Here is a 57,671-nt window from a genome sequence, read left to right as displayed (position 1 = left end):
CTGGAGGAGTACCAGCTCCTCGCCCGTGAACAGCTCATCTGCGGCACCCAGGTGCACGTGGAACTGGCCGACCGTGATCTCGCCGTAAGGGTCGCGCACCGGATCGCACCGTGGACGCCCGTCCTGCTAGCGCTGTCGGCGTCGTCGCCCTTCTGGCTCGGCGAGGACACCGGTTACGCCAGCGCCCGGACCCTCCTGTGGTCGCGCTGGCCGACGGCCGGGCCCGCCCCCCGCGTGGAGAGCGCCGCCGAATACGACGCGCTCATAGCCGACCTCATCCGCACGGGCGTCATCACCGATCCCGGGATGATCTACTACGACGTCCGCCCTTCGTCCCACCTGCCGACGCTTGAGCTGCGCGTCCCGGACGCCTGCCCTCGCATCCAGGACGTCACGCTGCTCGCCGGGCTGTTCCGCGGCCTCGTCGTCGCCGAGCTCGCGGCGATCGAGGCCGGGACGCCCCCGCTCACGGCCCGCTCGGAACTCGTCCGCGCCCAGACGTGGCGGGCCGCCCGTGAGGGCCTGGAGGGCGAGCTGGTCGATCCGGTGAGCGGACGGCCCTTCGCCGCCGCGCGGGTCGTGCACGGGCTCCTGGAGCGGCTCAGGCCCGTCCTGGAGGAGAACGGCGACTGGGACCTCCTGTCCGTCCTCGCCGAGACGACGCTGGAGCGCGGCAGCTCGGCGGCCGGGCAGCGCGCGGCGTTCGCGGTGGGCGGCCTGGAGGAGGTGGTGGACCTCCTCGTCGCCGAGACCAGGATGCACACCGAGTGGGAGCCGCACGCGCGCAGGACCGAGGTGATGGCCATGCTGCGCGGCTACGACAGCTCCGCTGACGAGGCCATCGTGTTCGACAAGACGGCACGCCGCCCCTACGGCATGGTCCTGACGGCGTTCGACCGGCTCGGCCCCGACGGCATAGCCGAGCGGGAGGTACGACGTGACAGGGTTCAGCGCAGCCTAGGCATGTACTTCCGCACCGGCGACGAGGAAGAGCGGCTCTTCCCCTTCGACCTGTTCCCGCGCATCGTGGCGGGCCAGGACTGGCGGGCCGTCACCACCGGGCTCGCGCAACGGGCCAAGGCACTTGAGGCGTTCCTGAACGACGCCTACGGCGAACGCGAGATCGTCAGGGACGGCGTCGTCCCCGGCGCGCTGATCGAGTCGTCTCCCGGGCTCCAGCCGGAGGGGGCGCTGGTCCGCCCCGGGACGGTCCGGTGCGCCGTCACCGGTACCGACCTCGTCCGTACCAGCGCGGGCCGCTGGTACGTCCTGGAGGACAACCTGAGGGTGCCGTCGGGCATCGGCTACGCGATGGCCAACCGGTGGCTCGCCGCGCGGGTGCTGCCCGAGCTCGTCAGGGCGGCCCCGACGTCGTCGCCGCGCCGCGCCGTCGCCCTCCTGCGCGACGCCCTGACGCACCAGTCCGGCGCGCTCGCCCTCGTCACCGAGGGGCCCACCGACGCGGCGCATTACGAGCACCAGCTACTGGCCTCGGAGATGGGCGTGCCTCTCGTGCGGCCGCGTGACCTTCGGGTGGACGAGCACCTCCGGGTCTTCGCGGGTGAGATCCCTGTGGAGGTGCTCTACCGACGGATCGAGGAACGCGACCTGTTCGCCGCCGTTCCCGCCCTGCGTGACGCCCTGGCGGCGGGCACCCTGACCCTCGCGAACGCGCCCGGCAACGGCCTCGGAGACGACAAGGCCCTCTACGCGCACGTCCCTGACTTCATCACCTACTACCTGAACGAGACGCCGATCCTCGACAACGTGACGACCTACCTGTGCCGGGATCCCGCGCAGCTCGCCGAGGTCCTGGACCGGCTCGCCGAGCTCGTCGCCAAGCCCGTGGACGGGTACGGCGGCCAGGGTGTGGTGATCGGCCCCGACGCGTCGCCTGAGGAGCTGGAGGAGGTCCGTGCGCTCATCGTCGCCGAGCCGTCGCGCTGGATCGCCCAGGAGACGGTCGAGCTGTCCACCCATCCGACCTTCGCCGCCGGGAGGCTCGAACCCCGTGCCGTCGATCTGCGCGCCTTCGTCTGCACGGGCGCCGAGACCGAGGTGGTGCCGCTCGCCCTGACGCGCGTCGCGCCTGCCGGGAGCAGGATCGTCAACTCCTCGCGGGGCGGCGGCTCCAAGGACACATGGCTTCTCGCCTGAGAGGAAGAAAAGACGTATGTGCGGCTTCTGCGGTGAACTCCGGTTCGACGGCCACCCCGCCGACGTGGACGGGGTGGCGCGCATGAACGCGTCGATGGTGTCCCGTGGCCCGGACGGCTCCGGCGTGTGGGCGTCGGGCCCGCTCGCGTTCGGGCACCGGCGGCTCCGGATCATCGACCTGTCCGACCGGGCCGCCCAGCCGATGATCGACAGCGAGCTCGGCCTGGCGGGCGTCTTCAACGGCTGCGTCTACAACTACCGTGAGCTGCGCGCGGAGCTTCAGGCGGACGGCTACCGCTTCTTCTCCACCTCGGACACCGAGGTCCTCCTCAAGGGCTACCACCGGTGGGGGCGCGATTTTGTCACCCGGCTCAAGGGCATGTTCGCCTTCGCCCTGTGGGAGCGCGACACGGGCCTTCTCCTGCTCGGCCGTGACCGGCTCGGGATCAAGCCCCTCTACGTGACGCGTGACGCGCGTCGCCTACGGTTCGCCTCAACACTGCCCGCGCTGCTGGAGGGCGGCGGCGTGGACACGTCGCTGGATCTCGTCGCCCTGCACCACTACATGACGTTCCACTCCGTCGTCCCCGCCCCCCGGACGATCCTGAGCGGCGTGCAGAAGTTGCCCGCGGCGACGGTGAGGACGATCCATCCGGACGGCTCCCAGGACGATCACGTGTACTGGCGACCGTCGTTCACCCGAGAGGTGGTCCTCCCGGACGAGGAGTGGCCGGACGCCGTCCTTGCGTCGCTCCGGACGGCGGTGAACCGACGGATGGTGGCGGACGTGCCCGTCGGGGTGCTCCTGTCCGGCGGCATCGACTCCAGCCTGATCGTCGCCCTCCTGGCCGAGGCCGGACAGCGTGATCTCGCCACCTTCAGCATCGGCTTCCAGGCCGCCGGGGGAGAGGAAGGCGACGAGTTCGCCTACTCCGACCTGGTAGCCCGCGAGTTCGGTACCGAACACCACAGGATCCGCATCGGAGACGACCGCCTCCTGGGCGCCCTCCACGGGGCCGTAGGCGCGATGAGTGAGCCGATGGTCAGCCATGACTGCGTCGCCTTCTACCTGCTGTCGCAGGAGGTGTCGAAGCACGTCAAGGTCGTCCAGTCAGGGCAGGGCGCCGATGAGATCTTCGCCGGATACGACTGGTACCCGCCGCTCGCCCACACCCCACGGGAGCGGGCCGCCGAGGACTACGCCAAGGTCTTCTTCGACCGGCCGCACGCCGACCTCGCGGGCCAGCTCAGCCCGGCCTACCTGGGCGAGGACCACAGCTCGGCCTTCGTCCACGATCACTTCGCCACGCCCGGCGCGGAGGAGGCCGTAGACGCGGCACTCCGCCTGGACAGCACCGTGATGCTCGTGGACGACCCCGTGAAGCGCGTCGACAACATGACCATGGCCTTCGGGCTCGAAGCCAGGACCCCGTTCCTCGATCACGAGGTCGTCGAGCTGGCGGCGTCCTGCCCGCCGTCCCTCAAACTGGCGCACGGCGGCAAGGGCGTGGTGAAGCGGGCGTCCCGCGGCGTCGTCCCGGACGCGGTGATCGACAGGACGAAGGGATCCTTCCCGGTGCCCGCGATCCGGCACCTTTCGGGGCCCTACCTGGATCTTGTCCGGACGGCCCTCACCGACCCGGCCGCCAAGGCGCGCGGCCTCTTCCGGGAGGACTACGTGAACCGTCTCCTGGCCGCCCCGACCACCCATAGGACGACGCTCGGAGCGAGTGCCCTGTGGCAACTCGCACTCCTGGAACTCTGGCTGCAACACCATGGCGTCTAGCTGTTTATGCTGCGTGTCTAAGGATGTCGTCGAAGACCTGGGAGGTGGGCCCATGTGCCGTCATTTCGCCTGGCTGGGACAAGATCGCACGGTGGAGGAGCTGGTTCTGCGGCCCACCTATGGGCTGCCGCGCCAGGCCGCCAGGCCGCGCTGGCAGCACATCGACCTCATCAACCGCGACGGCTTCGGCATCGGCTGGTTCGGCGCCGACGGCCACGCCCTCAGCTACCGGCGTACCGGGCCGATCGAGGATGACCCGGACTTCCCGGCCCTCGCGGAGCAGGTCCATGGCACGTGCGTCGTGGGCGCCGTCCGGGGGGCGAGCCCCGGCATGCCCATCGAGGAGGCGGCGACGGCCCCCTTCACCCACGGGACGGCGCTGCTGTCCCTGAACGGGCACCTCAACGTGCGGCTCACCACACCGCTGCACGACCCGGAATACGTGCCGGAGTCCACCTGCGACGCCGCGTTCCTGGCCCAGCTGCTCTGGCAGCGGCTCGACCAGGGCCGTCCGCTGGCTTCCGCGGTGCCCGAGCTGGTCCAGGACGTCCTCGTCCTCGACCCGCACGCCTGCCTGAACCTCCTGGCCACCGACGGCGAGACGGTCGTCGCGACGACCTGGGGCGAGACCCTGTGCTACCGGAGCGGCCCTGAGGGCACCCTGGTGGCCAGCGAGCCGAACGACGACGCCGAGGACTGGATCACCGTCCCCGACCGTCACCTGGTCGTCGTGGACGCGCTGGGGGTCACCCTGCGGACGCTCGACGCCTTCGACCCGGCGCAGCTGGCCGACCCCGTGTGATCCCCTCGGGTCGGTCCCCTGTCAGCTGACCGGCGGTTAGGACGGGCGAAAACGGCGGAGAGTCTCATTGCGGACTCACGCATCGCCATGATGCGGTCACGGAGCACGTTGACGCGTCACGTCCGCCTGTGCCTCACTGGGCCTCGGTCGACAGTCGACAGGGGACCGACCCGAGAGGACACGATGACCACTCCATTCATCGAGCGGCTTCCGCGTTTCCATCACACACGACTGATCGTCAAGGCGCTGCTCCCCAGGCTGAAGGAGGAGGAGCCGCTCACCGAGGACACGCTGCGCGAGCTGGCGTGGGTCGCCAGGAGCGTCCACGAGCAGGTCCTGGACATGCTCAAGCTGCCGCCCACGCCGGAGGGCATCGACGCGCGCGGGGCATGGCTCGACCTCGTCGACTCGATGCTCGACGCCTTCCACCCGCGCAAGAGCAACCCCAAGGTCGAGGAGATCCTCGACAAGCACGTGTACGGCGCGTCGGAGGCGATCCGCGCGGCCGTCCAGAAGGTCGGCGACAAGTTCGCGACACCCGAGGTGTACCGCTACGACCCGGCCGGGGACGACCTGGAGATCGTCATCGCCCAGGCCGACTACATGAGCGGCGACACCTTCGGCGTGCACGCCGCCCTCACCCTGCACCACGGGGCCGGGCTCGCCTTCTTCTACGAGTCCGCCTCCGCGGACCACAGGAAGCGCGCCGACGTCCTCCTGCGCTTCTACAACAGCTGCCCGCTGGCGGGCGGGCGCCGGATCGCGCTGATCCCGGTGCACAACGCCAGGCTCGCCTACCGCTACAGCCTTGAGGGGTACTTCCCGCCTTCGGTCTTCCCGAAGGGCGCGCCGAAGATCGTCTCCGGCACCGGGACGTGCGTGGCGATCGGGAACGCGACACGGATCGTCGCCGAAGCGTTCGGGACGTCCGCCAAGAACTCCCAGGCGGCGCTCCAGGCCGCCTGGCTGCCCAAGGGCTGGGAGACGGGTGCCGTGTCGCTCGTGCCGGGCGGCAAGACCATCGCCGCGTGGGTCGCCGAACGCTTCACCAAGCAGAACGCCTACGCCTTCCTGTGGTTCCGCCGCAGCGGCGCGGCCGGCGGCGCCCACCCCGAACTGGACACCAGCGTCAAGGCGACGACCGACCTGATCGCGACGATCAGGGAGAAAGGTCTCATCGAGAACGCCAAGATCGTCATCGTGGGCGACGGCGGGCACAAGCTCGAAAAGGTCGTCGACGTCGATCTCACCGAATTCTGGAACGACAAGGAGAGTCCGTTCATCACCGGCGACAGGCGGATGCAGCTCGCGCTCTTCGCCTACCTGGTCAAAGCGGGCTACAACTTCATGAACATCGGGATGCGCAGCGGCGCGCTCGAAGGCCCCGCGCTGCTCGGCGCCCGCACCGTCTACCTGGAGGAGATCTACAACCTCCAGGAGGGCCGCATGGAGCAGTGGCAGGGGCCCGTCCCCGGATACCACCGGGTCGAGCTGGGCCACGTGCCGTCGGCGTCCGGAAAGCAGGCGCTCGCCGCGACGCTCGACCGCAGCGTCCTGGACAACCAGAAGGAACTGGCCGACGCCGCCCTCGCCGTGGCCGGAATCCTCGGGTTCGGCGCGCCGCCGACGCGCGGGGCCATCTTCCAGGCCGCGAACAGCGAGCCCGCGGACGGCACCAAGGTCTTCAAGCCGCGCCCGGTGGCGGAGGCGTTCACGCTGCTGTGCGGGAAGTGGCAGCAGGAGCTGGGCGTCAAGAGCATCAAGGCGGCCTTGGGCGACTCCTGGGCCGAGTTCGCGTGGCAGACGAAGGTCGCGATCCGGGCCGCGCAGGCGCTGCACAAGGCCCGGGTCAAGCAGCGGATCTGCGCCGCCTACACCGGGCCGGACGAGGGCCTGAGCGACGCGGACAAGAGCACCCTCTGGCAGGCCGTCGGCGGCACCATCGACAAGTGGGAGGTCGTCGGAAAGCGGGGCGGCCACAAGCACTGAGTGGACGGGCGCGCGCGGGTCGGGGAATAGGCGGGGCCCGATCATGAGTTGATCTTCGGTATGACCGCCTTCGATCCGCGCACCCTGCTCGCCGAAAGCCGCCTGGGAGTCCTGGCGACGATCAAAGCCAACGGCCTGCCTCAACTCTCGCCGGTCCTCCCGTTCTACGACCGCCCGAACGAACTCCTCTACGTCTCGATGACCGAGGGCCGCGCCAAGACCGTCAACCTCCGCCGAGACCCGAGAGCCGCCCTGGAGGTCACCTCCCCAGACGGCCGCTCCTGGGCCACCGCCGAAGGCCCCGTCACCCTCACCGGCCCCGGCACCGACCCCCACGGCCCCGAGGTAGAAGCCCTGGTCGACTACTACCGCCTGGCCGCCGGCGACCATCCCGACTGGCCCGAATACCGCTCCGTCATGGTCACCGACCGCCGAGTCCTCATGACCATGACCGTCACCCGCATCTACGGCACCTCCCTCTCCTGACCCCAAGGCGAGACCGTCAGGACCGGGTGCTCCTTCCGCCGGGGCGGGCTGGCTTGATTGAGTAGGGCCTACTCAAGCGATTGTCTGGCCGACCGCGCACACTCCTGAAGCAGTCCATCTTCTGGAGGTTCGTGATGACGACAGCGGAGACGGTGCACGGGCGGCGGACGACGGGACGGACGGCAGCGGGTGCGCTCGCCGTCCTCGGACCGCTCTCGGTGGCCGTGGGTGCCCTGTTCCTGCCCTACCCGGGGATGTCGGAGACGTCGGAGATGGTGGCGGATTCCGTCGCCGCGTCGGGGAAGTTGAGCGTCTACGTCCTGTTCAACCTGCTTTACGGGATTCTGTATGTGCCCGCCGTCCTGCTGATCGGGCTTGTCGCGCTGGCGGGGGCCAGGCGCACGGCGGGGGCCGGGCTCGTGCTGTTCGCGGTCGGCTCCGCGGCGCAGCTGACGCTGCTGATGTCGCAGGACTTCCTGCTGCTCGCGGCAGCCGAGGCGGGGGTGGACCAGGCGGTGACGGTCAGGATCCTCGACGACGGGGTCGCGGCGTCACCGGTGCTGACCTGGCCCTCGCTGCTGGCGATCGCCGGGATGCTGCTGGGTCCGGTCCTCATCGGGGTCGCGCTCGCCAGGTCGGGCCGGGTCGCGGCGTGGGTGGGGTGGGTGTTCGTCGCGTCGGTGCCGGTGCTGCTGGTAGGGCAGGCGACGGGGGTACTCGTCCTGCTCGCGCTCGCGGCGGTGCTCCAGGCCGTCACGGGGGCGTGGGTGGCTCAGCGGATCGTGCGTGACGGCACGGGCTGGACACGCGCATGACGGGGGCCTGAGCCGGGGGCCGGGCGGATGGCCGGGTGAGGCGGCTTGTGCCGCCTGACACGGATCTGGGGGCGCCCGGCCCCTATGCTGCCGGCGTGCGAGGGCATTGGCCGTTCGCCGGGCGGGCGGCGCTGCTCGGCGAGATCGGCGAACGGGTGCGCGCGCCCGGCGGGGCGGTGCTGACGGGGGACGCGGGGGTCGGCAAGAGCAGGCTCGCGGCGGAGGCCGTCGAACTCCTGCCGCCGGGCGGTCCGCGGGTGCTGCGGGTGGCCGCGACGCGGGCGGCGGCGCGGCTGCCGTTCGGCGTGTTCGGGCATCTGCTGCCCGTCCCCGACGTGCGGACGATGTCGAATCCGCTGCGGTGGGCGGAGGAGGCGATCACGGGCGGGGCCGGTGCGCTGCTCCTCGTCGTGGACGACGCCCACCTCCTCGATCCGGCCTCGGCCGCGCTGGTCAAGCACCTTGTCGTGCACCGGGGGCACCGGGTGCTCGCGACGGTGCGGGAGGGCGAGCCCGTCCCTGACGCGGTGCGCTCGCTGTGGAAGGAGGGTCCCTGCTCGCTCCTCCCGGTGGCCCCGCTGACGCTGGCGGAGTCGGCGGCGATCCTGCGCGGCGCGCTCGGCGGCCCCGTGCTGCACTACACGGCGGCGCGGCTGTGGCGGACGGCGGGCGGCAACGCGCTGTTCCTGCGCGAGCTGGTCGAGGCGGGGACGGCGGGCGGACACCTGGCCGAGCACACCGGGATCTGGCGCTGGGACGGCGACCTGCCGATGACGCCGAGGCTCCAGGACCTCATCCGGCACCGGGCGGGCGAGGTGCCCGCCGCCGAACGCGAGGTGCTGCGCCTCGTCGCGCTGGGCGAGCCGCTGGCCGCCGAGCCGCTCGCGCGGCTCACCTCCGACGCCGCGGTGGAGGGGGCAGTGGCGCGCGGCCTGATCCGGTTGACGTCCGACGGCCGCCGTATCGACGCCTGCCTTGGTCACCCCCTGTACGGCGAGTTGGCGCGCGGCGAGGCGAGTCCGCTGCTGATCCGGCGGACCCTGGCGGCCCTCGCCGCGGCCGTCGAGGCGACCGGCATGCGCCGGGCTGCCGATCGGTTCCAGGTGGCGGTGTGGCGGCTGGAGAGCGGCGCGCCGCAGGACCCGGAAGGCGCGGTGGACGGGTGCCTGCGCGCCACGGCCGCCTACGATCTCGGGCTCGCCGAGCGGCTCGCCCGCGCCGCGCTCGCGGCGGGCGGCGGCCACGGCGCGGCGGTCGCTCTCGCCCGTGTCCTGTACCTGACGGGACGCGGCGCGGAGGCCGACGTTCTGCTCGCCGGACGTGAGGGCCGTGACGACGCGGAGATCGTCGAACTCGCGGCGATGCGTGCCTTCGGTATTGGTCTGACCGGTTTCTCCGTGGCGGATCCGCTGACGGTACTGGACGAGGCGGCGGGGGCCGTCGCGGGGGAATCGCCGGAGATCACTGGAATGCGCGCCTGGATCAGCGCGCAGCGCGGTGACTTCGCGCGGGCGCGCCACGCGCTCACAGGCCCCGCGCTGACAGGCCGGGCGGGCGCCTACGCGGCGGTGGGTCGCACGATCCTCGCCGCCTACACCGAGGACGCGGCGACGACAGAGACCAGCGCGGAAGCGGCGTTCTCGGCTTACGACGGCTGGGACGCGATCGCCGACGCGGAGACGAGCGTGCAGTGCGCGCGGCTCGTCGGACGGGTGTCCACCGGCGACGTCACGGGCGCGTTGGCCGTCGCCGACGAGATGACCCGGCGGTTCGAGGCGCGGTTCGCGGGCTGGAACCTCGGGGTCGCCGGGTTCCTCGGACACCGCGCGCAGATTCTGCGCCTGCTCGGGCGGACCAGGGAGGCGCTGGAGACGGCGCGCGAGGGCGCGGCACGGCTCACCGACGGCACGGCGGGTTTCTCCGGCCTCTGCCTCGGTGAACTCGCCCACGCGGCGGCGCTCCTGGGGCTCAGAGCGGAGGCCGAGCCCACGTTGGCGGCGGCGGTCGCGCGGGGCGCGCCCGGCTTCGAGCTGATCGACTTCCCGGCCCGGCTCGCCGCGACCTGGGTCGCCGCCCTCGACGGCGACGGCTCGGGCGCCGTCGAGGCAGCCCTGGCCTGCGCCGCCGAGGCGGAACGACGGGGGCTCGGCGGCTATCTGGTGTTCGCCCTGCACGACGTCGTCCGGCTCGGCCGCGCCGCGCTCGTCGCCGACCGGCTCGCCGCGCTCGCCGGACGGATGGGCGGCGCGCTCGCGGAGCTGTGCGCCGGGCACGCCGCGGGCGCGGCGGCCGGTGACGCCATCGCGCTGGAGCGGACGGCGCGCGGCTTCCAGAACGCGGGCCTCGTGCTCTACGCGGCCGAGGCCGAGGCGCACGCGGCGGCGGCGTACGAGCGGGCGGGGTCGGCGCGGGCGGCCCGCGCGGCGCGGGCGCGCGGCTGGCGGCTCGCGGCCCGCTGCCAGGGCGCGCGCACGCCCGCGCTGGTGGGGCTCGCGTTCCCGGAGCTGACGGCGCGACAGCGGGAGGTCGCGGGACTCGCCGCGTCCGGCCTGAGCAACCGGGAGATAGCGACCCTTCTGCACACCTCTGTCCGTACGGTGTCGAACCATCTCGTCGCTGTCTACGCCCGCCTCGGCGTCAACGACAGGGCCGACCTGGCCGACATGCTCACCCCCTGAACCGCCGGGAAGGGCCGTGACCGACGGCAGGGGTGTCCTGACGGTGAGTATCGCGTTTCCGCCGGCGGGACGGAGATTGTTGTGGGGGGAGGGGGTAGGGGTGGGTGTGAGGTTGGGCGGTTGGGTGGTGTGCCCGGGGCTGGAGTGCGGAGAATGAGCTACATGATCGTGAGGGATGGGGCCGCGGGGCGGCTGGCGTGGTCCGGGGGCCGCCGATGAAGACGCGGTCGGAGACCAGGGCGCGGGAAGGCGCCCTGTTGGCGCAGTTGTCGGGGCCCGTCAGGCGGTTCATGGCGACGGAGGCCGGGAGCGCCGGGCTGCTGTTGGGCGCGACGCTGTTGGCGCTGGTGTGGGCGAATTCGCCGTGGTCGCACATGTATGAGGCGTTGTGGCACACGGACGCGTCGATCTCGATCGGCGACGGCTCACTGTCGATGAACCTTGAGCACTGGGTCAACGACGGTCTGATGGCGTTGTTCTTCTTTGTCGTCGGGCTTGAGGTGCGGCACGAGTTCTCCGTCGGGGAGCTGACGGATCCGCGTCGGGCGGCGGTGCCCGTCATGGCGGCGCTCGGCGGCATCGTCGTGCCCGCGCTGATCTTCCTGGCGATCAACTCCTCGGGGGAGGCGTCGCGCGGCTGGGGCGTCGTGATCGGCACCGACACCGCGTTCATGCTGGGCGCGCTCGCCCTGATCGGGCCGCGGTTCTCCACCCAGCTGCGCATCTTCCTGCTGATCTTCACGGTGATCGACGACATCGTCGCGGTGAGCGTCATCGGCCTCGTCTACTCCGACCACCTGAACGTGCCGCCTCTCATCGCGATGGCCGTCCTGTGCGGGGCGCTCGCGCTGATGTCGCGGCTGGGCGTGTGGCGCACCTCGCCGTACGTGATCGTCGCGGTGGCGCTGTGGCTGGCGACGTACGAGGCGGGCCTGCATGGGTCCATCGCGGGCATGCTCGGCGGCCTCCTCATCGCCGCGCACGAACCGGCCAGGGAGGCGGTGAAGGAGGCCGCCCAACGGTTCCGTGCCTTCCGTCAGTCGCCTCGGGTCGAGGTGGGCAGGTCGGCCCGCCTCGGGCTGCAACGGGCGGTGTCGGTCAACGAACGGTTGCAGCTCCAGTTGCATCCGTGGGCCAGTTACGTCGTCGTGCCTCTGTTCGCGCTGGCCAACGCCGGAGTCGACCTACGCGACGGCGTCCTGTTCCAAGCCCTGAAGTCGCCGCTTACCTGGGGCGTCGTGTGCGCGCTGGTGGTGGGCAAGATCGTCGGCGTAGGCGGGACGGCGCTGCTCGCGACCCGGCTCGGCATGGGCGAACTCCCGCAGGGCGTCGGCCGAGGCAACCTCCTGGGCGGGGCGGCGCTGTCGGGCATCGGGTTCACCGTCTCGCTGCTCATCGCGGGCCTCGCGTTCGACGACCCGATCCTGCGCGACGAGGCGACGGTCGGTGTCCTGCTCGCGGCGGTGCTCGCGACGCTCGTCGGCTGGGTGATCTTCCGGATCGCCGCCGTCTTCCTCGGCGAGGGCGACGCCGACCTCCCCCGCTTCCTCGACCGGCCCGTCGACCCGGACGTCGACCACATCAGGGGCCCCGTCGACGCCCCGCTCACCCTCGTCGAGTACGGCGACTTCCAGTGCCCCTTCTGCGCGAGGGCCACCGGCGCGGCCCGCGAGATGCGCCAGCGGTTCGGCGACGAACTGCGCTACGTCTTCCGGCACCTGCCCCTCAGCGACGTGCACCCGCAGGCCGAACTCGCCGCGCGGGCCGCGATCGCGGCGGGGGACCAGGGCAGGTTCTGGGAGATGCACGACACGCTCTTCGCACACCAGGACGAACTCGAATTCGAGGACATCGCGGGATACGCCGGAGAACTCGGCCTCGACGTCGAACAGTTCCTGCGCGACCTGGAGTCGGAGGCGACGGCCGCCCGCGTCCGCGCCGACCTGGCCAGCGCCGAGGCCAGCGGCGCCCGCGGCACGCCCACCTTCTTTGTCGGCGACCGTAGGCACATCGGCCCCTTCGACGCCCAGACGCTGGCCCGCGAACTCGAGGCGTCCCGGACAAGCCCCGCGGAGCAGCGCTGAGCACGCAGAATAGGGACATGTCCCGAAAACCGGCCGCTGACTACGCGCGGGAGCAGGTGGGTCGGGTTCGTGACGACCCCGAAGGGCGGCTCGCGCTCATGCGGCGGCTGTACGGCGGGCCGGGCGGCCGCGCCCGACGGCACCTGCCCTACCGGCGGGCGGCGAGCGCGTTCATGGGGTGGCAGCTACGCCGCGGCCTCCTGTGCCCCGCCGACTGCGCGACGCCCGGGAGCCCCTGGTGGCGGGCGGTCAACGAACGGCTGCTGCGCGACGGCTGGGAGGCGTGGGGCATCGTCGACGGCCGCGCCGGACCGCCGACGGCGCCGAGCGTCGCCGCCGCCGTCGACTTCATCCGCGCGCCGAGCACCCGGACCTGGTACCGCGCGCACAACCTGAGCGTCGTCTCGGCCTATCTCGATCACCACGACCTCGCCGTGGCCGAGAGCCGGACGGAGCGGTTCTTCATGAACCTTGTCCTGATGCGGGTGCTTTATGCCCACGCCTTGGTGACGGCGCCGCGCCTCGCGCTGGGCTGGCTGGCGCCCGTCGCCCCGTTCCTCGGCGACCCCCGGCTCGGCATGACCGGCATCTTCCTGTCGCTGTCCCGGGTCCTGCCCGACCGCTATCCCCTGGCCGACGACGTCGAGACGTACGTGAAGGACGAACACGGCCTCGGCCGCCTCCTCGACGTCGGCGTCATCTCCCCCCGCCTCCCGCACCTCTACCGCTGGTCCGCCACCACCCTGGACGAACCCCGTCTCCTTACCCTCCTCACCACCAACACCCCCTCCTACGCCTGGCCCCCCACCGACACCACCCCCTGGCACCCCACCCCCACCCTCCTCACCCGAACCGCCCTGAAAACCCTCCCCCCACCCCCTCCCTAACCCTTCCCCCGCCGACGTCACCCGGGACCCGTCCAAGCAACGCCCACGCCAGCCCGCCTTCCCCCACTCGGCCGCACTTCTCCTTCGACCAGGCCAACCGGCAGCCCGCCCCCGCCCCACCCGTGACGCCACCCCGCCCCGGCACTCCATCCCAACCAGCACCCTCCTGCCGCCCACCCTCCCTCAGCTCCCCAGCCCGCCCAACGCCCCTTACCGCCCGGCTCCGCCACCGCCCACGTGGCCGAACGGTGCCCGCAACACTCCCGTCCCCCTTGGCGCCCGCCGACTTCCGGTGACGGTGCATGGCTCCGCCGCTTACTTCGCTGAGTTGCGGCCCGCTTGCCGCCCGGCCGACTTCCGGTGACGTCGCCTCCGTCCGACCGGCCATCCCCGCCAGCCACGCGGACTCTGCTTCGCGCGCTCGCTAGGCCGAGCAGCAGCCGCCTCCCGCTCACCCGCCGCGGCGCTACGGCCCAACCAGATGCCGCTGCCCTCGGATTGAGCGGCAGGCTGGTGTGGCTGGCTGCCTCCCTTCGACCTGCGGTCTGGGAGTTGGCTCCGGTCGATCGGGCGGCGTGAGCGCTGGCGCGCGAGGGTTGTGCTCGCCTGTTGTGGGGTGGGCGTGGGGGTTAGGGGTGGGTCGCGGTTTTGATGAGGGTTTCTAGTTGGGGGGTTATGGCGTCCAGGGGGGCGATGTCCTGTTTGGTGCGGCAGAGGGCTATGGCGCCTTCGACGGCGGCGACGATGAGCGTGGCGAGTTGGGCGGCGGCTTCCTCGGTCGCGCCGTGGTCGCGGAGGGACGTCGCCAGGCGGTCTTCCCAGGCGGTGAAGACCTCGGCGGCGGCGCGCACGGCCTCGGGCTCGCCGTCTGCGGGGGGCTCTTCGACGGCGACGGCGAGCACGGGGCAGCCAGCGGTGAAGTCGCTGTCGAGGACGATGCGCTTCCACAGGGCGAGGAAGGCGCGCAGCCCGGCGGCCGGACCGGCCTGGAGTTCGCGTTCCAGCGTCCGCAGGACGAAGCCCCCAGAGAAGCGGACCGCCTCGGCGGCGAGTTGCTGCTTGCCCCGGGGGAAGTAATGGTACGTCGACCCCAGCGGCGCCCCTGAGTGCGCGGCAAGGTCGCGCACCGTGCTTCCGGCGAGGCCGCGCCGCCGGATGAGATCGGCGGCGCCGACGATGATCCGCTCCCGGGATCCGGCGTCGCGTGGCGGCATGGGTTACTCCTCTTGCTTATGACGTTCGTTATAGCCTATCCTCGAATCATGTTCTAGAACGCTCGTTATAGAACATGCCAGCTCCGCGACTCGCGAAAGGCGACGCCATGCCGATGATCAAGCTCACCGTCCCCGCCGGTTCCCTGACCGAGAAGGGCCGGGACGGGGTGCAGCGCGACCTCGCCGCGGCCCTGCTGCGCTGGGAGGGCGCCCCGGACACGGAGTTCTTCCGTTCCGTCGCCTGGAGCTACCTGATCGAACTGCCTCCCGGCGCGCAGACGACCGCCGAGGACGAGGCGCCCCGGTTCCTCGTAGAGGTCACCGTCCCTGAAGGCGCACTCTCCGAGCGCCGCAAGGCCGGCCTCGTAGAGGAGGCGACACAGATCGTCCTCGCCGCCGCCGACCTGACCTCAGCCGACGCCCTCCGAGTCTGGGTCCTCATCCAGGAGCAGCCCGACGGCACCTGGGGCGCCGGCGGCTCCATCATCCGCCTCGCCGACCTCAAAGCCCTGGCCCAGGCCCCCACCCCCTGACCCCGGCACCGGTTGCCGAGATCACCCGCCCGCCGTCCCAGCGGCCAAGCCGTCGGGACCGGGATGTGAGGCGGGTCGCCGACGCGACGAGACGGCGCTGACGTGACCCGCTCCCACCGCGCTCCGCGCGGCGGCGTCGATGTACACCCACGCCTTGGCGCCTGACGCCAGGTCGGCCATGACGCGCACGTAGTCGTCCACCTCGTAGCCGTCGGCTGTCTTGGCCCTGCCGGGGTTAGAGCAGGAGGAGGGGGACGGGGTGGGTGGTAGGGGGGTCGGGTGGGACGGCGGCCAGGGCGTGGGCCTGGGAGGCGGCGTGGAGAGAGGCGGGGCGGTCGCCGGGGAGGGGGAGGACGGCGGAGCCCGCCCAGACGACGGGGACGATGCGGGTGCGGCCGGGGGTCGTGAGGACGGGTGCGGCCAGCGGCGCGTGAGGCAGGTCGGGGAGGGGTCTCGCGGTAAGGCCACAGAGGAGGGGCCCGAGCAGAGTATGGGCCGCCACCAGGGCCGCGAAGGGGTTGCCGGGAAGGCCGACGACGTAAGGGGCGTCGTGCGGGCGGGCCAGGAGCTGGGGGTGTCCGGGGCGGCAGGCCACGCCGTCGACGATCCAGCGGGCGTCGGCGAGGAGGCGGCGCAGGCCGTCGGTGACGCCCACGGAGGTGGAGCCGGTGACCACGATGACGTCCGAGGTGGACGCCGCCGCCACCGCGTCACGCAAGGCCGTCTCGGGGTGGTCGGGTACAGGGATGACGTCGGTGAGGTCGCCGCCCAAGGACGCGACTAGGGACGGCAGCATCGGGCCCAGGGCGTCCCTGATCCTGCCGGGCCCCGGACGCCCGTGCCGCACGAGCTCGTCGCCGGTGACGAGCGCGGCGACCTTGGGCGTCCGCCGGACGAGCAGGTCGTCGTGGCCGCAGGACGCCGCGAGGCCGACGAGCGCGGGACCGACCCGGGTGCCCGCGGGGACGAGGCACGTGCCTGCCGCGGCGTCCTCCCCGGCGCGTCGGATGTGCTTGCCGTCGGGCGTGAGCGGGCCCGTGAGGGCGTCGCCCGTCCGTCCCGCGTGTTCCACCGGGAGGACGGCCCGCGCGCCCGGAGGGACGACGGAACCCGTCGAGATCCCGATCGCGCACCCGTCCGGCAGCGTCCCGGACGCCCAGGGACGGCCGGGACGGGCATCGCCGACGATCCGCCACGGACCTGGACCGGCTATGGCGAACCCGTCCATCGCCGCGGTGTCGAAGGCGGGTAGCGGGGTCGCGGTGACGACGTCCTCCGCCAGCACCGCCCCCGCCGCTCCGCCCAGCCCGACCCGGACCGGCGGTAGGGGAGCCGCCGCACCGTGCGCGCGCAGCCGCGCCTCAGCCCACGCGACGTCACGGCACGTCTCTCGCTCCAGCGTCATGGCCATGCCCCACGGTCCCATCCGTGGATTTCGCCGTGGGGTCGTGCGCCGCACAGCCGCCTTCCCCGCGCGGTGAGGCACGGCCTCAGCCTTCACCCGTCCACACCAGCACGACGAAGGGCCGGGTGCTCGACGGGTGCCACACCCGCTCCCGCGTGATCAGATATCGGGCGCTGCCCCCGCCGCCTGCCGGATCCGCGACGTCGACGGCCCCGACCTCCTGCTCGACCCGGACGAGCGCGCCATGGAACGGCCCGCCCCGGCACACCGCGTTGACCGCGCTCACGACCGGCGCCCGCGCCCTCGCTCCCGACCCCCATCCACAACCCCACCCTAATGGACCCACAAATGCCAGCTTAAGGCGGGCTTTGACATCGCATTTGCGAGTCATCTATGCAGGAACACATTGCATTTGCGATGTCTCCCTGTGATGGCCGTCTCAGCCCGCCAGATGCCAGATGCCGCATGGTCAGGCCACCCCGGGCCATCGGCTACCCGGTGGCCGCGGTCGGCCGCGCCGCTCGCGCGGCTGGTGCGGTGACCGTGGTGCGGGCCTGGTCGATCGCGCGCCCGCTGTACGCGACACCCGCGTTTCGGCCACGTCGGGCCATCGGGTGCCCGGCAGTCGCCGTCGGTGGTGGGGGCGGTGGGGTTAGGGGGTTGTGGCGATTGGGTGAGGGGACGGGGCGGGTACGTGGCGTTCAGCGGGGCCGGTGTAGGCGCTGAGGGGGCGGATGAGGGAGTTCGCGGTGAGTTGTTCGGTGATGTGGGCGGTCCAGCCGGTGATGCGGGACATGACGAAGACGGGGGTGAAGGTGGGGATGTCAAAACCCATGAGGTGGTAGGCGGGGCCGGTCGGGTAGTCGAGGTTCGGGTGGATGCCCTTGGCTTCGACCATGGCGCCGCGGAGCGCGTCGTAGAGGGCCATCAGCCGGTCGGCGCCCCTGGCGGCGGCGAGCTCGCGCAGCGCGGCCTCCATGGTCGGGACGCGGGAGTCGCCCCTCTTGTAGACGCGGTGGCCGAAGCCCATGATCTTCCGCTTCTCGGCGAACGCGGCGGCGAGCCAGTCGCGCGCGCGGGCCGGGTCGTCGATCTCGGCGAACATGTGCATGACCGCCTCGTTGGCGCCGCCGTGCAGCGGGCCCTTCAACGCGCCGATCGCGGCGGTGACGGCGCTGTAGAGGTCCGAGAGCGTTGAGGTGACGACGCGGGCGGTGAACGTCGAGGCGTTGAAGCTGTGCTCGGCGTACAGCACGAGGGAGATCTCGAACGCCCGGACGACCTCCGGCCCCGGCACGGAGCCGAACGCCATGTGGAAGAAGTTCTCGGCGTACGACAGCGACGGGTCGGGCGCGATGGGCGGCAGCCCGCGGCGGCGCCGCTGGTCGAGCGCGACGACGGTCGGCAGCTTCGCCAGCAGGTCGAGCGAGGCGGCGGCGTTGCCTTCGGCGTCGTCCTCGGCCGGGTTCTCCGAGCCCAGGTGGCTGGCGGCGGTGCGTAGGACGTCCATCGGGTGGCAGCTCTCGGGGATCCGCCCCAGGACGTCGAGCGTGCTGCGGCTCAGCGGGCGCAGTGCCCGTTCGGCGGCCTGGAACGCGCCGAGCTGCGCCGCGTCGGGCAGCTCGCCGTTCCACAGCAGGTAGGCGACCTCCTCGAACGAGCAGGAGGCGGCGAGGTCCTGCACGGGGTAGCCGCGGTAGGTGAGCGAGTTGGTCTCGGGGTTGACCATGGAGACCGCCGTGGTGTCCGCGACGACTCCGGCCAGGCCCTTGCTGACGGTCGTGGTCATGGTTCCTCCCGGTACTTGTGGCTGAAGACCGTGGTGTCGAACTTGGCGTAGTCGGCGTAGCCGAGCAGGTCGTAGAGCTCGCCGCGGGTCTGCATCCGCGCTACCAGCGCGGCCTGCGTGCCCTCGGCGGCGATCGTGGCGAGCGCGTCCGTCACCGTGCCCATCGCCAGGCGCAGCAGCGTGACGGGGTAGATGACGACGTTCACGCCGAGGTCGCGCAGGGTGTCGGCGGTGAGCAGCGTCGACTTCCCGAACTCGGTCATGTTCGCCAGGATCGGGATGTCCACGGCCTCGCGCACCGCCTCGAACTCGGCGGTGTTGGCGAGCGCCTCGGGGAAGAGCAGGTCGGCGCCCGCGTCGGCCAGGGCCTTCGCGCGGTCGATCACCGCGCCGAGCCCTTCGCTCGCGCGCACGTCGGTGCGGGCGCAGATGACGAAGTCGGGGTCGCGCCTGGCGTCGGCGGCGGCCCGGATCCGGCGCAGCGCCTCGGCCAGCCCGACGACGCTCTTCCCGTCGAGATGCCCGCACCGCTTCGGATTGACCTGGTCCTCGATATGGCATCCCGCGACGCCGGAGTCCTCCAGGATCTGCACGGTGCGTGCGGCGTTGAGCGGTTCGCCGAACCCGGTGTCGGCGTCCACCAGCGCGGGCAGGTCGGTGACCCTGGCGATCTGCCCGGCCCGTCCGGCGACCTCGGTGAGCGTCGTCAGCCCGATGTCCGGCAGGCCCAGATCGGCCGACAGGACGGCGCCGGACACGTACACGCCCTCGAACCCGGCACGCTCGATCGCGAGCGCGGTGAGCGGGCTGAACGCGCCAGGCAGCCGCAGCAGCTCCCCGGACGCGAGCCCCTCCCGGAACGCCCGCCGCTTCGCCGCCGCGGTGATCTTCGAATGCAGCATCAGAACCCCTCCCCGCTCACAGCGGACTCCTGGTGGCCGGGCATCAGAAGATCCCCCCTGTGGCGGGCGCCTCCGACAGGCCCGCGTCGACATTGAGGGCGGCCACCTCAGACGTCTTGAGCTCGGGCAGCCGAGAGGCAAGGTCAAGGAAGCGCGCGCGCTCTTCCGCCGGGACGGCCTCGCTGGCGAGCGTCTCGAACTTGCGGACGTACTGCGCGCGCGCGAACGGACGGGCACCGGCGGGGTGCGCGTCGGCGACCCCGCGCGCGCCTTCGATCACCGTGCCGTCGGACAACTCCACGACGACCCGTCCGCCGAACCGTCGCTCGGCCGGATCGGCCGCATGGTAGGCGGCCGTCCACTCCGGGTCCTCGACCGTCACGATCTTCCGCCACAGTTCGACGGTGTCCGGGCGCGAGGCCCGCTCCGGCGCGTAGGAGTCGACGTGGTGCCACAGCCCGTCCTGGAGCGCGACGGCGAACATGTAGGGGATCGAGTGGTCCAGCGTCTCCCGGCTGGCGGCCGGATCGTACTTCTGCGGGTCGTTGGCGCCCGAGCCGATCACGTGGTGCGTGTGGTGGCTCGTGTGAATCGTGATCTTCGAGACCTTCGCCGTCTCCGGGACGCGGGCCCGCAGGTCACGGGCCAGGTCGATGAGCGCCTGCGCCTGGTACTCGGCCGAGTGCTCCTTCGTGTACGTGCGCAGGATGCCCTGCAAGTCTTCGCCCGGCTCCGGAAGCGGCACCCTGTACTCGGCGTCCGGGCCAGACAGAAGCCAGGCGATGAAGCCGTCCTCACCCTCGTAGATCGGAGAAGGCGCACCTTGGCCGCGCATCGCCCTATCGACGGCTTCGATGGCCGCCTTACCGGCGAACGCGGGCGCGTACGCCTTCCACGAGGAGATCTCCCCCTTGCGCGACTGCCGCGTGGCCGTCGTCGTATGCAGCGCCTGCCCGATCGCCTGATAGACCGTCTCGGTAGGCAGCCGCAGCAGGGCCCCGATCCCGGCCGCCGCCGAGACGCCCAGATGGGCGATGTGGTCGATCTTGTGCTCGTGCAGGCAGATCCCGGTGACGAGCGCGACCTGCACCTCGTAGGCGACCGCTATCGCCCGCGTCAGCGCCGCCCCGTTCTTGCCCAGGTGCTGGGCGACCGCCAGGATCGGCGGGATGTTGTCGCCCGGATGCGAGTAGTCGGCGGCCAGGTACGTGTCGTGGTAGTCCAGCTCGCGGACCGCCACCCCGTTCGCCCAGGCCGCCCACTCCGGCAGCACCGACGCGCCCACGCCGAACACGGCCGCGCCGCGCTCCCCGGCGGGCCGGCGCAGCGCCTGGTCCCGCGCGGCAACGACGGGCGCGCGGCGCAGCGAGGCCGTCGCCACCGCGGCGTTGTCTATCACCCGGTTCGCCACCATCGCGCTGACGTCCGGCGTGGGCGGCGGCGCGTGTACGGCGAGTTCGGCGAGCTTCCAGGCGAGCTGGTCGGCTCGGGGGAGCCGGGCCGCGCTCGGACTGGTCCGCACCGTGTGTTCGATCATGAAGGTCCTCCGCCTCTGCTAGCGACGCCTCCGAGCATCGTCCGCTGACGGCCGCCGGGACCAGCCACGCAATCAGCCAAGTTCCGCCAACTTTCGCCCCCGTTTTGCGAATCTTGCGAAAGGGCAGTTCGCAGCGGTCGGCTACCGTGATGACGTGGGAAAAGTCTTTGTGGGGCCACGGCTGCGCGCGCTGCGAACCGACCGGCGGATGAGCCAGGTCGAACTCGCCGCGCTGCTGGAGATCTCGCCGAGCTACCTCAACCAGATCGAGCACAACCAGCGGCCGCTGACCGTCCCGGTGCTGCTGCGGCTCACCGAGGCGTTCGGCGTCGACCCCGAGTTCTTCGCCCCCGAGGACGACACCCGGCTCGTCGCCGACCTGCGCGAGGCGCTCGCCGACACGGGCGTCTCACCGACGGCGCTCGCGGACCTGGTCTCCGGAGGCCCTGAGATCGCCCGTGCGGTCGTCGCGCTGCACCGGCGGTACCAGGCGGCCACCGAGCACGCCGCGGTCCTCGCGGGGGCACAGCAGAGCGCGCCGGCGCCGTACGAGCAGGTCCGCGACTTCTTCTACGACCGCAACAACCACATCGACCCGCTCGACCGGGCCGCCGAGGCACTCGCCGACGGCGCCGACCCGGCAGCCCTCGTGGAACGCCGCCTCGCCGCGCACGGCGTCCGGATCACCGCGTCGCCGACCGCACGCCGCCACTACGACCCGGAGACGCGCGTCCTGGCGATCTCGCCAAGGCTGAGCCGCGCCCAGCGCGCCTTCCAGCTCGCGACGCAGCTTGCGTTCCTCGAACACGACGGGCTGCTCACCGAGCTCGTCGCCACGGCCGACCTGGATCCGCAGGCCCGCGCGTTGACGCGGATCGGGCTCGCCAACTACTTCGCCGGGGCGTTCATCCTTCCGTACGGAGCCTTCCGCGCCGCCGCCGAGGACTACAGGTACGACATCGACAGGCTCGCGGACCGCTTCGGCGTGGGCTTCGAGACCGTCTGCCACCGCCTCAGCACGTTGCAACGGCCACGCGCGCGCGGTGTCCCCTTCTCCTTCGTCCGGGTGGACAGGGCGGGCAACATCTCCAAGCGGCAGTCCGCCACCGGCTTCCACTTCACCCGCGCCGGAGGCACCTGCCCTCTGTGGAACGTCTACGAGGCGTTCACGAGCCCCGGCTCTCTGCTCACCCAGGTTGCCGAGATGCCCGACGGCCGACGCTACTTCTGGATCGCCCGTACCGTGCACCGTCCGGCCGCGCGCTACGGCGGCGTGGGCCAGACGTTCGCGCTCGGCCTCGGCTGCGAGCTCCGGCACGCGCACCGCCTCGTCTACGCGGACGGCTTCGCGCTGGCCGCGCCGATCACGGTGCCGATCGGGCTTGGCTGCAAGGTGTGCGACCGCACGTCATGCCCGCAACGCGCCTTCCCGCCCACCGGGGTGACGACCGCCGTCACCGAGCACGAAAGCCCGCTCACCCCCTACGCGCCGCCCGACTGAGCCCGCGTGGTGTATTAAACAGGTAGGAAAAGTCCTCTAAGGGAGTGGGCCCGTGACCGAGCCGGACGCGTTCCACCGCAAGCTGTACCAGATCACCCCGACCCTGCTTTCGGGACAGACCGCGCAGACCGGCGGAATGCGTCGCCTCTCCGCCATCTCCGGCGCCACCGTGGGCTCCGACCGCCTCTGGATGGGCCAGACCCTCGTCGCCCCCTCCACCAACTCCGGCAACCACCACCACGGCGCCTCCGAGACCGGCATCTACGTCGTCAGCGGCCACCCCGAGTTCGTCTTCCTGGACAAGACCGAGGGCGAGATCCGCCTCCAAACCTCCCCGGGCGACTACATCTACGTCCCCCCATGGGTCCCCCACCGCGAAGAAAACCCCGACCCCACCACCGAAGCCCTGGTCGTCATAGCCCGAACCACCCAAGAAGCCATAGTCGTCAACGTCCCCACCCTCACCTGGCACGGCCCCATAGCCACCACCACCCTCGACCCGCCGACCTGAATCCCCAACCCAAGAGACCTTCAGGTCGAAGCGGCCTCTGCCCAGGCGTCAGTTAGGGGGTTCGGGGGAGGCGGATGGTTATTTGGGTGCCGGGGGTGGGTTGGGGGGCCGTGGCGGTGGCGGTGCCGTGGTGGGCTAGGGCGACTTCGCGGACGATGGAGAGGCCTAGGCCGGAGCCGCCCTTGTCCTTGGTGCGGGAGGCGTCGAGGCGGGTGAAGCGTTCGAAGACGGTTTCGCGCATGTCGGGGGGGATGGTGTCGCCGTCGTTCTCGACCTCCAGGACGGCGTCGCGGCCGTCGGGGTAGACGCGGACGGCGATGTGGCGGGAGGCGTGCCGGGCGGCGTTGTCGAGGAGGTTCGTGACGAGCCGGGCGAGATGGATGCGGTCGCCGCGGATCGTCACGGGTTGGAGATCGGTCTCCAACCGGACGTCGGGCGGGCGCTGCGCCAGTTCACCCTCGACGAGCTCGGCGAGATCAAGATCCTCCCGCGCGCCGAGCGCCCCCGAATCCAGGCGGCTCAGCGCGAGCAGGTCCTCCACGAGGTCCTGGAGCCTGTCGACGCTGAGGGCGAGCCGGTCGGCCGTGCCGGGCCAGTCGGTCTCGTCCGGGTACATGAGCGCCTCGTCGATCTCGGTCCGCATCGCGGTGATCGGGTTGCGCAGGTCATGCGAGGCGTTCGACGTGAACTCGCGCTCCCTGACGATCGACGCCTCCATCCGGTCGAGCATCTCGTTGGCCGTCACGGCCAGGGCGCGCAGCTCGTCGTGGTGCGGGGGAAGCGCGATCCGGCAGCCGATGACGCGCCGGTCCACGACGGACTCGCCGATCTCCTTCGCCGCCCGCCGGATGTGCTCGACCGGCTGGAGCGCCCGGCCGACGACGAGGGCGGTGCCGAGGGCGGTCAGCGCGGTGAGCAGGACGGTCGCGGCGGCGAGCTGGCCGAGGAAAAGGTCGCTGATGTACCAGGGGACCGTCTCGTCGAACGAATAGACGTACCAGTCGCCGTCCGGCTCGTACACCCGGAACACCACGACGATGTTGCACCCGGTGAGGCCGCGCAGCCGGCACTGCTGGGCGGTCGCCGTGGTGTCGTCCTGCGGCGGGATCAGCGACGAGATCCGCGGCCCCTGGCCGAGCGTGCCCGTTCCGGCGGTGACCCGCTCCCGCGCGTCGACGACCTGGATCTTCCCGTGCGACGCCACCGCGCGCGGGATGACGCGCGGCAGTTCGGCCCGCTTGATCAGATGGACGGTCTTCAGCGCGACGGACTGGGCGGCCTCCGTCCGGTAGTTGACCGCCTGCCCGTAGTTCAGCAGCATGATCAGCGCCGACCCGGCGACGCACAGCAGCGCCATCACGGTGGCGGCGAGCACCGTCAGCCGGGTCCGGATCGACCAGTTCACGGCCCCTCCGGCCCCCCGTCGCACCCCGCCCGCGGGCACGGCTCACCCAGCCCCCGCCCGCTCCCAATCCCGTCGCTCACCGGCACCCCCGTCCCGAAGTCCTCCCCACCCCCACGTATAGCCGAAGCACAATCCCCCCGAAGCCCATCTAAAAACCTCCGCCCCGGGCCCCCTATCGGATGTCCGGTCGCGACTCCGCCGCGCGCCATCCTTCGCCCGTTCCCGCACCCTCACCTCACCGCATCCTTGGCCGCCCGACCCGCGTCCCGCCGATTTCGCCGCCGGGAAAACGCCGCTGAACCACACTCTATGCATCACCTGACACCGCGCAGACCTTTATCCACAGCGCTATACGGTATTTGTCGCGAACATAAAGTAAAAAGAATCTCGTGGCTAATAGGCAATATGCAGAGTGGTTTCCGCATTGAGGGCTATGTGGTGACCTGGCCCAGGTGCCTGGGCTGGGTTGGGTTGGGCGGTGTGGGGTGGGGGCGCGGCTGGGCATCGCGTGGGCGGATGGGCGCCGAGTGAAGGCGGTCGGGCGGTGGGGAGTCAGAGGGTGAGTGCGAGGGGTTGGGCGTTGGGGAGGGTGAGGAGGGACTTGCCGGGGAGGAGGATCTTGGAGCGGCGGAGGCCGCTGCCGATGACGACCTCGGGGGTGTCGGGGATGGCGGCGTCCACGAGGATGGGCCAGGTGGCGGGGAGGCCGATGGGGGTGATGCCGCCGTACTCCATGGAGGTGAGCGTGGTGGCGTCGGCCATGGGGGCGAAGGAGACCTTGCGGGCGTCGAGTTCGCGGCGGATGACGCCGTTGACGTCGGCGCGGTCGGTGGCCAGGACGAGGCAGGCGGCGTAGCGGACCTCGCCCGCGCGCTTGGCGGCCACGATGACGCAGTTGGCGCTGGCGGCCAGCGGGACGTCGTACTCGGCGCAGAAGGCGGCGGTGTCGGCGAGCTCGGGGTCGATCGGGGCGGCGAACGCGCCGGGGACGGCGGCGACGGCGGCCGCCGTGGGCGGGGCGAGCAGGTCGGTGCGGTCGGTCGCGGGCGTCCAGTCGAGTGTTCCGAGCATGGACCGCACCCTACCGAGGAACCCGCACGCGGACACGGAGAAGCCGCTGCCGGGGATGGACGGGATGACGAGGTGGACGGTTTGCAGGGCACCGCTGGGTGGTGGTCAGAAGGTGTGGAGGGTTTTCCAGGTGGCGGGGAGGTCCAGGCGGCGGGCGGCGTAGGCGGCGGTGGCGAGGGTGTCGCGCAGGTGGATGTCGTGGCGGTCGATCGTCTTGACGGGTGCCAGGGCGGCGAGCGCCAGTGGGTCGGGGGGCGGGGTGCCGGCGAGGGCGGCAAGGTGGGCGCGTGCCTTGTCCGGCTCGGTCTTCGGGAGGGTGAGGGCGAGGCCCTCCTGTGTACAGGGGAGACCCGCGTGGTGGAGGGCGAGGGTGAGCGTGGTCATCACGGTGTCGCCCCGGAACGGGAAGAGCACGGTGCCGGAACCCCAGGTGAGGACGGGGTCCTGGTGCAGGCGTAGCAGCCGGAAGTTCTTCCGGGCCTCTTCGAGCAGGCGTTGGGCGGTGGCGTCGAGGTACACGGGGACATCCGTGCTCGTGTACACCGCGCGCATCTCCTGCCTGATCCTGTCGTGCACGGGGGCGCCCGTCCCGACGAAGCCCGGTGGACGGCCCCCGGACGCGGCGGTCAGCTCGATCGTCCGGCTCCGCTCGTCGACGTCGACGATCCGCCAGCGGCGTCCCGCGAAGATCAGGTACATCCCGGGCACGGGCGGCGCGAGCGGGGCGTACGTGCCGAGCGGAGAGCCGTCGCCGATCAGACGGAACTCCACCGGTGAGTCGAAGGCGGCGAAGAAGCTGTAATGGTTGACGAGCCGCTCGCCCTCCTCGTCGTGCAGCAGCAGGCCGTCAGACTCCTGACGGACGAGCCGGGCCGCAGCCAGGTCCCGCAGGAGGGTCCCGAACATGGACGTGGAGACGTGGTGGAAGGGCCCCTGCCCGCACAGCGCCCGGTAGGCGTCGGCGGGCATGACGCCGCCGTGCTGGGCGATGAGCGAGAGCACCTGCTGGATGAGGGTCGAGAGGTGCAGCCCGCCCGATTCAGGCGGTTCGCACCAGCGGTCGAGCAGCAGGTTCACCGCGGCGATGGTCTGCACGAGCTCTTCCCGCAGCTGCTCCTGCGGCGCGGTGTCGCCCGTCACCTCCTCCTCGGTGACGTACACGCGCAGGATCGCGGGCCCGCCGCGCCGCCCGGCCCTGCCGAGGCGCTGGCGCAGCGCGGCGACGGCGTTGGGCGCGCCGACCTGCGCGACCGACGCGACCGAGCCGATGTCGATGCCCATCTCCAGGGTCGAGGTGCAGATCGCGGTGACGGGCCGCGCCCTGTCCTTCAGCCGCGCCTCGACCTCCTCCCTGATCTGTTTGGCGAGCGCGCCGTGGTGCGGCACGAACTCGTCGGGCACCCGTTCCCGCGCGCTCAGCCGGGCCAGCCGGTCGGTCAGCTCCTCGACCATCGACCTGGAGTTGGTGAAGACGAGGTTGTCGGCGCCGCGCAGGGTGCGGAACAGATGAGCGGCGATGTCGGCGACGGCGCTGGGCGCGGTCTCCTCATCGGCCTGTGAGGGGTCGGTCTTCAGGTAGCCGCGTAGCTGGAGCCGCAGCTCCTGCCCCTCGGCCTTGGACGTGATGACGTGCACGTCGGGCCCGCCGCGCGGCCGCAGGAACTCCGCTGCGGCTGCCATGTCGCCGAGCGTCGCCGACAGTCCGATCCGGGGCACCCGCCGCCGCACCGCGAGCTCGATCCGGTGCAGCAGCGACTTGGAGCTGCGCGCCGCGCTCGGTGCCGGGGAAGGAGTGCAGCTCGTCGATGACGACGTGGCGCAGCCCCGCGAACAGGGCGGGCACCGTCGGCCCGCGCAGCACGAACAGCGCCTCCAGGGACTCCGGTGTGATCAGCAGGATCCCTGACGGGCGCGCCAGCACCTTCGCCTTACGGGAGCCCGCCACGTCGCCGTGCCACGGGTGGACGGGTACGTCGAGCCGCCTGCACAGCTCTTCGAGGCGCTGCTCCTGGTCGTTGATCAACGCCTTGAGAGGTGCGACATACAGGGCGGCGATGCCAGGGGCGGGCTCCGCTGAGGCCAACGCCGAACAGATAGGGAGGAACGCCGCTTCGGTCTTGCCGGACGCCGTCGCGGCGCTGACGAGCACGTCGGTGTCGCAGGCGAGGACGGGCGCGACGGCGGCCTCCTGGGCGTCGCGCAGCGCCGTCCAGCCCTGCTCCCAGATCCACCGCTGGACGCCGGGGTGGAGCAGCGCGTAGGCGCGGGACGGGTCAGAGCCGGAAGCCGGCGAGGTCGTCATCGCTGTCCCGCGTGTCGGGGTCGTCGTCGAGCGGCGCGAGGTCGGGGTTGGCCTCGGCGGCGAGGGCGACGCCGCCGAGCAGCGCCCGCCAGTCCGCGCCGGGGTTCTGCTCCAGGACCGCCAGGAGGTCGCAGAACGCCTTGATGGTGCTGCGCGGGGTGCGGAAGTAGGCGTCGCCGATCCGCTCGGCACAGTGCCGCATGAACGCCGTCAGCGCCTCGTCCGGGACGAGGTGGGCGGCGGGGTCGCCGGAGGCGTACACGTCCCTGATCTTCATCAGCAGGACGTACAGGTCCTCCTGGGTGAGCGACGTAAGCCGGATGACGGGCCCGGACAGATCGACAAGTCCGTCCACAGCGAAGGAGTTCTCTGCGAGCCTCGATTGGAGTGCCGCGTAGCTGTACAGGCCGCGCCGGGTGTCGGTGAGCGTCTCGGGGGTGCCGCCGAAGACGAACCCGAGGTGGCCGGCCGATCCCTGGAGCACGTCGTTGAGGATGCGTAGGATCTGCTCGTAGTTGGAGTTCCTGGCCTGGGTGGAAGACAGCTTGTACAGGTTGACCAGCTCGTCCACACACAGGAGGAGCCCGTCGAACCCGGCGAGCCGGACGAACCGGGCCATGAGCTTCAGGTGGTCGTAGACGTTGCCGTCGTCGATGATCGTCCGGACGCCGAGCGCCTGCCGTGCCTCGGTCCTGGTGCCGTACTCGCCGCGCAGCCACCGCACCGCCGACGCCTTGAGCTGCTCGTCGCCCAGGTCGTGGCCGCGCCAGTAGGCGCCGACGACCTCGGCGAAGTCGTAGCCGCCCGTCATCTCAGCGAGGTCCGCGAGCCGCGCCTGGATGACCCGCGCGGGGTCGGCGCCCGCCGTCCCGGCCTCGGTCAGCGCCGTCGAGACGAACCGTTCGACGACGCTCTGCGTCGCGCCGCCGTCGGGCTTGGCGCGGGTCGAGAGGTTGCGCATCAGCTCGGCGTACAGGCCGCGCGCCTGCCCTCCCGTCGCGTGCAGCCGCCGGTCGGGGTTGAGGTCGGCGTGCGCGGTGACCAGGCGCTTCTCCATCGCGATGCCGCGCACGAGGTGCAGGAAGAACGTCTTGCCCGCGCCGTACTCGCCGACGACGAGGCGGACGGCCGAGCCGCCGTCGGCGATCCGCTCGACGTCGCCGAGCAGCGCCCGGATCTCGGCGACCCGGCCGACCTGCACGTGGTGCTGGCCGAGCCGTGGTACGACGCCCGCCCGCAGCGACTGGAGCAGCGCGTCGCGCTCACGCGGCCGGATCCTGGCGGGGGTGCTCACAGTAGTTCTCCCATCGCGTACGTGTTGATCTCGATCGGGTCGTCGCCCTCGGCCACGGGCTCGCCGGTGTGCTCGATAGCGGCTTCGTTGAGGCGGTCGAGTGCCCCGTCCGGCATGACCCGCGCCTCGGCCGCGAGGGCCGCCCAGTCGGCGCGGGAGATCTCCGCGCGTCCGGCGAGGACGCGCAGCAGGTGCGAGTGGGCGGCGTCCAGCCCTGCGAGCGGCGGCTCCTGCGGCGTGACGGGCGGCGCGGGCGGCTCCTCGTCGGCGCCGAACACCGAGCCGAGCAGCGCCGCGACCTGCGCCGCCTCGGCGAGCCGCGCTTCGAGCAGCGCGGGGTCGAGGTGGATCGGGCCGTCCGGCGGTGCCTGCGCGGGGATCGGGTGCGTGACGACGGGTTCGGCGGCCCGCACCGGGACGGGCTCGGCGGCGGGCGGCGGCGCGACGGCGGCCGCGTGCAGGCTCGCGTGGACGCCTTCGGGGTCGAGCGCGAGCATCTTGCGGATCCGCTTGAGCAGCTTCACCTCGGCGGGGTCGATCACCCCGTCGGCGGCCGCGATGGCGGCGAGGAACCCTGCGACGCGTTCCTTCTGGGCGTCGTCCAGCGCGCTGACGCGCTTGGTGAGGCCCGTCAGCTTGGGTTCCGTCGTCAGGAGCCAGCGTAGGTGGGCGCGCAGCCGGGTCCGTTCGCCCGGTGAGAGGTCGAGTGCCTTCTCCAGGTGGCCGACCAGGAGTGCCTTCTCCTCGACGGAGACGGACCCGTCGGCGGCGCTCATGGCGGTGCCCAGGTGCAGCAGGAGGGTGGCCGACCGGTAGGGCTCGGAGGGCGCGGTGAGCGGTGGCCCTTCGGCGCGGAAGAGGACGATCCTGCCCGTCGGCTGGACGGGGCCGCCCATCCTGGGGTCGGGCTCCATGCCGACGCCCGCGCGGTCCAGGACGCGGGCGACGTCCACAAGGTCCTTCTTCGCGGGCTGCTCTCCCGCCCGTGCCTTCGCGAGGTGGCTTACGAGCTGCTCGGCCGGGACCGTCACCATCGACATCCCGCCGAGATAGGAGGAGGCCCAGGAGAGCAGGTCGGCGGCCTCACCGTGACCGTCGTGGGCGAGGTCGGCGGGCAGCAGCGCCACGGCCGACACCGAGCCCTGCCCGTCGGGGTTGCGGCCGAGGAACCTGCTGTAGGGGTCGAGCGCGTCGGTGCACTCCTCGACCAGCGTAGTGATCTTGCGTAGCGGGACGGCGTGGTCGAAGACATCCGGCCGGCCGGGAAGCGGGATCGTGAGCGTCAAACGAAAGCCGGGGCTCGCAGGGTGGTACTCGGCCTTGAGGTCCTTGGCACGCGGCCGCAGGACGAGGCCGTCGCCGAACCGCTCGCGGTAGCGGACGGCGAACAGCGCGTCCAACTCGGTGGCGCAGCGGGTCGCCGGGGTGCGCGGCGCATGGTCGATCCTGGACCGGACCCAGGCCAGCGCCCAAGGCGCCGGAACCGGGAGCTTCGCCGTCGCGAAGCCGCTGAGGCCGAGGCGCAGCGCTGCCGGGACGTGCACGGGGTCGGGCGCGGGCGGCGCGGAGACGGTCAGGTCGAACCGGGACAGGTGCAGCAGCAGGAGCGTCTGCCGGAAGGCGCGCGCGTAGCGGTCGAAGGACGCGTTGCCGCCGTAGATGGCCAGCAGTCTGTCTATCTCGCGCGCGATGACGGAGAGTTCGGCGGCGAACGCGTCGGGCGTCCTGAGGAGGTCGTGCAGGAGCCTGCGCTCCAGGCCGTAGAAGAACAGGAAGACGTACCCGATCGGCGCGGCCGGGTGGGCGCGTCCGGAGGCGAGCCAGGCGAGGTAGGCGGCTCTGGCCCGGGGAGCCAGCTCGCTGTAGGACGGCCAGTAGGGGAGGGTCTCGCCGTGCCAGTCGGGATCGCGCCAGTCCACCGGGAGCCACGGGTCCACCAGGGCGGGCTCGACGGCCCTGCCCGATGCGTCGGCGAGGTCCTGGCCCCAGTAGAGCATCTCGCCCGGGACCCGGTATCCGGCGACGTCCACCGGATGCGGCGTCACCGTCCAGCTGACCCTGGCCGCCCGAGGATGCACCATGCGTCGATCATCCGGTCACCGCCCGTCCCGGCGCTCGCGCTTCGGCGTTTCCGTCGCCATACCGAGACGAACGATCTTCTTGGTGGACAGGGTCGTGTCACCGAACGGAGCGGCGATGTCACCGAAGGGTCAGGTGAGGCCGGTCGGTGTCGGGGCATACGAGAGATGCGCTTCGGCGGCGAGGATGCGGGCGAGGCAGGTGAGCGGTTCAGGGGGGTGGCGGTTCTTGAGGGTTGAGCCAGGTGCGGAGGATGTGGGTTTCTTCGTCGGTGAGGGGAGTGTCGAGTTTGGTGGACTGGGTGAGGATGTTGGTGGTGAAGGCGGCGGCGATCTCGGCGGCGTTCGGGGGTGGGGAGACGGCGAGGGAGCGGCCGCCCCAGGCGGTGCCGTGGACGACGAAGCCCACGACGTTGCGGCTGACGGCGTAGCCGCGCTCGCGGAGCAGGTCGCGGGTCCAGCTGGTGCACTCGGTGAGGTTGAAGGAGCGGGTGGCGGCGTACTCGGCGAGCGCGGCGTAGATCTGCGGCCACCAGGCGGCCGGGATCCGGGGCAGCGACTGCGCCTCGGCGAGCCGCTCGACGGGCTCGGGCAGCGCGACGGCCTGGGCGCCGGGCGCGGCGGGCGCGGAGTGCCGGGACTCGTCCCAGAGCGCGTTGTGCGAGATCCGCAGATGCGGCAGGTCGAGGCTCTGTACGGCGCGCCGGAAGCTACCGGCGCCGAACCAGTCGGCGACCTGTGCGGAGTCACCGAGTTCCGCGCGGGCCCGGTGCGCGAGCGTCGCCAGGTTGAGCGGCCCGGTCGCCTCGGCGTAGGCGGCGGCGACGAGCGCGCGGAACGCCGCGCGCCGGTCCGGGGAGGCCGCGCCGTCGAGCGGCGGCCCCGTCTCGAACTCGGCGGCCTCGGCGGCGTCCGGGTCGTCGTAGTCGGCGATGTCGTCCTCAAGGAGGGCGAGGAACTGCTGGCTGCCGAGCGAGAGGTCGGCGATCGCGGTGAACCCCTCGGCGGCGTTCGCGGGCGAGACGACCATCGTCCGCCGGTCCGCCCGCCGCAGCCGTTGCAGCAGCGGCGCCATGTCGGAGTCGCCCGAGGCGATGACGAACTCCTCGTAGCCGGTGCCGGAGTGCAGGGCGTCGAGCGCGTCGATGACGATCCGGATGTCCGCCCCGTTCTTCGTCGCGTTGTACGGCGGGCAGTCGACGACCTCGAACCCGGCCCTGACGAACGGCGCCCGGAACTTCGAGAAGTACAGCCGCACCGGTTCGCCCGCCGCGTCATGTCCGGGGACGGATCCGCCCGGGTTCAGGTAGCACCGCAGGATCAGCCATCTCCGCCGTCCACCTCCCGCCGCCGACGGCAACCGCCCCAACCACCCGCCCGGATCGCGCGCGAACCGCAGCGCCGCCCGTGGATCGAGCTTGAACAGCCCGGAGAACACGTTGTCGAAGTCCAGATACAGCGCCGCCCGCACACCGTCCATGAGCCTCCCGCCATCTGTCGGCTTCCTGAAAGTTGCGTCGCCTCTTTTCCATCGCCGCCACTCCCCACCCGTTACCCCAAACGCCCACCTTTCCCACAAACCACCCCAAGACCCCTGACCCGCCGTGCGGGGCTTTGGCGGGCTGGGGCGTGGGGAAAGGAGGGGGAGACGGGCGGGGAGGGGTTATGAGGGCCTGGGTGGTCGCGGAGCCGGGCGCTCCCGGGGGAGAGGCGTTGAGGTTCGGGGAGCGGGAGTTGCCCGTGCCCGGAGGCGGGGAGCTGTTGGTGCGGGTGCTGGCGTGCGGGGTCTGCCGGACGGATCTGCATCTGGCGGAAGGGGATCTGCCCGTCCACCTGCCCCGGGTCACGCCGGGGCACGAGATCGTCGGGGAGGTCGTCGCGGCGGGCGAGGGCGCCCTCCACGTTCCGGGCGACAGGGTGGGGGTGGCCTGGCTGCGGTCCACCTGTGGGCGGTGCCCCTACTGCCGGAGGGGAGCGGAGAACCTCTGCCCGCGCTCGGTCTACACCGGGTGGGACGCGCACGGCGGGTACGCCGAATACGCGGTGGCGGAGGACGCCTACGTCTACGACCTGCCGCACGGCCTGTCCGACGTGGAGGCGGCGCCGCTGCTGTGCGCCGGGATCATCGGCTACCGGGCGCTGAAGCTCGCCGACGTCCCGCCCGGCGGCAGGCTCGGGATCTGGGGCTTCGGCGCGTCCGCCCACCTCGCGGCCCAGGTGGCGCTGGCCCGGGGCACCCGGGTGCACGTGTTCACCCGCGCGGAGTCGGCCCGCGAGCTGGCCCTGGCGCTGGGCGCCGCCTCGGCGGGCGACTCCTTCGCCCCGTCGCCCGAGCCGCTGGACTCGGCGATCATCTTCGCCCCGGCGGGCGAGCTGGTCCCGCCCGCCCTGGAGCGCCTTGATCGGGGCGGCACCCTGGCGATAGCGGGGATTCACCTGTCCGACATCCCGCCCCTGAACTATCAGAGGGACCTTTTCCGGGAACGCCGGATCACCTCCGTCACCTCCAACACCAGGGCCGACGGCGCCGAGTTCCTCCGCCTGGCGGGGCGCCTCCCGCTCCGGATCGCGACCACCCCCTACCCCCTCGACCAGGCCGACCGGGCGCTCGCCGCGCTGGCCGCCGACCAGGTGAACGGAGCCGCCGTGCTGACCCCCTGACCTGCGCTAACGGCGAGTGGCTGAAAAAGTTGGCCTAATCCTTCTCTTGTATCAGTCGTGTTTATGGGGGTAGGTTAGGCGGCATGACCGCATCCCGGACATCGGAGTCCCGGGCCCGCGGCGCCGCAGCGGACCTGCGGGGCGCGGGCCTGAGGGTGACGGCCGCCCGCGTCGCGCTGCTGGAGACCGTCAGGGACGGCGACCACCTCGACGTCGAGGCGATCGCGTCCGGGGTGCGCGCAAGGGTGGGCCACATCTCCACGCAGGCCGTGTACGAGGCCCTGCACGCGCTGGCCGCGGCGGGGCTCGTCCGGCGGCTCGAACCGGCGGGCAGCCCCGCCCGCTACGAGGGCCGCGTCGGGGACAACCACCACCACCTCGTGTGCCGCGCCTGCGGCACCGTCGCCGACATCGACTGCGCCGTCGGGCGGGCCCCCTGCCTGACGCCAGCCGAAGACCGCGGCTTCGCCATCGACGAGGCCGAGGTCATCTACTGGGGCCTGTGCCCCGGCTGTGCCACCCCCAGTTCCTGAGCACAAGATCCCCTCGGAAGGATTCGCATGACCGAGAACCATGACGCGATCGTCGCCGACGCCAAAGCGGGTGGCTGCCCCGTCGCGCACGGGCGCGCGGCGCACCCGACGGAGGGCGGCGGCAACCGCCAGTGGTGGCCGAACCAGCTCAACCTGAAGATCCTCGCGAAGAACCCGGCGGTCGCGAACCCGCTGGGCGAGGACTTCGACTACGCCGCCGCGTTCCAGGGCCTCGACCTGCCCGCCGTCAAGCGGGACGTCGCCGAGATCCTGACGTCGTCGCAGGAGTGGTGGCCCGCCGACTACGGCCACTACGGCCCGTTCATGATCCGGATGGCCTGGCACAGCGCGGGCACCTACCGGATCAGCGACGGCCGCGGCGGTGGCGGCGCGGGCCAGCAGCGGTTCGCCCCGCTGAACAGCTGGCCGGACAACGGCAACCTGGACAAGGCGCGCCGTCTGCTGTGGCCGGTGAAGAAGAAGTACGGCCAGGCGCTGTCCTGGGCCGACCTGCTGATCCTCGCGGGCAACGTCGCGCTGGAGACGATGGGCTTCAAGACGTTCGGTTTCGCGGGCGGCCGCGCCGACGTGTGGGAGCCCGACGAGGACGTCTACTGGGGCCCGGAGCAGACGTGGCTGGGCGACGAGCGCTACACCGGCGACCGTGAGCTGGAGGAGCCGCTCGCGGCCGTCCAGATGGGCCTCATCTACGTCAACCCCGAGGGCCCGAACGGCAACCCGGACCCGCTGGCCGCGGCCCGCGACATCCGCGAGACGTTCCGCCGGATGGCGATGAACGACGAGGAGACCGTCGCGCTGGTGGCGGGCGGCCACACCTTCGGCAAGGCGCACGGCGCGGGCCCCGCCGACAACGTCGGCCCCGACCCGGAGGCGGCCCCGCTGGAGGAGCAGGGCTTCGGCTGGAAGAACAGCTTCGGCACCGGCAAGGGCGGCGACACCATCACGTCCGGCCTTGAGGGCGCCTGGACGAACACGCCCACCCAGTGGGACAACAGCTTCTTCGAGATCCTCTTCGGCCACGAGTGGGAGCTGTTCCAGAGCCCCGCGGGCGCCAACCAGTGGCGGCCGAAGGAGGGCGCGGGCGCGGGCACCGTTCCGGACGCGCACGACCCGGCCAAGAGCCACGCGCCGATCATGCTGACGACGGACCTGGCGCTGCGCTTCGACCCGGTCTACGAGCCGATCTCGCGCCGGTTCCTGGAGAACCCGGAGGAGTTCGCCGACGCGTTCGCCCGCGCCTGGTACAAGCTCACCCACCGCGACCTGGGCCCGATCGCCCGGTACCTCGGCCCCGAGGTGCCCGGCGAGGTGCTGCTCTGGCAGGACCCGCTTCCGGCCCGCGACCACGAGCTCGTCGACGCCGCCGACGTCGCCGCGCTCAAGGCCAGGGTGCTGGAGTCCGGCCTGACGGTGTCGCAGCTCGTGTCCACCGCGTGGGCGTCGGCCTCGTCCTTCCGGGGCAGCGACAAGCGCGGCGGCGCGAACGGCGCCCGGATCCGGCTTGAGCCGCAGCGCGGCTGGGAGGTCAACGAGCCCGACCAGCTCGCGACGGTGCTGAGCGCGCTGGAGGGCGTCCAGGCCGAGTTCAACGCGGCGCAGACCGGCGGCAAGAAGGTGTCGCTGGCCGACGTCATCGTGCTCGCGGGCGCCGCCGCCGTCGAGAAGGCGGCCGCGGACGCCGGGTTCGACGTTGAGGTCCCGTTCACGCCGGGCCGGGTGGACGCCTCCCAGGAGCAGACCGACGTCGAGTCGTTCGCGGCCCTGGAGCCGAAGGCCGACGGGTTCCGCAACTGGCTCGGCAAGGGCAACCGCCTGCCTGCCGAGTTCCTGCTCGTCGACAAGGCGAACCTGCTGAACCTGAGCGCGCCCGAGCTGACCGTCCTCGTCGGCGGCCTGCGCGTCCTGGGCGCCAACCACGGCGGCTCCACGCACGGTGTGCTGACCGACCGGCCGGGCGTCCTGACGAACGACTTCTTCGTCAACCTGCTCGACCTGGGCACCACGTGGACCCCGGTCTCGTCCGACGCGAACCTGTTCGAGGCCCGTGACGCGTCCGGCGCGCAGACCTGGACGGGCACCCGCGCCGACCTGGTCTTCGGCTCCAACTCCGAGCTGCGCGCCCTCGCCGAGGTCTACGCCAGCGACGACGCCAAGGCCAAGTTCGTCACGGACTTCGTCGCCGCCTGGGCCAAGGTCGCCGACGCCGACCGGTTCGACCTGTCCTGACCCCGCGCGGGATCCGTCCCGCTCCGGACCCGCGAGGCCGGCCGCCCACCCGTGTGGGGCGGTCGGCCTCCGCCGTCCCGGCACGTCAGCGTGGTCGGCCGACGGATGTCAACCACGTTGACACCGGACATAACGCCTGAAAGTCTCCCTCATTGATCATCAAGATTTCTGGGGGAAAGACACGTGCCTTCGGTGGACGAACCCGCGCTGCGCCTCGTCGGCCTGACCAAGGTCTTCGGAAGCACCCGCGCGGTGGACGGCGTTGACCTCCGGGTGCCGCGCGGCGCCTTCTTCGGCCTGGTCGGCCAGAACGGCGCGGGGAAGACGACGACGCTTTCCATGGCGGTCGGGCTGCTGCGGCCGGACGCGGGCACCGCCGAGATGTTCGGCGTCGACGTGTGGGCGGCCCCGGAGCGCGCCAAGCCGCTCGTCGGTGTGCTGCCCGACGGGCTCGCGCTCCCCGAGCGGCTGACCGGCCGCGAGTTGCTGACCTACCTCGGCCTGCTGCGCCGCCTGCCCCGGGACACCGTGGACGCGCGCGCCTCCGATCTGCTCGCGGTCCTGGATCTCGACAAGGCCGAGCGCACCCTGGTCGCCGAGTACTCCACCGGCATGCGCAAGAAGATCGGCCTGGCCGTGGCGCTCCTGCACGCGCCCCGGCTGCTGGTGCTGGACGAGCCGTTCGAGGCGGTCGACCCGGTGTCCGCCGCGACGATCAAGACGATCCTGCGCGGCTTCGTCGCGGGCGGCGGCACGATCGTGCTGTCCAGCCACGTCATGGCCCTGGTCGAGCAGCTGTGCGACCACGTCGCGGTCATCGACGGGGGCCGGGTGGCCGTGGCGGGCACGCTGGACGCCGTCCGGGACGGGCGCGGCCTTGAGGACAGGTTCGTGGAGCTCGTCGCCGCCGAGGGCACCGTCGCGAGGGAGCTGACGTGGCTGTCGAGCTGACGATGGCCCGGATGCGGGTCGCGATCCTGCGGCACACGCTGACGGGCGCCCAGGGCGAGATGGCGGCCTCGGGCGTGTTCCTGGGCGCCGTCCTCGCGGCGGGCACCCTCTTTGTCGCGGTGACGGCGGACGCGCCCCTGCTCGCCGCCGTCTACGCGCTGTGGATGGCGGGCTGGATCCTCGGCCCGGTCGCCATGGGCGGCGGCGACGAGACGCTGAAGCCCGAGCACTTCGCGATGCTCGGGCTGCGGCCGCTCCGCACGGCGTCGGGGCTGCTCACCGCCGCCTTCGCCGGGCTCGCCCCGATGGTCAGCCTTGTCGCGCTGCTCGGACTTGTGGTCTTCGGCATCCGCGAGGGCGTTGTGGGGGCGCTGCTCTCACTGCCCGCCGCGTTGCTCACCCTCGTGCTGTTCGTGCTGGTGTCCAAGGTGGCCACCGGGCTTCTCGGGCTCGCCCTGCGTTCCCGGCTGGGCGCGATCGCGGCCGGGGTGCTCAACGGGACGCTCCTCGCCGGGCTCTGCCAGATCTGGGTGTTCCTCGCGCTGTTCGAGGAGAGCGGGGTGCCCGGCATCGTCTGGTACGTGCCGTCCGGGTGGGGTGTGCGCGCGGTCCAAGGCGAGCCGCTCGCTCTCGTCGCCCTCGCCGGTCTCAACCTCCTGCTGCTCTGCCTGTGGGCCCTGCTCCTGTCCCGCCGGACGGGCGCGGCCCGCACGTTCGGGCGGCCGCGCCGGCCGATCGCCGCGCGGACGGCGTCGGGCGCGGTCCTGGCGAAGGAGCTGCGCACCTGGACCCGTGACCTCGCGCGCGCCCACCAGCTCGCGTTCGCGCTGTCGTTCGGCGTCTGCTTCGGGGCGAGCCCGGTGCTTCTCGGCTGGGACGGCATGCTCCCCTACGCGGGCCCGATCTTTGTGGTGATGGCGGCCGCGATGACGTCGAACCTCTACGGCACGGACGGCACGGTGCTCTGGCTGACCCTGATGACGCCGGGCAACGACGAGGTGCGGGCCCGGCAATGGGCCTGGCTCCTCGTGATGGGCCCGGTCGCCGCCGTGGTGACCCTCGGCGGGACGGCGATCGCGGGCGGTCCCTGGCCCGTCGCCCTCGCCCTGCTGTTCTCCCTGCTCGGCGGCGCGGCGGGACTCGTCCCGCTGATCTCGGTCTACGGGCTCGTGCCGGGCACCGATCCGCACAAACGTGCCGGGAACCCCCTGCGCACCTCCGAGGACGACGGCGGCCTCACCGGCCTCGCCTACCTCATGCTCGGGCTCGTCTCGGCGACCTGCGTCCCGGCCGTCCTCGTCGCCCTGCGCCACGGCTGGCCCGGCGTCGTGCTCGGCCTGGCCACCGGCGTCCTGTGCTTTGTGCTCTTCGGCCGCCTGGCGACGGCCCGTCTGCGCAGCCACGGCCCGGACCTGCTGCACATGATGCGCACCGGCCGCCGTCCCGCCCGCCCGACGGCAGCCGCCGTTCCGCTCTCCGCGCCCCGCCAGTTGCTCGTATGGATGGCCTTCGCCTTCGGCTCGATCGCCCTGTTCCCCCAGGGCATCGTGGCCACCGTCTTCGTAGCCCTAGGCATGTCCGAGCACACGTGGTTCCTGGCCACCTACATGCCTTCGCCCTTCGGCTATCCCACCTCCATCGCGATGACCCTCCTGGGCGCCTCCCTCTACGCCTTCGCCATCCACCAGTCCCGCAAGGCGGCCCCGAGCCGCGCCTAGACGCCGCTCAGCGGGGGACGTGAGTGCGGCGTCCGGACCTTTGTGCTGCCCTGATCCACAATAGATTGATGGATTTGTATTGTGTTGGGGCAGTGCCCTGCGCGATGATGCGATAGATGCTTACCTATCGAATTATCGCGGTTCGGTGTTCCGGCACCGGGAGCGGCACGGTCCGGAGGACCGCATGAGACTTGCGCTGCACATCAACGACTACGCCGGGTTCGGCGAGCCCCACCAGATGGCGGGCGCGCTCGGCCGGATCGCGCGGACCGCCGAGGACGCCGGATTCACCAGGCTCAGCCTGACCGACCACCTCTGGCAGATCAGCATGATCGGCGAGGAGTACGAGCCGATGCTGGAGGCGTACACCGCGCTGGGCTTCCTCGCGGGCCAGACCCGCACGCTGGAGCTCCAGACGCTGGTCACCGCGGCGACGTACCGGCCCCCCGGCCTGCTCGGCAAGATCGTCACCACCCTCGACGTGCTCTCCGGCGGCCGGGCGTGGCTCGGCGTCGGCGCGGGCTGGAACGACGAGGAGGCGCAGGGTCTCGGCCTGCCGCTCCCGCCGCAGCGCGAGCGCTTCGCCCGGCTTGAGGAGACGCTCCGGATCTGCCGCCAGATGTGGAGCGGGAGCCGCGAGCCGTTCGTCGGCGAGCACTACCGGCTGGCCAGCACGCTCAACACGCCGGCGCCGGTGCGCAGGCCGCGGGTCCTCGTCGGCGGCGGCGGCGAGCGCGTCACGCTGCGCCTGGCCGCCGCGTACGCCGACGCCTTCAACGTGTTCGGCGGCGCCGACGCGGGCCAGAAGATCGAGCGGCTGCACGAGCACTGCGCCCGGATCGGCCGCGACCCGGGCGAGATCGAGAACACCGCGGTGCTGCCCGTCGCCGTCGACGAGCCCGGCGCCACCGACACGCTCCTGGAGGAGCTGCGCCGCCTGCACGACACCGGATTCAGCACCGTGTACTGCGCCGTGCCCGCCGTCGCGTCCCTCACCCCGCTGGAGACGCTCGGCGCCAAGGTCGTGCCCGAGATCTCCCGGTGGTGACGGCCCCCGGCGCCGTCGCACCCATCCCCGACCGGACGAGAGAGGAACCCCGGAAGTGAACGTCGAAGACCTGATCCTGGTGAGCATCGACGACCATGTCGTGGAACCGCGCGACATGTTCGACAACCACGTGCCGGAGCGGTACAGGGACCAGGCGCCCAAGTCCATCATGGACGAGAACGGCTACGAGAAGTGGTGGTTCCAGGGCGTCCCCAGCGTCTCCAGCAGCCTGAACGCGGTGGTCGGCTGGCCCAACGAGGAGTGGGGCCTGAACCCCTCCACCTACGCCGAGATGCGTCCGGGCAGCTACGACATCCACGAGCGCGTCAAGGACATGAACCGCAACGGGATCCTCGCCTCGATGTGCTTCCCGTCGTTCGCGGGCTTCAGCGCGCGGTTCTTCCAGGAGGCGCAGGACAAGGACCTCGCTCTCATCATGCTGAAGGCGTACAACGACTGGCACATCGACGAATGGGCGACGACCTACCCTGGCCGGTTCATCCCGATCGCGCTCGGCCCCGTCTGGAACCCGGAGGAGCTGGCCAAGGAGGTGCGGCGGGTAGCGGCCAAGGGCGTCAAGGCCGTCACGATGCCGGAGTTGCCGCACATCCAAGGGCTGCCGAGCTACCACGACCTCGACTACTGGGACCCGTTCTTCCGCGCCGTCTCCGAGACGGGCGTCGTCATGTGCCTGCACATCGGGCAGGGCTTCGGCGCCATCAACGGCGCGCCGGACGCGCCCGTGGACAACTTCATCATCCTGGCCACCCAGGTCTCGACGTTCGCCGCGCAGGACCTGCTGTGGGGCGGCGCGATGCGCAAGTATCCCGACCTGAAGATCGCCTGGTCGGAGGCCGGGATCGGCTGGATCCCGTTCTACCTGGACCGCTGCGACCGGCACTACACGAACCAGCGCTGGCTGGGCCACGACTTCGGCGGCAAGCTCCCGAGCGACATCTTCCGCGAGCACTCGCTGGCCTGCTACGTCACCGACCCGACGGCGTTGAAGGTGCGGCACGACATCGGCATCGAGATGATCGCCTGGGAGTGCGACTACCCGCACTCGGACTCGATCTGGCCGAACGCGCCCGAGTTCGTGCTGGACGAGATGCGCGGCTCCGGCGTCCCGGACCACGAGATCAACATGATCACGTGGCAGAACACCTGCCGGTTCTTCGACATCGACCCCTTCACGCACATCCCCAAGGAGCGGGCCACCGTCGGCGCCCTCCGGGCCCTGTCGCCCGACGTGGACACGACGGTCCGCTCCAAGCACGAGTGGCGCCGCCTCTACGAGCTCAACCACTCCTGACCCCCCGGGCGCGCGGCCCCCCCTGAGGCCGCGCGCCTTCCCCGAGTGAAAGGGACCGCGCCCATGGGCGGACCCGGCCTCATCAGGCCCGACATGCTGGAGATCGTCGGCCGCCCCTACCGGCGGCAGACCTCCTACCCGATCGACGCGTCCGCGATCCGGCGCTGGGCGGCGGCCGTCCGCTTCCCGGCGGCGCCGCCCGCGCGCTACACCGACCTCCGCGCGACGGACGACCTGACCGCCCCACCGGATTTCAACCCCTTCGCCTGGGGATGTGCCGAGGAGTCCGGTACCGGCGCCGAGATCGAGCTCGACGCCTCCTACCGCAGCTCCGGCGCGATGGAGCACACCCTGGGCGTGGCCCCGCCGGCCCTGAGACGCGCCCTGAACGGCGGCGTCGCCTCGTCCTACACCGGGGTGCCGATGCGCGTCGGCGACGTCATCACGGCCGAATCAGCGATCGCGGGCTACACCGAGCGGGCGGGCAGGCTCGGCCCGATGCTCCTGACCGACGTCGTCACGACCTGGACCAACCAGGACGGCGACGAGGTCAAGTCCCACCGCATGACCCTCATCCGCTACTGACCCCGGGAGCCCCCTCGATGACGACGACAGCCCCCCACCCGGAAGCCTTCGCCGAAGGCGCGCGGCTCGCCCCCTACGTCCGGACGGCGGGCCTGGAGGCGTGGAACCGCTACGCCGCCGTGAACGACGAGTTCGTCGGCATCCACATGGACGACGAGGCGGGCAGGGCGGCCGGCTACCCCGGCGCGATCGGCATGGGGAACCTCATCTGGGCCTGGCTGCACGCCATGCTCGAAGACCTGCTCCCCGAGGGCGGCCGGGTGACGCGTCTGGAATGCCGCTTCCGCGTGCCCGCCCTCAAGTCCGACGAGATCACCTGCTCCGGCGTCGTCACGGCCCGCGACCACGGCGCGGACGGCTCCACCGCCGTGACGCTCGACGTCTGGGCCGACCGCCACACCGGCGACCGCCTCGTCACCGGCACCGCCCACCTCCTCCTGCCCTGACCCGCGCCCGCGCGTGAACGAAGCACGGCCCTCGCGTACGTCCGCGAGGGCCGACGGCATGACGGCGGCCCCCAGCCGGGCGAGGCTGGGGGCCGCGTGGGGGAGGGTCAGGCGTTCGGGGGCAGTTCCAGGTCTTCGGTGGTGAAGTACATGGGGGCGCCGTAGGTGTCGGCCGGGTCGGTGACGAGCAGGGCAGGCCGGCTGCGGGTGGTGCGGACGGCGTTGCGGTTCAGCCAGGACTCGGCGGAGTCGAGGTCGGCCACCTTGAAGCGCAGGCTGTAGATCATGTTGCCCCAGCGCGCGACGTGCCGGGCCAGGTCGGTGTCCTGGTCGACCGGCTCGACGAGCTGGAGCAGGCAGTCGCCCAGCCGGAGGATCTCGGACTTGGCCCCCAGGTCGGTGTCGAAGCCCGCCCTGACGGGGACGGCCTGCATCGTGTCGGCGTAGATCTTGACGGCCGACTCCAGGTCGCGCACCCCCAGCGTGACGCAGGAGAAGCGCTCCAGGGTGAGCGGGTGGAACCGCCACATCCGCTCCAGCGACGACCACGTCTCCAGGTTGCGCGGATCGCCCTGCATGTCCATCCTGCACAGCTCGACCATGAGCCCCGCCGTGTCGCGCGGGCTGGGGAAGACGTAGGCGGTCTCCGGATCGAACTCCTCGACCCTGCCGCCTCCGGGCTTGCCGATGTACACACCGGCGTCCAGGAGGCGTTCCGCGAGGCCGACGAGGTCGTCCACCTTGTAGCCGACCGAGTGCAGGTGCCTTCCGAACTTCGTGAAGAACTTGCCTACGGGGAGCTTCGGATTGACCGGCTTGTTCGGCGACATCGTCTCGACACAGAGGTCGCCGACCATGAGGAGCGTCGCGTGACGGTCCTCCCAGGACAGGTAGTTGGGCTCGTCCACGCCCATGAAGACGAACCCGCCGAAGACCCGCTCGTACCATTCACGGAGTTCCTGCGCGTCGTCGGACATGTGCACGACATGGATCATCTGGCCGACGCCGAAGTCGCCGGTCCTCCTCGGCTGCTGCTTCACGGCGCGTCTCCTTCGGCCGACTCGGCGACGGCCCACTGGATCACGGGCGGTCGGTCGGCGAGGTCCAGCGCGGGCGACAGCGCCATGCCGCCGCCCCGGAGCGCCGCGGTGAGCCGGGCCGAGGCGTCGGCGACGTCCCCGTCGGGGATCTCGTACACGGTGACGAACCGGGGCTCCCCGGCGCTCTCCTCGACCTCCTCAACAATCCGGTAGCGCACGACACGGTCGATCGCGGGGATCGCGGCGCGCACGTCGGGGATGTGGACCTTGTCGTACCACTCGGTCAGTTCCTCGGTGCGTCCCGGCACCGGGCTGCTGAACGCGAGCAGGGCTGCTCTGGCCACTGGTGTGTCCTTTCTGGGTGGGGTGGTCAGTGGGTGGTCACGGCGGCCGCCGTCGCGGCGTCCGGCCTGCCGTCGCGGCTGCCGGGGCGCGCGTGCGCCAGCGCGGCGGCGACGGCGGCGCGCACCGCGGCGGCGTCCTCGGGCAGCACCGCGTCCGCGACGCCGAGCCGCAGCAGGTCGCGCGGGGTGATCCGCAGCGCGCGGGTGAGTTCGGGGGCGCGGCCGGAGTCCCGGTACAGCACGGCGGCGCCCGCCTCCGGCCCGATGACGGAGAAGGCCGCGCCGTCCAGGACGAGCAGCCGGTCGGTGTGCGCGAGCGCGATGGCGCCGCCGCTGCCGCCCTCCCCGACGACGAGGCAGACGCTCGGCGACGGCAGTTCGGCGAGCGCCAGCAGCGTCCTGGCGATCTCCCCGGCGACGCCGTGCGCCTCGGAGTCGGGCCGGGGGTCGGCGCCGGGCGTGTCCACGAGGGTGAGCACGGGCAGCCCGAGCCGTCCCGCGAGCCCGACGGCGCGCTGGGCGAGCCGGAAGGCGGCGGGTCCGGGCGCGCCGGGGGTGCGTCCGGCGAAGCGGTCCATCGTGATGACGACGACCCGTCGCCCGGCCAAGGCGGCGACCCCGGCCCGGATCGCAGGGTCGGCGCCGCCTATCTCCACCCAGGAGTCGGTGAGCCACGCCGCCCACTCCAGCCCGGACGGACGGCGGGAACCGCGCGCGCGCAACAGGTGCTCGTAGGGGTCGGGACGCGCCGGGCTCGGATCAGGCGTGGAGGGCCGTCCCGGCGGAGGCACGAGACGGTAGCCGTCCGCCGCCCCTACGGCTGCCGCGAGCCAGTCCCAGCACCGCTCGGGAGGCACGATCGCGTCGATGGTCCCGTGGCGGAGCGCCGACTCGGCGGTGTGCGACGACGGCGGCGGGTAGGCCCCGGTGACCTCGGCGACGACCCGTGGCCCGCCGAACCCGATGGTCGCGTCCGGCTGGGCGGCCCGCAGGTCGGCGAGGGAGGCGAACGAGGCGAACACCCCGCCCGTCGTGGGCGAGCGCAGGTAGGCGGCCGAGCGCAGGCCCGCCGCCGCGTGCCGGGCCGCCGCCGAGACGGTGCGCGGCATCTGCAGCAGGGAGATCATCCCCTCCTGGAGCCGCGCCCCGCCCGTCGACACCGTCTGCGCGACGGGGAGCCCTGCCGCGCGCGCACGGTCGAACGCCCTGACGATCCGCACCCCCGCGACGGCGCCCATGGTGCCGCCCGAGCGCCGGAAGTCGCAGTCGATCCACACCGCCGGGGCGCCGCGCAGGTCGATCAGCGCGGTGCGCACGGACTCGTCGGACGCCTCGGGCACCGCGTAGCCGGGGAAGCCGAGCACGTCGGCGGAGCGCAGGTCGTCGTCCCAGCACTCCCGCACCTCGACGCCGGGCGGGGCGGGGGAGAGCGCGTCAGCCGTCATAGGTGTAGAAGCCCCGCCCGGTCTTGCGGCCCAGCCAGCCGAGCCGCACGTACTGCTTCAGGAGGGGCGGCGGGAAGTAGCGCGGATCCCTGTACTCCTCGTACATCGAGGCGGCCATGTCGTGCACGATGTCGAGGCCGATGAGGTCGCTCAGCCGGAACGGCCCCATCCGGTGGTTGAAGCCGAGTGTGATGACGGCGTCGATGGACTCCATGTCGGCCACGCCGCGCTCGAACGCCCTGATGGCGTCCAAGAGGTAGGGGACGATAAGCAGGTTCCCCACAAAGCCCGGCACGTCGTTGACGAGGACCGGCGACTTGCCGAGGCTCTCGGCGAACGCCGTAAGCGCGTCGATGCAGGGCTGTTCGGTGACGGGCGTCCGGATCACCTCGATCAGCCGCATCGCGGGCACCGGGTTGAAGAAGTGCAGCCCGACCACCTGCGACGGGCGTGACGTCGCGGCGGCGAGCACAACGAGCGGGATGGTCGAGGTGTTGGACGCGATGAGGGTGTCGGGGCCGACCAGCCGGTCGATCTCCGCGAGCAGGCCGCGCTTCAGCTCGACGTCCTCGTACACCGCCTCGACGACGAGGTCGGCCTTGGTGATCTCGGTGAGGTCGGTCGTGAGGGTGTAGGCGGTGCGCGCGTGCGCGGCCTGTTGGGCGGTGATCCGGCCGCGCGCGGCGGCGTCGTCGAGGCCGGCGTCGATCCGCGCGCGCGCCGCCGCGACCCCGGCCTCGGACGCCTCGACGCCGACGACGTCGAGCCCGTGCTGGGCGGCGAGCTGGACGATGCCGCCGCCCATGGTGCCGCAGCCGACGACCGCGATCTTGCTGATGTTCATGCTGGAAGTACCTCGGCGGGTGAGCAGGGCGCCGCCCGGATCGCGTCCGGGCGGCCGGGTGGTTCGCGGTCAGGGCACCTGGACGACGAGGGCGCCGCCCTGGCCGCCGCCCGCGCACAGGGTGGCCAGGCCGGTGCCGCCGCCCCTGCGGCGCAGCTCGTGCACCAGCGTGGTGACCATGCGGGCGCCGGTCGCGGCGATCGGGTGGCCGAGGCTGCATCCGCTGCCGTACACGTTCACCCTGTCCTCCGCGATGCCGAGGACCTTGCAGGCCGCGACGGGTACCGACGCGAACGCCTCGTTGATCTCCCACAGGTCGATGTCAGCGACGGAGAGCCCTGTCTTGGCGAGGATCTTGGTGGCCGCGTCGATCGCGCCGACGCCCGTGTACTTCGGATCGACGCCGACCGACGTCCACGCCAGGATCGTCGCGAGCGGGGTGATGCCCTCTGCGGCGGCGAGGTCGTCGGCGAGGACGGCGAGGGCGGCCGCGCCGTCGTTGGTGCCGCACGCGTTCCCGGCGGTGATCGAGTAGCCCTCGATGTCGGGGCGCAGCGGCTTGAGCGCGGCCATCTTCTCCAGGGTGGTGGTCGCCCTGGGGTGCTCGTCGGCGGCGAACTCCACGACGGAGCCGTCCGGGAGCGTCACCTTGATCGGGGCGATCTCGTCGGTGAACAGGCCGACCGCCGTCGCGGTGACGGCCCGCTGGTGCGAGCGCAGCGCCCAGGCGTCCATCTCCGCGCGGGTCAGCCCGTACTTCTGAGCGACGTTCCAGCCTACGGTCAGGTCGGTGAAGTCGTTGGCGTCCTCGGTGTAGGGGAACGTCGGCGGGGTACGGCGCTCGGGGGAGTGCGGCTCCGGCCAGGAGAGCGCGGGGCCGAGCGACGACGAGTTCACGCCGCCCGCCACGACGGCGCGCTCCGATCCGGCCCGGATACCGGCGGCCGCCATGCCGAGCGCGGTCAGGCCGCTCGCGCAGTGCCGGTTCACCGCGACGCCCGGCACGTGCGCCATGCCCGCCGCGACGGCCGCGTGTCGGGCGAGGTCGCCGCCGCCGTAGAGCGTCTCGCCGAAGATGACGTCGTCGAACCGCTCGGGCGCCAGGCCCGACCTGCGGACCGCCTCGCGCAGCACGTGCACCGCGAGGTCCTCGGCGGGGGTCGCGGCGAGCGTGCCCTTTCTGGCGGTTCCGACGGGGGTGCGGACCGCACTGACGATCACGGCTTCGGGCACGGGGCCACCTCACAGTCCTTCGCTTCGGCTGGTGTGCCGCCGGGCGCGGCGCCGCCCGGCGACGTTCGCACCTTAACCGATATTTCTAAATTCGTAAATGTATCGATCGAGTTGGGTCGGCCGTGGCCGTACCGATGCGCGCCGTGGCCGCCCTCTGCCGTACGGTGGTGACGAGCGTTTTGACCTTCTCGGGAGACCATGTGCCAGGGCAGCCGGTGAACGAGGAGCCGGCCGTCCCCACGCGGACGCGCCCGGCCACCAGCGTGGACGTCGCCCGCCTCGCCGGCGTGTCCAGGGCGACCGTCAGCCACGTGCTGAACAACCAGGTCGAACGGTTCAGCGCCGACACCGTCGAACGGGTCCGCAGGGCGGCGCTCGCCCTCGGCTACGTGCGCTCGGCGGCGGGCCGCGCGCTCGTCATGGGCCGCAGCGACTTCATCGTGCTCGTCGTCCCGTACACGACGTTCACGAACCTCCAGAACGTGGTGGAGGTGCTGTCCGGCGAGATCGAGAAAGTGGGGCTCAGCCCCGTCGTGCACTTCAGCGTGTCGCGGGCGGAGAACGCCACGTCCAAGCGGCTCCAGCACCTGGTCGAGACGCTCCGGCCCGCCGGCGTTGTGGATCTCGGCGGCCTGTCCGGCCGGGACATCGAGTTCCTCGCCGAGGTCGGCTGCCCGCTCGTCGCCGAGCACGAGAAGCCCGACTTCAACACGGCCATCGGCGAACTCCAGGCCCGGCACCTGCACGGCAGGGGCCACGGACGGCTCGCCTACGCGTTCCTCTCCGACGAGCGTGACGACCCCTACGGGCAGATGCGCGCGGACGCCGTCACGGCCTACTGCGAGCAGGAGGGCCTGCCCGCGCCGCTGTACGTCAGGGTGCCTCTGGAGCGCTCCGGCGCACGCAAGGTGCTGGAGGAGATGCTGCCGCGCACCGGCACGCCCCTCGGTGTGGCCTGCTACAACGACCTCGTGGCGATCGCCCTTGGTGAGGCCGCCAAGACGCTCGGCCTAGCCGTGCCGTCGGATTTCGCCGTCATCGGCGTCGAGTACGCGCCCGTGGGCCAGGTGATCTCCCCGCGCCTCACCACGGTGGCCGCCGACGTGCCCGTCTCGCTGGGCCACATCATCCAGGCGCTCGCCAAGGGCTACGGCGGCGCCGAGATCCGCCGCGCCACACCCGAGGAAGCCTTCCGGATCGTCCAGGGCGAAACCACCTGATTCCGCTTGTTCCACCGCATGCTTGCGCGACATGGGAGGTGACGCGTGTCAGCTCGCTCGGGGCAGGGCGCCCGGAAAAGGCCGAGGTGGTGGGGGTTTTGCGTTTGTGGAAGCGTTGACACGTGTCACCAGAGGTTCATAGGGTGAGCAGCGTCGACGGAGGAGCTGCTTTGCGGGCCACCCACCCGCGAGGCCGTGCTGGCGAGGAGGCTGGCCGATGGCGCTGGACGGACATGTCGATGTGGTGGTCGTCGGCTTCGGCGTGGCGGGCGCCGCGGCCGCCCTCGCGGCGGCGCACGCCGGCGCGCGCGTGCTGGTGCTGGACGGCGCCCCGCTCGCCGAACCGTGGCTGCACGCGCCCCGTGCCGTCCGGGCGGCGGTGCTGCTGCGGTCCGGGCTCCGGGCCGCCGTGCGCGAGGCGGGCGTGGACATCCGCGCCCAGCACCGGGCACACGAGCTCGTCGTCGCGGCGGGCGAGGTGTGCGGGCTCGGCTACGCGGCACTGCCCCGCCGCTCGGCCGCGACGGTCGGGCACCGGTGGCTGCACGGCCTCGGGAAGGTCGCGCCCGCGCTCGGCAGGGCCGCCGACGCGGTCTGGGCGGCGCGCTTCGACGTCGGCGAACTCGCCTGCTCGTCGGTGGTGCTCGCCGTGGACGCCCGGCACTGGGAGTTCGTCGGGCCCGCCACCTGGACGGCGGCGCGCGGCAGGCTCGGCGAGGAACACGAGACGCCCAAACGCGCCCGCTGGGCCGAACGCGACGCGGGCGCGGACACCCCCGAACTCGCCGTCCGCCGCTGGTGCGCCGACCGCGACACGGTGCCCGTCACGCGCCAGCCCGCCCTTGCCGTCGACGAGGAGACCGGCGCCGTGCTCATGGGCGGCCGCCCCGCCGTCCCCGGCCTCTACGCCGCGCACGCCCCGCACCGTGCCGACGCCGCCCCGCCGGACGCGCACGCCGTCATGGCCGCCGGACGCCGCGCGGCCCTCAGCGCCGTCAGCGAGATCGACGCCCGCCACGGCCCCGGCATCCGCGCCGTCGGCTGACGGGCTCCGGCTAGCGGCCGCGGAAGCGGGGCGGGCGGTTCTCGCGGAAGGCGGCGATGCCCTCGTGCAGATCGGAGGTGGTCATCGTGACGGGTTGGGCGAGCGCCTCCCACTGGAGCGAGGCTTCCAGCCCGGCGGCGGACTGCTCCAGGCCCGTCTTGGTGAGGCGCAGCGCGATCGGGGCGGCCTCGGCGATCCGGGCCGCCGACTCCAGCGCGGCGGCCAGCGCGTCGTCGGCGACGCCCGTCACCAGGCCCCAGTCGAGCGCCTGGCCGGGTTCCACCTCGCGGCCGGTGAAGAGCATCTCGCGGGCGCGGGTGACGCCGATCGCCTCGGGAAGCAGCCACGTCGAAGCCATGCCGCCGTGGGTGCCCCGGAAGATGAACGGGGTGCTGAAGCGCGCGGTGCGCGACGCGTAACGCAGGTCGCAGGCGAGCGTCAGGCAGACCCCCGCGCCTACGGCGGGCCCGTTGACGGCGGCGATCACCGGGAACGGCAGGGCGCGCGGCCGCAGCCAGCTCCGGTAGAACGGGAGCATCCGGTCGCGCAGCCGGTCGATGGTGACGTCGTCGGCGGAACCCTGGTCGAGCCAGGAGAGGTCGGCGCCGGAACAGAACGAGCTGCCCGCGCCGGTGACCACCAGCACCCGGGTCTCGCGGTCGGCGGCGACGGCGTCGATCGCGGTGTCCCAGGCCGCGGTCATCTCCGCGGTCATCGCGTTGCGCACGCCGGGCCGGTTCAGGGTCACGAGGCGGACCCCCGGCCCCGGTTCGGTGAGCACCACCGCGTCGCTGGAGGCGGCCGCCATGAACGGATCCCTTCTGTCGTCAGGCCCGACACGCTACAGCGGCGCCGGGCCCGCGCGGGACCCGACGGGGCGCGCCGCCGCGCGGGGCTACCAGGTGAGCAGGCCGGAGGAGGTGTCGGTGTCCCCGGCCGCGGCGGCGAGGCGCGGCTCTTCGGCGGGCGGCGCGGCGGGCCGCTCGGGTGCCGCGCTCTCCACCAGGCGCGGGCCGGGCGCGAGCTTCCACAGCTCGTCGATCACGCCGCGCAGCACGTCGCGGCGCAGCGTGTAGAAGTAGTTGCGGCCGCGCTTGTGCACCTCGATCAGCCCCGCCTGGGTGAGGATCTTGGTGTGGTAGGAGATCGTGGTCTTGGAGACGGGCAGCGTGTCTTCCAGGACGCTGCAGGCGAACTCCTCCTCCTGCGCGATCTGCTGGACGATGTTCCACCGGATCGGGTCGCTCAGCGCCTTCAGCACCTCGGTGGCGGCGACGGACTCGCGCGGCATGACGGCCCCTCCTCTCGACCGGGTCGACGGGTCGGTACGTCAGGTATTGACGTTTCGAGTATTCGGCAACCATGAACTTATCCCACCCCGAAAGCATACGACCTTCGCCTTCGGCGTGACCCGTCCCACAGCCCGGGGCCTCCTGGGACGGGGGTTCGTGGCCTGCGGTCCGGTTAATACTTCGATACATTGACAAGTGTAGTCCACTCGTGTTCAGTAAGGGACGTTTCCCCCTTCCCAGCGCATGAGAGGAGTCTCGATGGAGCTGGAGCTCTCGTCGGATCAGAAGCTCTTCCAGACCTCGGCCAGAAGGCTCCTCGAAAAGGAGTACCCCCTCGACCGCGTCCGCGGCCTCAAGGACGGTGAGCCCCGCTGGAGCCGCGACTGGTGGCGGCAGGGTGCCGAACTCGGCTGGGCCGCCACGATCGTGCCGGAGGAGCTCGGCGGTGGCAGCGTCTCCGGCGAGGGCGTGCGGGACCTCGTCCTGCTCGCCGAGGAGCTCGGTACGGGCGTCGGCCCCGGCCCGCTGCTGCCGGTGAACGTGGTGCTCGCCGGGCTCGTCGAGGCGCACGGCACCGGCTCCGACCACACGGACACGATCGAGGCGCTCGTCGCGGGCGAGCGCGTCGCGACGTGGGCGGTGTACGAGCCGGGCGGCGAGTGGAACCCGCTCACGCCGTCCCTCAGCGCCTCCCGTGACGGCGACGGCTACCTCCTCGACGGCGTCAAGGACCGCGTCCAGGACGCCGACCAGGCAGACCTCCTGCTCGTCACCGCGGCCACCCCGGACGGGCCGGCCCAGTTCCTCGTCCCGGCCGGGACGCCGGGCGTCACGGCCGCGCCGCAGTGGTCGCTGGACCTCTCCCGCACCTTCAACGAGGTCACCTTCACCGGGGTCCGGGTCGGCCCGGACACGCTCGTAGGCGAGCCGGGCGCTACCGGGCCCGTCGAGAGGCAGCTCCAGATAGCCGCGATCGTCCAGTGCGCGGAGGTCTGCGCGGTGCTGGAGCGGGCCTTCGCCATGACGGTCCAGTGGGGGTTCGACAGGTACTCCTTCGGCCGTCCGCTCGCCTCCTACCAGGCGCTCAAGCACCGGTTCGCCGACATGCGGACGTGGCTGGAGGCGTGCCACGCCACCACCCAGGCGGCGGCCGCAGCCGTCCAGGAGAGGGCACCGGAGGCGGCGACGCTGGTGTCGGTCGCCAAGGCGTTCGTGGGGGAGAGGTCGCTGCTGATCCTCCAGGACTGCGTGCAGATCCACGGAGGCATCGGCGTCACCTGGGAGCACGACCTACACCTGTTCCTCCGCCGCGCCACCCTCGACCAGGCGCTCTACGGCACCCCCGAGGACCACCGGCTGCGCCTCGCCGACCTCGCCACCCCCGACCTGTAAGGGCTGATCACGCACATGACCGAGACCGAGAGCGTCGAGTCCTTCCGCCTGCGGGCCCGTGCCTGGCTCGCCGTGAACATGCCGCGCCTTGCGGACGTGCCTCCGCCCGCGTCGGACGAGGACGACATCGGCGAGTGGCTGCGCGCGCGCGAGCTCCAGAAGAAGCTGTACGACGGCGGCTTCGCCGGGATCTGCTTCCCCACGGAGTACGGCGGCCTCGGCCTGACGCCCGCGCACCAGCGCGCGTTCACCGACGAGAGCGACGGCTACGAGATGCCGCTCCCGCTCAACCTGCCGACGTTCGCCATCTGCGCGCCGACGATCCTGGACGCGGGCACCGAGGACCAGAAGCGCGACCGGATAGGCGCGGCCATCCGGGGCGACGAGGTGCTCTGCCAGTTCCTCTCCGAGCCCAGCGGCGGATCCGACCTCGCGGGGCTCATCACCCGCGCCGACCGTGACGGCGACACCTGGGTCCTCAACGGAGCCAAGACATGGAGCACGTCCGCCTACGCGGCGGACTGGGCGCTGTGCCTCGCACGCACCAACTGGGACGTGCCCAAGCACCACGGCCTGACGATGTTCCTCATGCCGACCAAAGCACCGGGCGTCACCATGAACCGGGTACGGATGGTGAACGGGTCGCTGGAGTTCTGCGAGGAGTTCTTCGACGACGTCGTGTTGCCCGCCTCGGCCGTCGTCGGTGAGGTGGACGGCGGCTGGGCCGTCGCGTCACGGCAGCTCTTCCACGAGCGCAACGCGATGGGCGGCGGCTCCCCTTACGTCAGCGGGAAGCGCGGCCACGGCGGCATGTCGCACGTCGGCCCGGCCGCCGTCGCGGCGGCGCTGCGGCGGAGCGGCGACCCTCGGGTGCGCGAGCTGGTCGGGCGCGGCATCGCCCTGGAGACGGTCGCGCGGCAGACGTCGGCGCGGGTCACCCGGGCGATCGCGTCCGGCGCGCTGCCGCCCACCGCCGCCTCCCTGTTGCGGCTGTTGCACGCTGAGGTCTCCCAGCTCAACGACGATCTCTCGCTGAAGATCGCGGGATCGAGCGCGGGCTTTGGAAACGCGGAAACACCGGGCGTCACCGGGAAGGCGGGCGTCGGCTTCCTCATGCGGCAGGGCGGCAGCCTCGGCGGCGGCAGCACCGAGATGTCGCGGAACGTCATCAGTGAACGGCTGCTCGGCATGCCCAGGGAGGCCGCGCTGGACCGCGACGTCCCGTTCAAGCAGGTCAAGCGCGGACGCTAGGGGAGACGACCGATGAACCTCGCGCTGATCCTCGACATGGTCGCCGACGGCCTGGCCGACCGCGTCCTCGTCGGCCACCCCGAGACCGGGCTTACGGGCGCCGCCCTGCGCGCGCGGGCGCGGGCCGGGGCGGCCCGGATCGCGGCCTCGGGCGCTGACCGGCTCGTCTACCTCGGCCCGAACGGGCCCGCCTTCCCCGTCGCGCTCTTCGCGGCGAGCCTCGCGGGTGTGCCGTTCCTGCCGGTGAACTACCGGCTCGGCGCCGAGCAGCTCGCCGACGTCATGGCGCGCCAGGCCGCGCCGCTCGTCGTCACCGACGCGCCCGAGCGGGTGCCGGGCGCGGCCACGCTGGGCGTCGCGGAGTTCCTGGCGCTGCCCGAGCCCGCGCACACCGCCGAGTCCGCCGTGTTCGCCGCCCCCGAGTCGGTCGCGGTGCTGCTCATGACCAGCGGGACGACGGCGGCGCCCAAGAGCGCCGTGCTGCGCCACCAGAACCTCACCGCCTATCTGTTCGGCTCCGTCGAGTTCGCCTCGGTGCCCGAGGACGACGCGACCCTCGTGAGCGTGCCGCCGTACCACATCGCCGCCGTCGCCAACGCGCTGTCCAACCTCTACAGCGGAAGGCGGATCGTCTACCTCGACCGCTTCACGCCGGACGGATGGCTGGACACCGTGGCGGAACAGAAGGTGACGCACGCGATGGTGGTGCCGACGATGCTCGCCAGGATCGTCGCGGAGCTGCGGGCGCGGGACGCCCAGGGGCCGTCCTGCCTGCGCTCGCTGTCCTACGGCGGCGCGAAGGTGGCCCCGGAAGTGGTCGAGGACGCGCTCGCGCTCTTCCCCGGCACAGGGTTCGTCAACGCCTACGGGCTCACCGAGACGGCCTCGTCCATCGCGGTCCTCGGGCCCGACGACCACAGGACGGCCGTCGCCTCCACCGACCCGGCCGTGCGCGCGCGGCTCGGCTCGGTGGGGCGGGCGCTGCCCTCGGTCGAGATCGAGGTGTGGGACGAGGACGGGAAGCCGTGCCCGCCCGGCGTCGTCGGCGACATCGTGGTGCGCGGCCCGCAGGTCTCCGGCGAGTACCTGGAGGCGGGCAGCAGGGTCGGCGCGGACGGCTGGTTCCCCACCCGCGACCGCGGCTACCTGGACGCCGACGGCTACCTCCACGTCCGGGGCCGGGCCGACGACACCATCATCAGGGGCGGCGAGAACATCGCGCCCGCAGAGATCGAGGACGTGCTGAGCGGCCATCCGGCGGTGCGTGAGGCGGTCGTCGCAGGGGTGCCCGACCTGGAGTGGGGCCAGCAGATCGCCGCGTTCGTCATCGTCCGGGACGGCGCGGAGGTCGCCGCCGACGAGCTGCGCGCCTGGGTCAGGGAGCGCCTGCGCGGCTCGAAGACCCCGGCTTACGTCGAGTTCGTCCGCGAGTTCCCCACCAACCCGACCGGCAAGATCGTCCGCCGTGACCTGGTGGCCCTCGTCCACCCCGACACCCCTGTGCCGACCTGAGCCGGGGCCGTCAGGGGGAGTGATTCTGGGCGGCGCCGGAAGGGCGTCGCGGTTCGGGCGGGAGCCCGGGAAGAGGAGGAAGCGATGCGGCTTGACGGAGCGTCGGCGCTGGTGGTCGGCGGGGCGGGCGGGTTCGGTGAGGCGACGGTCAGGAGGCTCGTGGGGGAGGGGGTGAGGGTGCTGGTGGCCGACCTGGCCGAGGACAAGGGAAAGGCGCTGGAAGCCGATCTGGGCGACGCCGTGCGGTTCCTGGCGACGGACGTCACCAGCACCGAGTCCGTCGCGGCGGCGGTCGGGGCGGCCCAGGAGTTGGGCACGCTGCGGGTCGTCGTCATCGTGCACGGCGGCCCGGCGGCCGGACGGCGCATGGTGAACCGGAACGGCGAGTTCTACCCGCTTGAGGTGTTCCGGCGGACCACGGACATCTTCCTCGGCGGCACCTACAACGTGCTCAGCCAGGCCGCCGCCGCGATGACGCGGAACGAGCCCCTCGAATCCGGCCAGCGCGGCGTCGTCGTCATGACGGCGTCGATCGCGGGCTTCGAGTCCCAGGTCGGGCAGACCGACTACGCGGCGGCCAAGGGCGGCGTCATCAGCCTGACCCTCGCCGCCGCCCGCGACCTCGCGCCGACCGGTGTGCGGGTCGTGACGATCGCGCCCGGCACGTTCTTCACCCCGGCGTTCCGGATGGCCGAGGAGGAGGCACAGGCCAGGTGGGGCCCCGGCGTGCCCAACCCGAAGCGGATGGGCCACGTGGACGAGTACGCCCGCCTCGCCCTGCACATCGTGGACAACGACTACCTGAACGGCGAGGTGATCCGCGTCGACGGCGCCGTCCGCTTCAACGTCTGACCGCTCGCCCGCGCGAGCTCCCGCACACCCGTCCAGGGCGTCCCGCCGACGCCCCGGGCGGGTGTGCGCGTTCCAACAGTTCGACTGTCTTCGAAATATCCGGCAAGACAACGTCAATGAGGTCTTGCTCACTAAATAGTTCGATGTATATGGTTCTATCGAACTGAGGGGCGCCGAACGCACCAGCGTCCGCCCCTCCACTCCGATTCCGCAGTCCGCGCCGGGCCCCCACCGGCGTGGGGAAGCCGAGGTCTCTTCCTGTGTTCCTACCGATGCAAGGCGTCCGCGTCCTCGAGGTCGCCCAGTTCACGTTCGTGCCGTCGGCGGGCGCCGTCCTGGCCGACTGGGGCGCCGACGTCATCAAGATCGAGCACGCGGAGAAGGGCGACGCCCAGCGCGGCCTGGTCAAGGTCTTCGGCCAGAGCGTCGTGGACGACAGCTCCACCTTCGCGCCGATCATGGACGGGCCGAACCGCGGCAAGCGCAGTCTCGGCCTCGCCCTGGAGAAGCCCGAGGCGAAGGCGATCCTGGCGGAGCTGATCCGCTCCGCCGACGTCTTCCTCACCAACTTCCTGCCGAACGCCAGGATCAGGCTCGGCATCGACATCGACGACGTGCGCGCGATCAACCCCGAGATCGTCTACGCGTCCGGCACCAGCTTCGCGCACAGCGGCCCGGAGGCCGACAGCGGCGGCTACGACGGCACCGCCTTCTGGGCCCGCGCGGGCAACGCCGACAGCTCCACCCCGCCCGGCTACGACAGGGTGATCTCCCAGCCCGGCGGCGCGTTCGGCGACAACATCGGCGGCATGACGATCGCGGGCGGCATCGCCGCCGCGCTGTTCGCCAGGGGCCGTGGCCAGGGCGCGCCGACCGTGGACATCTCGCTGCTCGGCGTCGGCGCCTGGGCCAACCAGCTCAACGTCAACATGGCGCTGCTGGCCGGGAAGCCGCTGCCCAAGTACGACCCGCGCCAGGCGCAGGCGGTGCCCAACCCGCTGTCCAACAACTACCTGACCGCCGACGGCCGCTGGCTCAGCCTGATCATGCTCCAGCCGGGCCGCTACTGGGCCGACTTCTGCGAGAAGGTCGGCCACCCCGAGCTGGCCACGGACGAGCGGTTCGACACGGCGCAGAAGCTCACCGCCAACTCCGCCGAGGCCGTCGAGATCATCAAGGAGATCATCGGGCGGCGGTCCAAGGACGCGTGGGTCAAGGCGTTCGCCGAGATGGAAGGCCAGTGGTCGGTCGTCCAGAACAACCACGAGGTCGGCAACGACCCGGCGCTGCACGCGGTCGGCCAGATCGCCGACGTGGTGGACGCCGAAGGCAGGCTCCGCAAGCTCGTTGCCAGCCCCGTCCAGTTCGACCGTGAGCCGATCACGCTGAAGCGGGCCCCGCAGTTCGCCGAGCACACCGACGAGATCCTCCGCGAGCTGGGCGTCACCGATGAGGAACTGATCAACCTGAAGAT

The 57,671-nt window shown here is 72.0% G+C and carries 49 protein-coding genes (2 of these 49 only partly in view); 28 read left to right on the top strand and 21 right to left on the bottom strand.

Annotated features, from left to right (window positions below):
* The 9 genes from LO762_RS28010 to LO762_RS27970 form a co-directional block, all read left to right on the top strand.
* Positions 1-2,157, top strand: partial view of a carboxylate--amine ligase/circularly permuted type 2 ATP-grasp protein gene (locus LO762_RS28010; RefSeq protein WP_230619121.1) — the 3' portion only. 333 nt of this gene lie to the left of the window's left edge; only the last 2,157 of its 2,490 coding nucleotides appear in the window; the start codon falls outside the window, past its left edge; its stop codon occupies positions 2,155-2,157.
* 16 nt (positions 2,158-2,173) lie between these two features.
* Entirely contained in the window at positions 2,174-3,943 is a 1,770-nt protein-coding gene (locus LO762_RS28005) for an N-acetylglutaminylglutamine amidotransferase (RefSeq protein WP_230619120.1), read from the top strand.
* Between the two features lie 91 nt (positions 3,944-4,034).
* Entirely contained in the window at positions 4,035-4,745 is a 711-nt protein-coding gene (locus LO762_RS28000; protein ID WP_230619119.1) for a class II glutamine amidotransferase, read from the top strand.
* Between the two features lie 183 nt (positions 4,746-4,928).
* Positions 4,929-6,734 carry a hypothetical protein gene (locus tag LO762_RS27995; protein ID WP_230619118.1) on the top strand — a complete coding sequence of 602 codons (1,806 nt, stop codon included), beginning with the start codon at positions 4,929-4,931 and terminating at the stop codon, positions 6,732-6,734.
* A 60-nt stretch (positions 6,735-6,794) separates the two neighbouring features.
* Complete coding sequence (locus tag LO762_RS27990; RefSeq protein ID WP_230619117.1) at positions 6,795-7,220, top strand: PPOX class F420-dependent oxidoreductase; 426 nt, start codon at positions 6,795-6,797, stop codon at positions 7,218-7,220.
* A gap of 134 nt (positions 7,221-7,354) precedes the next feature.
* Positions 7,355-8,035, top strand: coding sequence for a hypothetical protein (locus LO762_RS27985; RefSeq protein WP_230619116.1), 681 nt, complete (start codon positions 7,355-7,357; stop codon positions 8,033-8,035).
* A 95-nt stretch (positions 8,036-8,130) separates the two neighbouring features.
* Positions 8,131-10,713: a helix-turn-helix transcriptional regulator gene (locus tag LO762_RS33745; RefSeq protein ID WP_230619115.1), complete on the top strand. Its 2,583-nt coding sequence runs from the start codon at positions 8,131-8,133 to the stop codon at positions 10,711-10,713.
* 215 nt (positions 10,714-10,928) lie between these two features.
* Positions 10,929-12,797: a Na+/H+ antiporter NhaA gene (gene nhaA / locus LO762_RS27975; RefSeq protein WP_230619114.1), complete on the top strand. Its 1,869-nt coding sequence runs from the start codon at positions 10,929-10,931 to the stop codon at positions 12,795-12,797.
* Between the two features lie 17 nt (positions 12,798-12,814).
* Positions 12,815-13,684 (top strand): hypothetical protein, encoded by an 870-nt coding sequence (locus LO762_RS27970; protein ID WP_230619188.1) that lies wholly within the window; start codon positions 12,815-12,817, stop codon positions 13,682-13,684.
* Between the two features lie 629 nt (positions 13,685-14,313).
* Here the strand turns inward: LO762_RS27970 and LO762_RS27965 are convergent.
* Positions 14,314-14,898 carry a TetR/AcrR family transcriptional regulator gene (locus LO762_RS27965; protein WP_230619113.1) on the bottom strand — a complete coding sequence of 195 codons (585 nt, stop codon included), beginning with the start codon at positions 14,896-14,898 and terminating at the stop codon, positions 14,314-14,316.
* Positions 14,899-15,005: 107 nt separating this feature from the next.
* On the opposite strand from LO762_RS27965, the gene LO762_RS27960 reads away from it, so the two are divergent.
* Positions 15,006-15,431 carry a tautomerase family protein gene (locus LO762_RS27960; protein WP_230619112.1) on the top strand — a complete coding sequence of 142 codons (426 nt, stop codon included), beginning with the start codon at positions 15,006-15,008 and terminating at the stop codon, positions 15,429-15,431.
* Between the two features lie 21 nt (positions 15,432-15,452).
* On the opposite strand, the gene LO762_RS27955 is transcribed toward LO762_RS27960, so the two are convergent.
* From LO762_RS27955 to LO762_RS27930, 6 genes are all read right to left on the bottom strand, one after another.
* The gene (locus LO762_RS27955) at positions 15,453-15,632 is read right to left on the bottom strand and encodes a hypothetical protein (RefSeq protein ID WP_230619111.1); all 180 of its coding nucleotides are present in this window, start codon (positions 15,630-15,632) and stop codon (positions 15,453-15,455) included.
* A 34-nt stretch (positions 15,633-15,666) separates the two neighbouring features.
* A complete protein-coding gene (locus LO762_RS27950; RefSeq protein WP_230619110.1) occupies positions 15,667-16,836 on the bottom strand; it encodes a molybdopterin molybdotransferase MoeA in 1,170 nt (389 codons plus the stop codon).
* Positions 16,837-16,921: 85 nt separating this feature from the next.
* Positions 16,922-17,122, bottom strand: a complete 201-nt coding sequence (locus LO762_RS27945; RefSeq protein WP_230619109.1) for a hypothetical protein — start codon at positions 17,120-17,122, stop codon at positions 16,922-16,924.
* A gap of 366 nt (positions 17,123-17,488) precedes the next feature.
* Positions 17,489-18,625, bottom strand: coding sequence for a bifunctional 2-methylcitrate synthase/citrate synthase (locus LO762_RS27940; protein WP_230619108.1), 1,137 nt, complete (start codon positions 18,623-18,625; stop codon positions 17,489-17,491).
* A complete protein-coding gene (gene prpB / locus LO762_RS27935; RefSeq protein WP_230619107.1) occupies positions 18,622-19,527 on the bottom strand; it encodes a methylisocitrate lyase in 906 nt (301 codons plus the stop codon). The genes LO762_RS27940 and prpB overlap by 4 nt, the downstream gene beginning before the upstream one ends.
* A 43-nt stretch (positions 19,528-19,570) precedes the next feature.
* Complete coding sequence (locus tag LO762_RS27930) at positions 19,571-21,064, bottom strand: MmgE/PrpD family protein (RefSeq protein WP_230619106.1); 1,494 nt, start codon at positions 21,062-21,064, stop codon at positions 19,571-19,573.
* Between the two features lie 154 nt (positions 21,065-21,218).
* Here LO762_RS27930 and LO762_RS27925 point away from each other — a divergent pair, with 154 nt between their 5' ends.
* The gene (locus LO762_RS27925) at positions 21,219-22,565 is read left to right on the top strand and encodes a short-chain fatty acyl-CoA regulator family protein (RefSeq protein ID WP_230619105.1); all 1,347 of its coding nucleotides are present in this window, start codon (positions 21,219-21,221) and stop codon (positions 22,563-22,565) included.
* 52 nt (positions 22,566-22,617) lie between these two features.
* Positions 22,618-23,076, top strand: coding sequence for a cupin domain-containing protein (locus LO762_RS27920; protein WP_230619104.1), 459 nt, complete (start codon positions 22,618-22,620; stop codon positions 23,074-23,076).
* A gap of 52 nt (positions 23,077-23,128) precedes the next feature.
* On the opposite strand, the gene LO762_RS33740 is transcribed toward LO762_RS27920, so the two are convergent.
* From LO762_RS33740 to LO762_RS27885, 7 genes are all read right to left on the bottom strand, one after another.
* Positions 23,129-24,481 (bottom strand): cell wall metabolism sensor histidine kinase WalK, encoded by a 1,353-nt coding sequence (locus tag LO762_RS33740; RefSeq protein WP_230619103.1) that lies wholly within the window; start codon positions 24,479-24,481, stop codon positions 23,129-23,131.
* 552 nt (positions 24,482-25,033) lie between these two features.
* Positions 25,034-25,552, bottom strand: a complete 519-nt coding sequence (locus LO762_RS27910) for a YbaK/EbsC family protein (protein WP_230619102.1) — start codon at positions 25,550-25,552, stop codon at positions 25,034-25,036.
* 105 nt (positions 25,553-25,657) lie between these two features.
* Positions 25,658-27,187 carry a helicase-related protein gene (locus tag LO762_RS27905; protein ID WP_308104707.1) on the bottom strand — a complete coding sequence of 510 codons (1,530 nt, stop codon included), beginning with the start codon at positions 27,185-27,187 and terminating at the stop codon, positions 25,658-25,660.
* Entirely contained in the window at positions 27,099-27,854 is a 756-nt protein-coding gene (locus tag LO762_RS27900) for a DEAD/DEAH box helicase (RefSeq protein WP_230619101.1), read from the bottom strand. The genes LO762_RS27905 and LO762_RS27900 overlap by 89 nt, the downstream gene beginning before the upstream one ends.
* Positions 27,826-29,148, bottom strand: coding sequence for an ATP-binding protein (locus LO762_RS27895; RefSeq protein WP_230619100.1), 1,323 nt, complete (start codon positions 29,146-29,148; stop codon positions 27,826-27,828). Before LO762_RS27895 ends, LO762_RS27900 begins: the two co-directional genes overlap by 29 nt.
* Positions 29,145-31,229, bottom strand: a complete 2,085-nt coding sequence (locus LO762_RS27890; RefSeq protein ID WP_230619099.1) for a TerB N-terminal domain-containing protein — start codon at positions 31,227-31,229, stop codon at positions 29,145-29,147. The genes LO762_RS27895 and LO762_RS27890 overlap by 4 nt, the downstream gene beginning before the upstream one ends.
* Positions 31,230-31,437: 208 nt before the next feature.
* Positions 31,438-32,706 carry an NYN domain-containing protein gene (locus LO762_RS27885; RefSeq protein ID WP_230619098.1) on the bottom strand — a complete coding sequence of 423 codons (1,269 nt, stop codon included), beginning with the start codon at positions 32,704-32,706 and terminating at the stop codon, positions 31,438-31,440.
* A gap of 185 nt (positions 32,707-32,891) precedes the next feature.
* On the opposite strand from LO762_RS27885, the gene LO762_RS27880 reads away from it, so the two are divergent.
* The 9 genes from LO762_RS27880 (at position 32,892) to LO762_RS27840 (ending at position 42,727) form a co-directional block, all read left to right on the top strand.
* Positions 32,892-33,887, top strand: coding sequence for a zinc-dependent alcohol dehydrogenase family protein (locus LO762_RS27880; protein ID WP_230619097.1), 996 nt, complete (start codon positions 32,892-32,894; stop codon positions 33,885-33,887).
* Positions 33,888-33,970: 83 nt separating this feature from the next.
* Positions 33,971-34,420 (top strand): Fur family transcriptional regulator, encoded by a 450-nt coding sequence (locus tag LO762_RS27875; protein WP_230619096.1) that lies wholly within the window; start codon positions 33,971-33,973, stop codon positions 34,418-34,420.
* A 27-nt stretch (positions 34,421-34,447) separates the two neighbouring features.
* Positions 34,448-36,667, top strand: coding sequence for a catalase/peroxidase HPI (gene katG / locus LO762_RS27870; protein WP_230619095.1), 2,220 nt, complete (start codon positions 34,448-34,450; stop codon positions 36,665-36,667).
* Positions 36,668-36,850: 183 nt separating this feature from the next.
* On the top strand, positions 36,851-37,618 hold the full coding sequence (locus LO762_RS27865; RefSeq protein ID WP_230619094.1) for an ABC transporter ATP-binding protein: 768 nt from the start codon (positions 36,851-36,853) through the stop codon (positions 37,616-37,618).
* The gene (locus tag LO762_RS27860) at positions 37,603-39,336 is read left to right on the top strand and encodes a hypothetical protein (protein ID WP_230619093.1); all 1,734 of its coding nucleotides are present in this window, start codon (positions 37,603-37,605) and stop codon (positions 39,334-39,336) included. Before LO762_RS27865 ends, LO762_RS27860 begins: the two co-directional genes overlap by 16 nt.
* A gap of 184 nt (positions 39,337-39,520) precedes the next feature.
* Entirely contained in the window at positions 39,521-40,384 is an 864-nt protein-coding gene (locus tag LO762_RS27855; RefSeq protein WP_230619092.1) for an LLM class F420-dependent oxidoreductase, read from the top strand.
* A 55-nt stretch (positions 40,385-40,439) separates the two neighbouring features.
* On the top strand, positions 40,440-41,696 hold the full coding sequence (locus LO762_RS27850; RefSeq protein WP_230619091.1) for an amidohydrolase family protein: 1,257 nt from the start codon (positions 40,440-40,442) through the stop codon (positions 41,694-41,696).
* Positions 41,697-41,759: 63 nt separating this feature from the next.
* Positions 41,760-42,281, top strand: a complete 522-nt coding sequence (locus LO762_RS27845) for a MaoC family dehydratase N-terminal domain-containing protein (RefSeq protein WP_230619090.1) — start codon at positions 41,760-41,762, stop codon at positions 42,279-42,281.
* 17 nt (positions 42,282-42,298) lie between these two features.
* Complete coding sequence (locus tag LO762_RS27840; RefSeq protein ID WP_230619089.1) at positions 42,299-42,727, top strand: MaoC/PaaZ C-terminal domain-containing protein; 429 nt, start codon at positions 42,299-42,301, stop codon at positions 42,725-42,727.
* A 107-nt stretch (positions 42,728-42,834) separates the two neighbouring features.
* Here LO762_RS27840 and LO762_RS27835 read toward each other — a convergent pair whose 3' ends face one another.
* From LO762_RS27835 to LO762_RS27815, 5 genes are all read right to left on the bottom strand, one after another.
* Positions 42,835-43,767: a VOC family protein gene (locus LO762_RS27835; RefSeq protein WP_230619088.1), complete on the bottom strand. Its 933-nt coding sequence runs from the start codon at positions 43,765-43,767 to the stop codon at positions 42,835-42,837.
* Complete coding sequence (locus LO762_RS27830) at positions 43,764-44,111, bottom strand: hypothetical protein (protein WP_230619087.1); 348 nt, start codon at positions 44,109-44,111, stop codon at positions 43,764-43,766. Before LO762_RS27830 ends, LO762_RS27835 begins: the two co-directional genes overlap by 4 nt.
* Before the next feature lie 26 nt (positions 44,112-44,137).
* Positions 44,138-45,556, bottom strand: coding sequence for a carboxyl transferase domain-containing protein (locus LO762_RS27825; RefSeq protein ID WP_230619086.1), 1,419 nt, complete (start codon positions 45,554-45,556; stop codon positions 44,138-44,140).
* Positions 45,546-46,400, bottom strand: a complete 855-nt coding sequence (locus tag LO762_RS27820; protein ID WP_230619084.1) for a 3-hydroxyacyl-CoA dehydrogenase family protein — start codon at positions 46,398-46,400, stop codon at positions 45,546-45,548. The genes LO762_RS27825 and LO762_RS27820 overlap by 11 nt, the downstream gene beginning before the upstream one ends.
* A gap of 69 nt (positions 46,401-46,469) precedes the next feature.
* Positions 46,470-47,633: a thiolase family protein gene (locus LO762_RS27815; RefSeq protein ID WP_230619083.1), complete on the bottom strand. Its 1,164-nt coding sequence runs from the start codon at positions 47,631-47,633 to the stop codon at positions 46,470-46,472.
* Between the two features lie 215 nt (positions 47,634-47,848).
* Here LO762_RS27815 and LO762_RS27810 point away from each other — a divergent pair, with 215 nt between their 5' ends.
* Both LO762_RS27810 and LO762_RS33230 read left to right on the top strand, forming a co-directional pair.
* A complete protein-coding gene (locus LO762_RS27810) occupies positions 47,849-48,853 on the top strand; it encodes a LacI family DNA-binding transcriptional regulator (protein WP_230619081.1) in 1,005 nt (334 codons plus the stop codon).
* A gap of 217 nt (positions 48,854-49,070) precedes the next feature.
* Positions 49,071-49,898, top strand: coding sequence for a hypothetical protein (locus LO762_RS33230; RefSeq protein WP_304523710.1), 828 nt, complete (start codon positions 49,071-49,073; stop codon positions 49,896-49,898).
* Between the two features lie 10 nt (positions 49,899-49,908).
* Here LO762_RS33230 and LO762_RS27800 read toward each other — a convergent pair whose 3' ends face one another.
* Together LO762_RS27800 and LO762_RS27795 are read right to left on the bottom strand one after the other, a co-directional pair.
* On the bottom strand, positions 49,909-50,706 hold the full coding sequence (locus LO762_RS27800) for an enoyl-CoA hydratase/isomerase family protein (RefSeq protein WP_230619079.1): 798 nt from the start codon (positions 50,704-50,706) through the stop codon (positions 49,909-49,911).
* 87 nt (positions 50,707-50,793) lie between these two features.
* Positions 50,794-51,189, bottom strand: coding sequence for a helix-turn-helix transcriptional regulator (locus LO762_RS27795; RefSeq protein WP_230619077.1), 396 nt, complete (start codon positions 51,187-51,189; stop codon positions 50,794-50,796).
* 259 nt (positions 51,190-51,448) lie between these two features.
* On the opposite strand from LO762_RS27795, the gene LO762_RS27790 reads away from it, so the two are divergent.
* The 5 genes from LO762_RS27790 to LO762_RS27770 form a co-directional block, all read left to right on the top strand.
* Complete coding sequence (locus LO762_RS27790) at positions 51,449-52,582, top strand: acyl-CoA dehydrogenase family protein (protein WP_230619076.1); 1,134 nt, start codon at positions 51,449-51,451, stop codon at positions 52,580-52,582.
* Positions 52,583-52,597: 15 nt separating this feature from the next.
* Complete coding sequence (locus LO762_RS27785; protein ID WP_230619074.1) at positions 52,598-53,833, top strand: acyl-CoA dehydrogenase family protein; 1,236 nt, start codon at positions 52,598-52,600, stop codon at positions 53,831-53,833.
* Positions 53,834-53,845: 12 nt separating this feature from the next.
* Entirely contained in the window at positions 53,846-55,345 is a 1,500-nt protein-coding gene (locus LO762_RS27780) for a class I adenylate-forming enzyme family protein (protein WP_230619072.1), read from the top strand.
* A gap of 84 nt (positions 55,346-55,429) precedes the next feature.
* Positions 55,430-56,197 carry an SDR family NAD(P)-dependent oxidoreductase gene (locus LO762_RS27775; protein ID WP_230619070.1) on the top strand — a complete coding sequence of 256 codons (768 nt, stop codon included), beginning with the start codon at positions 55,430-55,432 and terminating at the stop codon, positions 56,195-56,197.
* 272 nt (positions 56,198-56,469) lie between these two features.
* On the top strand, positions 56,470-57,671 hold the 5' portion of the coding sequence (locus LO762_RS27770) for a CaiB/BaiF CoA-transferase family protein (protein ID WP_230619068.1). The gene runs 19 nt beyond the window's last position; only the first 1,202 of its 1,221 coding nucleotides appear in the window; the start codon lies at positions 56,470-56,472; its stop codon lies beyond the right edge, outside the window.

The organism is Actinocorallia sp. API 0066, from assembly GCF_020991275.1.
Taxonomy (GTDB): domain Bacteria; phylum Actinomycetota; class Actinomycetes; order Streptosporangiales; family Streptosporangiaceae; genus Actinocorallia.
This window is presented reverse-complemented; position numbering and strand designations above follow the sequence as displayed.

Coding starts and splice junctions, on each gene's coding strand:
- LO762_RS27940 (WP_230619108.1), bottom strand. CDS start 18,625: ATGACCACGACCGTCAGCAAGGGCCTGGCCGGAGTCGTCGCGGACACC.
- LO762_RS33230 (WP_304523710.1), top strand. CDS start 49,071: ATGGCGCTGGACGGACATGTCGATGTGGTGGTCGTCGGCTTCGGCGTG.
- LO762_RS27970 (WP_230619188.1), top strand. CDS start 12,815: ATGTCCCGAAAACCGGCCGCTGACTACGCGCGGGAGCAGGTGGGTCGG.
- LO762_RS27875 (WP_230619096.1), top strand. CDS start 33,971: ATGACCGCATCCCGGACATCGGAGTCCCGGGCCCGCGGCGCCGCAGCG.
- LO762_RS27990 (WP_230619117.1), top strand. CDS start 6,795: ATGACCGCCTTCGATCCGCGCACCCTGCTCGCCGAAAGCCGCCTGGGA.
- katG (WP_230619095.1), top strand. CDS start 34,448: ATGACCGAGAACCATGACGCGATCGTCGCCGACGCCAAAGCGGGTGGC.
- LO762_RS27985 (WP_230619116.1), top strand. CDS start 7,355: ATGACGACAGCGGAGACGGTGCACGGGCGGCGGACGACGGGACGGACG.
- LO762_RS27820 (WP_230619084.1), bottom strand. CDS start 46,400: ATGAACATCAGCAAGATCGCGGTCGTCGGCTGCGGCACCATGGGCGGC.
- LO762_RS27855 (WP_230619092.1), top strand. CDS start 39,521: ATGAGACTTGCGCTGCACATCAACGACTACGCCGGGTTCGGCGAGCCC.
- LO762_RS27960 (WP_230619112.1), top strand. CDS start 15,006: ATGCCGATGATCAAGCTCACCGTCCCCGCCGGTTCCCTGACCGAGAAG.
- LO762_RS27825 (WP_230619086.1), bottom strand. CDS start 45,556: ATGACGGCTGACGCGCTCTCCCCCGCCCCGCCCGGCGTCGAGGTGCGG.
- nhaA (WP_230619114.1), top strand. CDS start 10,929: ATGAAGACGCGGTCGGAGACCAGGGCGCGGGAAGGCGCCCTGTTGGCG.
- LO762_RS27780 (WP_230619072.1), top strand. CDS start 53,846: ATGAACCTCGCGCTGATCCTCGACATGGTCGCCGACGGCCTGGCCGAC.
- prpB (WP_230619107.1), bottom strand. CDS start 19,527: ATGCTGCATTCGAAGATCACCGCGGCGGCGAAGCGGCGGGCGTTCCGG.
- LO762_RS27995 (WP_230619118.1), top strand. CDS start 4,929: ATGACCACTCCATTCATCGAGCGGCTTCCGCGTTTCCATCACACACGA.
- LO762_RS27790 (WP_230619076.1), top strand. CDS start 51,449: ATGGAGCTGGAGCTCTCGTCGGATCAGAAGCTCTTCCAGACCTCGGCC.
- LO762_RS27900 (WP_230619101.1), bottom strand. CDS start 27,854: ATGACGACCTCGCCGGCTTCCGGCTCTGACCCGTCCCGCGCCTACGCG.
- LO762_RS27775 (WP_230619070.1), top strand. CDS start 55,430: ATGCGGCTTGACGGAGCGTCGGCGCTGGTGGTCGGCGGGGCGGGCGGG.
- LO762_RS27785 (WP_230619074.1), top strand. CDS start 52,598: ATGACCGAGACCGAGAGCGTCGAGTCCTTCCGCCTGCGGGCCCGTGCC.
- LO762_RS27950 (WP_230619110.1), bottom strand. CDS start 16,836: ATGACGCTGGAGCGAGAGACGTGCCGTGACGTCGCGTGGGCTGAGGCG.
- LO762_RS27795 (WP_230619077.1), bottom strand. CDS start 51,189: ATGCCGCGCGAGTCCGTCGCCGCCACCGAGGTGCTGAAGGCGCTGAGC.
- LO762_RS27840 (WP_230619089.1), top strand. CDS start 42,299: ATGACGACGACAGCCCCCCACCCGGAAGCCTTCGCCGAAGGCGCGCGG.
- LO762_RS27800 (WP_230619079.1), bottom strand. CDS start 50,706: ATGGCGGCCGCCTCCAGCGACGCGGTGGTGCTCACCGAACCGGGGCCG.
- LO762_RS27880 (WP_230619097.1), top strand. CDS start 32,892: ATGAGGGCCTGGGTGGTCGCGGAGCCGGGCGCTCCCGGGGGAGAGGCG.
- LO762_RS27885 (WP_230619098.1), bottom strand. CDS start 32,706: ATGGACGGTGTGCGGGCGGCGCTGTATCTGGACTTCGACAACGTGTTC.
- LO762_RS27965 (WP_230619113.1), bottom strand. CDS start 14,898: ATGCCGCCACGCGACGCCGGATCCCGGGAGCGGATCATCGTCGGCGCC.
- LO762_RS27910 (WP_230619102.1), bottom strand. CDS start 25,552: ATGCTCGGAACACTCGACTGGACGCCCGCGACCGACCGCACCGACCTG.
- LO762_RS27890 (WP_230619099.1), bottom strand. CDS start 31,229: ATGGTGCATCCTCGGGCGGCCAGGGTCAGCTGGACGGTGACGCCGCAT.
- LO762_RS28005 (WP_230619120.1), top strand. CDS start 2,174: ATGTGCGGCTTCTGCGGTGAACTCCGGTTCGACGGCCACCCCGCCGAC.
- LO762_RS27845 (WP_230619090.1), top strand. CDS start 41,760: ATGGGCGGACCCGGCCTCATCAGGCCCGACATGCTGGAGATCGTCGGC.
- LO762_RS27930 (WP_230619106.1), bottom strand. CDS start 21,064: ATGATCGAACACACGGTGCGGACCAGTCCGAGCGCGGCCCGGCTCCCC.